The following is a 57671-nucleotide window of genomic DNA, read 5'->3' as shown; positions in this document are numbered from 1 at the left end:
GGACTTCCTGCCCTTCCACCTCAACCTCGGCGCCGCGCCGACGGCGTTCGCGTTCGTCTCGCAGGACGCGCGGCACGGGTGCTTCCTGGTCCAGGACTCCTGAGGGCCGGACGCCCGGTCAGCCGGCCGTCTCCCGGCCGCGGACCCGGGACACCGCGATGCGGCCGCAGGCCCCCAACGGGGCGCTCCGGCCGCATCGCCGTCTCAGCGGGCGGGGCGGTGCGTCACGTCACCGTCTCGCACGCCGCGCCGTTCATGGTGAACGTGGTCGGATTGCCGACCTGGCCGGTCGAGGTGCCGTTGAAGCCGAACATCACCGAGGCGCCGGGTGCCACCGAGGCGTTCCAGGCGGCCGGCTTGGCGCTGACGTTCTGCCCGCTCTGGGTGATCTCGGCCTGCCAGCGGTCGGTGATCTTCTGGTTGTCGGCGAACGACCACGCCAGCTCCCAGGGGGAGACCGCCGCAGTGCCGGTGTTCTTCAGCGTCACCTGGGTGGTGAAGCCGCCGCTCCAGCGGTAGGAGGTGTAGGTGACCTGGCAGGCGCCCTTGCTGCCGCCGTCGTCGCCCCCGTTGCTGCCGAGGTCGTCCACGTAGGAGGCTACCCAGGCCAGCGGCGCGTTCCAGTTGATGGCGCTCTCGTTGGTGGAGTACGACTCGATGTCGTCGATGTAGCACATCGCCGGTGCGCAGCCGGTCAGCTTGCTCTGCGCGGTCGGGTCCTCCAGCTGGTTGTCGGGACCGCCGGCCAGGGTGCCCGCGGGCGGGTTGGGCAGGTCGGCGTTCAGCTGGTGCGCCCAGATGCGGCTGTGCTGGTTGTGCGAGTTCCGCTCGCCGAAGCCGGTGACGTAGGACTGGTTCAGCGGGTTGCGGCCCAGGATGTAGTCCAGGGCGTGCACCACCGCGTCCCGGTACTTCGCCTCGCCGGTCAGGTCGCCGGCCACACCCAGCACCACCGCGTTGTTGAGCACCTGGCTGTTGGAGCCCCAGACGTAGTGGTCGCCTGACGGCGCGTAGGGCAGGCCGTACAGCGTGTCCTGGGACTCCTGGGCGTAGCCGTCGGCGGCGTCGGTCACCATCGCGCGCACGGTGGCCAGCTGGTCGCCGGTCAGCTTGTTGGGCACGGTCGCCAGGTCCAGGGCGCCGAGTGCCGCGGTGGAGCCCCAGGAGAACCCGTCGTGCGGGAAGACGGCGTCGCTGTGCCCGTGCAGCGGGGAGGCGAGCACCGCCTGGCGGTAGGTGTCGTCGCCCGTGGTGATGAACAGCTCGGCCGCCGCCCAGTAGAACTCGTCGGTGACGTTGCTGTCGCTGTACGCGCCGCCGCCCGTGGCGTCGTTGGGGTCGGCGTACACGGCCGGGTGCGCCTCGGCCGCGGTCCACGCCTTCTGGGACGCGGTCAGGCAGCGGTCGGCGAACGCCGTGTCGTAGGGCCTGAACAGCCGGGCGCACTGGGCGCCCGCCGCGGCCAGGTTGAGCGTGGCGGCGGTGGACGGCGGGTGCAGCAGGCGCGGCTGGGAGTCCTTGTCCGGCGCCTGCGGCAGCCCGGTCCAGGCCTCGTCGTGCAGCTTGTGGTGCGCCATGCCGGCCAGCGGCTGGCCGTCGGGAACCTGCATCTCCATCAGGAAGTTCAGTTCCCAGCGGGCCTCGTCGAGGATGTCCGGCACGCCGTTGCCGTGCTCGGGCACCTTCAGCCTGCCGTCACCGAGCGCCGCGCCGCCCGCGCCCTGGGCGGTCAGCGTGCGCTCGTAGGCGTTCATCAGCTCCGCGACCGAGATGCCGCCGTTGACCACGTACTTGCCCTGGTCGCCCGCGTCGTACCAGCCGCCCGCGGCGTCCAGCGTGTAGTCGCACACGCCCGGCTGGCAGGGCACGTCGTTGTCACCGGTGTTGGGGGCGACGTTGAGGTGCCCGGCGGGGCGGGCATAGGCGGCGCCGGCTATCGAGCCGTCGATGGCGATGCCGCTGCGCTGGTCGTAGTAGTAGGCCAGCGAGTCGGTGCGCAACGCCGCGTAGACGTCGGCGGCGATGGTGAAGGGCTCGCTGGTCTGGTCGCCGATGGTGACCGTGTAGCCGTCGCCCGCGGTGGTGTAGCTGCTGAAGTCGAACGTCTGGACGTTCTGGCCGGAGGTCGGGTCGGTGCCGCCCGGCTCGGTGGTGCCGGTGGCGACGGCGGTCCCGGCCGCGTCGTTCAGCGTCCAGGTCTGCGGGTCGGTGGCGTCGGTGACGAACGTGCCGTCCTTCGGCCCCGCGGGCAGGTAGCCGACCTGGTTCACCCGGACCGGGGAGCCCGTGTCGGGGGTGTAGACCGGGGGCTCCGCGCCGCCGCGCAGCGAGATGTCGTCCAGGCACAGGGTGAAGGCGTGGGAGCTGCCGCCGACCTGGAAGGCGAGCTGGGCGGCGTCGTTGTCCGCCTTGGCGGTGAAGGTGTGGGAGATCGGCACCGCGGTGTCGGTGAGCTGGTCGTGCTCCGACAGTTCGGTGGTGTACGGGTCGACCGCCATCTGCACGTTGGTGGTGATGGTGACCGGCACCGACGCGGTGGCGGTGTAGCTGAGCGTGTAGCTCTCGCCCGCGATCAGCGGCAGGTCGCTCTGCCCGATGATGGCGTCCCACGGGTTGGCCGTGCCCTCCGGGATGTCGGCGCAGAGCCGGCCGTCCACCACGGTGGCCGGGTTGTTCTCCGTCCACCACCAGGGCGCGGTGCTTCCGTCGGAGAAGTCGCCGTTGACGATCTGCTCGGGCGGGTCGTCGGCGGCGGCCGCGGCTCCTGCCGGGGCGACCAGCGCGGCGCCGACGAGCCCGGCGACGGCCAGGGTGCCCAGGAGGCGACTGCGGAACCGCCGGACCTGTCCGGGGGATCTCGTGGGGTAGGAGCGGTGTGAGTGGGGGATCACAGATGGTCCTTCCGGTGCCGAAGCGACGTGGGAGCGCTCCCACGAATGGTCGGTGCCCGTCGCGGGCGCCGTCAAGACGGCGGACCGGTTCAGGGCGTCGGCCCCCGCCGCGCAGCTCGCGGGGAGCCCGGCATCCCGGACGTACCCGGACGTCGCGTAACCTGGGGCCGGTCGTGTGGATCTTCGTGGCGCCGCGGCGCCGGCTGGCCCCGCCGGCCGCGAGGACCGACCACACGAGGAGCCGCCCCATGACGTCCGCCCCCGCTCCGCGCTTCCCGCGCGGATTCCGGTTCGGCGCCGCCACCGCCGCCTACCAGATCGAAGGCGCCACCGGCGAGGACGGCCGCGGAACCTCCATCTGGGACACCTACGCACACACCCAGGGCGCCACCGCCGACGGCGCCACCGGGGATGTCGCCTGCGACCACTACCACCGCTACCCCGAGGACGTCGCGCTGCTGCGCGACCTGGGCGCCGACACCTACCGCTTCTCCATCGCCTGGCCGCGGATCCTCCCCGCGGGCACCGGGGCGGTCAACCCCGCGGGCCTGGACTTCTACGACCGCCTCGTGGACGAACTGCTGGCCGCCGGCGTCGAACCCGCCCCCACCCTCTACCACTGGGACCTGCCGCAGCCCCTGGAGGACACCGGCGGCTGGCGGGTCCGCGACACCGCCGAGGCCTTCGCCGAGTACGCGGCCGTCGTCGCCGAGCGCCTCGCCGACCGCGCCGGGCGCTGGATGACCCTCAACGAGCCCTTCTGCACCGCCTTCCTGGGGCACGCCATCGGCCGCCACGCCCCCGGCACCCGCGAGGGCCACGGCGCCCTCGCCGTCGTCCACCACCTGCTGGTCGGCCACGGCCTCGCCGTGGACGCCCTGCGCGCGGCCGGCGCCCGCGAGGTCGGCATCGCACTCAACCCCGACCGGCTGCTGCCCGCCACCGGCTCGCCGGAGGACGCCGCGGCCGTGGCCCGGGCCGACGTCATGCACAACCGCTGCTGGTTCGACCCGGTCTTCCTCGGCCGCTACCCGGAAGGCGAGCAGGAGGTGTGGGCCGGCATCAGCGACTTCTCCTTCCGCCGCGACGGCGACCTCGCCATCGCCTCCCGCCCGCTGGACTTCTGCGGCGTCAACTACTACCGGCCCATCACCGTCGCCGACGCCCCCTGGCGGGAGGCCGACCCGGCGCTGCGCACCGCCGACGACATCCGGGTCCGGGAGACCTGGGGCGACGAGGCCGCCCGCCGCACCACCATGGGCTGGCCCGTGGTGCCCTCCTCCTTCCGCGACCTGCTGGTCGACCTCACCCGCCGCTACCCCGGGCTACCGCCGCTGGTCATCACCGAGAACGGCTCCGCGGAGGCCGACACCGTGTCGGCAGACGGCAGCATCCACGACACCGACCGCGTCGACTACCTCCGCGACCATCTCGACGCCCTCGCCCAGGCCGTCGCGGAAGGCGTCGACGTGCGCGCGTACTACGTGTGGTCCCTGCTGGACAACTTCGAGTGGGCCTTCGGCTACGACCGCCGCTTCGGCATCGTCCGCGTCGACTACGACACGCTCCGGCGCACCCCCAAGGACAGCTACCGCTGGTACCGCGACTTCATCGCCGCCGAGCGCGCCGCCCACGGGAGCTGACCGGGCCGCGGGGCGGCGTCAGGACGCGGCCGCCGCGTCGTGGGCGCGCAGCGCGGGCAGCACGGTCTCGCCGAACAGCAGCATGTCCGCGTCGTATTCGGGGAAGATCAGCATGAGCCCGTCCAGGTCGGCCTCGCGCACGATGTACTCGATGTGCTCGGTGACGGTGGCCGCGGAGCCCGCGACGTACGCGGTCTGGAAGGCCGCCTCGCCGGCCGCGCCCTCCGCCCACGCGCGGGCCTGGTTCTCCGACACGCCCCAGGCCGTGCGCATCCCCGTGAGCGCCTCGCGGTCGACTCCCTTGCCCCACGCCTTGACCTTGGCCGCCGCCAGCGCGTCGGTCTCGTCCTGCACGACGGTGAGCATCGAGTAGGTCCTGCAGACCCTGCCGTGCGCCTTCGCACGGGAGTGGACGTCCGCGGACAGCGCCCGCATCTCCTCCAGGCTCTCCGCCGCGAGGAAGGCCCCGTCGGCGTAGCGGGCCTGGAAGCGGCGCGCGTCCTCGGACTTGCCCGCGCTGATCAGGGTCGGCCGGGGCGCCGGATGCGGGCGGGACTGGCAGTCGACCAGGTCGAAGTAGGGCGTGTGCATCGTGACCGACGGCTCGCTCCACAGCCGGCAGACCGCCTCCGTCCACAGCTCCGTCATCCGGTAGCGGTCCTCGTGGCTCAGGTCGGGGTCCCAGTCGCCGAACTGCTGGAACTCGCCGGGGTAGGAGCCGTTGACGATGTTCAGCCCGGCCCGGCCCGCGGAGACGTCCTGCAAGGTGGTCAGCATCTTCGCGGCGACGGCCGGGTTGTGGACGTTGGCGTGCAGGGTGGCCCAGATCCTGATCCGGCTGGTCGCCTCGGCGAGCGCCGCCATCATCGTGACCGACTCCAGGGAGCGCCCCCAGTGGTCGGTGGTCCCGCCGAAGCCGCGCCACTTCGCCATCGACATGACGAAGTCGAGTCCGATGCCCTCCGCGTGCAGGGCCGCGCGCTTGTTCCACGCGTAGCTCGCCTCGGGGTGCGGGGCGGTCGTGGACAGCATCCAGCCGCCGTTCCCGATGGGCAGGAAGATTCCGTACTCTTTCGCGGACACATGCTCTTTTGCGGACACATGTGGGCCTTTCCGTGAGGTTGCGGAGACCGCTCCTGCGGGGCCGCCCGTCCCGGCGGGGCTACGGGGCGGGCCAGACGAGCTTCCCGGCCGCGTAGACGCTGCCGGCGACCGAGGTGTCGAACCACCCCGCTGCCTGCGCCGCGGTCACGCGGGCCGGCACGATGCCGAACTGGTGCAGCATGTCGACGATCCTGGCGACGTTGCCGGGGTCGATGCCGCCGAGCGGCTGCCCGGGCGTCGGGTTGTCCCGCACGACCTGCGTCTCGGTCTTCCAGATGGTCGCGTTCAGCGCCTTGTCGTACGTCGGCCCCGACAGCTTCGCCGCGTAGCCGACGCACTCGGCGATGTGCGCCTCGCTCGCCGTGCAGTAGGCGTAGGCGTGCAGCGACGCGCGCAGGACGTCCTGGAGCGCGGTCGGGTGCGCGGCAGCGAAAGCCGGGTTCACGGCCATCGCGCCGATCGAGCTGGGGATGCCGTAGTCGACGGGCTGCCACACGGTGACGTCCTTGCCTGCCGCTTTCAGCTGGTTGGGCTCGTTGGACACGAAGCCGGTCAGCGCTGCGAGGCCGCCCTGCCTGCGGGGGAGTACGGAGGGGTCGTAGCCCTCCTTGACCAGGGTGAGCGAGTGCCAGTCGACCCCCGCCTTGACCAGCATCGCCTCGACGGCGGCGGGCACGTAGCCCTTGTGGCCGAGCACCTTGCCGTCGAGCTGGGTGAGCCGGGTGATGTCCTTGTTCGTCATCAGGATGTCCAGGCCGGCGTCGGAGTAGGAGGAGTAGCCCTCGATCACGATGCCGTTGGCCCGGGCCTGGATGAGGTCCTGTTCCGCGACGGCGGAGACCGTCGCCTGCCCGCCGGCCAGCAGCTTGGTGTTCTGCGCGGTGTCGCCGGTGCCCGGCTTGAGCGCGACGTCGAGGCACAGGTCGGTGAAGTAGCCGAGCTTCTCAGCGGCGACGTATTCGAGGATCGACACCGAGGACTGGTACTGGTAGCCCGACAGGTACGTGATCTTGCCCGCGGCCTTGTTCTGGGCGCAGCGCTTGGCGGAGATCGCCGAACCCTGCGTGTCCGCCGCGGACTTGCCGCCCGACCCCGAGCCGCATCCGGCGCCTGCGGCGGCCAGGACGACCGCGGCGAGGCAAGACAGGCCTGCCCTGACGAGGCGGTGCTGCATGGTGACTCCCAACTGGCAGGGCGCCGTGTGCGGCGCGGAAAGGGGACCGCGGGTCAGTCCTTGGCGCTGTCGTGCCAGTGCAGGACCCGGCGCTCGACCAGGGTGACCGCGAGCAGCAGGGCCACGCCCATGAGCGCGAGGACCGCGATCGAGGCGTACACGACGGGCAGTTGGTTCATCGAGGAGGCGACGCTGATCGCCGTGCCCAGGCCCCGGGTCGAGCCCGCGGCCGACATCTCGGCCACCACGGCGCCGATGACCGACAGCGGGAAGACGATGCGCAGCGCGGCGAAGACGTAGGGCAGTGCGTAGGGCACGCGCAGGTGCCACAGCACCTCGATGCGGCCGGCGTCGATCGACCGGTAGACGTGCAGCACCTCCTGCGGCACCGACCGCAGACCCGTCGCGGTGTTGATGAGGATCGGGAAGAAGCAGATCAGACCGGTGATGATCAGCTTGGGCGCGGGGCCGAAGCCGAAGGCCACGACCAGGGCGGGTGCGATCGCCACCACAGGGGTGACGTTGAGGACGACGGCGACGGGCATCACCGCCCGGCGTACGAGGAGCAGTTCGCTGGTCAGCACCGCCAGCACGAAGGCGCCGGCGAAGCCCAGTCCGAGCCCTGCCGCCGCCTCGCCCAGGGTGGCCAGGGCGTTGTGCAGGTAGTAGCCGGGATTCCCGGTGAGCGAACTGCCGACGTCCCGCAGCGGCGGCAGCAGGTACGGCAGCCGCCTGGCGCCCCACGACCACAGGGCCGCCAGCACCGCCAGCATCACCGCCGGCGGCAGCCACACCGCCGGGCGCAGCCACGCCAGCGGGGACCGCGGATGGCCGAAACGCATACGTGACGGCCTGGCCGGCCGCACGTCGGACGCCTCCTCGGTGCGTCCCTCGGCTACGGACATGTCCCCGACCCCCACTCAGGCGGCTTCGCTGTGCCAGGCGCGGCGCAGCCGGTCTCTGACCAGGTCCTCGTACGCGTGGAAGCGGCGCTCGCGCATCAGCCCCTCGTCGCGCGGCCGGGGCAGGTCGATGCCGACGGTCTCCACGATGCGGCCGGGGCCGCGGGCCATCACGACCACGGTGTCGGAGAGCCGGACGGCCTCGGTCACCGAGTGCGTGACGAACAGCACCGTCGTGCGCCACTCCTCCCACAGGGCCAGCAGCTGGTCCTGCAGGCTCTCGCGGGTGAGTTCGTCCAGCGCGGAGAAGGGCTCGTCCATCACGAGCACGTCGGGCCGCAGCGCGAAGGCCCGCACGATCGCGACGCGCTGCCGCATGCCGCCGGACAACTCGGCGGGAAGCTTGTGCAGCGACTCGCCGAGCCCGGCCGCGGCCAGGAGTTCCTGCACGGTCCTGGCGGGCGCCGCCGCCTCGCGCGCGGCCAGGCCCGGGATGCGCTCGCGGCGCCTGGCGGCACCGGAGTTGAGCCGCTGTGGCAGGGTGACATTGCGCAGCACGGAAAGCCACGGCAGCAGGGCCGGGCTCTGCGGCACCAGCCCGACCATCTTGGCCGCGCAGGCCTCGGCCGGTGCGACACCGTGCACCAGGACCTCCCCGCGGTCGGGCTGTTCAAGCCCCGCGACGATCCGCAGCAGCGTCGACTTGCCGCACCCGCTGGGTCCGATGAGGCTCACGAACCGCCCCGGCGGCACGGTCAGTTCCACATCGTCCAGCGCGACCGTCGCCGACCGCCCGGCCCCGTAGGCCCGCCGCACCGACCGCACCTCAAGCGCAGCCGCGCCAAGCCCTCCGCCCGTAGCCACCCTGACCTTCTGCCCACCCCCGCCCGCGATTACCCGCGGTCCCCGCCGGGCACCGCTGGGTTACGGCCACATCGCGCACCGCGAAGGGACAGACCGCCCTTCCCCGTGGCGCGCACCGGCACCCGCCCCGCCGCCCCCGGACCGCGGCAGGCAGGTGGCGGGGGCAGGGGGCAGGACGTCGTCATCGCCGCGGTCGGCCCCGCCAGGTCCACAGCGCGCCGGCGAGCAGCAGGGCGAGGGCCGCTGCCTCGACGAGTACGCTGACCAGCGCGTCGGGGTGCGGCTGGAAGCCGCGCTCGGTGAAGCCCCATACGCCCACGGTCCTGGACAGCACGAAGCCGCCGAGCGCCCCCAGGGCGGTGCCCGCGGCCATGAGCTGCAGGACCGGCTCGTCGGCGACGAGCAGCAGCGCCGCCACGGCGAAGGACACCGCGGCCTGGATGAGGAACATCACGCCGATGTGCGGGATGAAGCGGTAGCCGTTCACGTACAGCTTCGCGTGGAGGTACCCGCTCTCGGTGACCGCCGCGACGACGGCGAGCCGGAGCAGCAGCCGGACCAGCGGTGCACGAGCAGGGCGGGGGACGGCACTGGTCATGTGAGCCGCTCCTCCTTGACCGCCAGGGCGTTGTCGCCCTCGCGGTAGCTGACGCTGCGCAGGCCCAGCGCGTCCTTGAGCCGGCCCGCGGGCAGGACCTGCGGCACCGGCTTGGGTGCCTGGCCCGGCTTGGGCAGCGGGTAGGCGGTGGTGGTCGCGGAGTGGAAGGTGATGTTGCCCTCGGTCTTGGTGAACAGCTGGTGCACATGGCCGTTGAGGCAGGTCACCGAGGAGAACCGGCGGAGCATGCTGATCACCTGGAGCGAGTCGTCGGTGGTCCAGCCCCACGCCGGGTACATCGCGAACAGCGGGATGTGGCTGAAGACCACGACCGGGGTGTCGGAGGAGAGCCCGGCGAGGTCCTTGCGCACGAAGTCGATCTGCTCGGTGCCCAGATGGCCGAACGCCTCCAGGCTGAGGGTGTTGACCAGGGCCAGGAAGTGCACGCCGTGGGTGTCGAAGCTGTACCAGCCGTCCCCCGAGGTGTTGGCGCCGAACGCCCGCCGGTAGGCCTTGCCGTGGTCGCCGACGGAGTCGTGCTCGCCGGGCACCACGAACACCCGCTCGGTGCGCACCGTGGAGAGCATCTGCTTGACCTGGTCGAACTGGGCGGGCGTCGACAGGTGCGTCAGGTCGCCGGTGTGCATCACGAAGTCCGGCCGGAAACCGAGGGAGTTGATCCGCCCGACCGCGTTCTCGAAGGACCCGGTGACGTCGGTGTTGGCCGGTCCCTCGAAGCCGATGTGGCTGTCGGAGACCTGCACGAACCGCAGGGCGTGCGGGTCGTCGGCCGCGGCGGCCGCCTTGTCGTGCTCGTGGGCGACATGGCTGATCACCTCGCCGCCCGCCACGGTGAGCACGACGGCGCCGCCGAACCAGCCCGCGTGCCGCATCAGTTGGCGCCGCGACATGCCCTCGGGGCCGGTCTTCCCGCCGGTGTCCGCGGGATTCTGCTCGTCCATGTCCTCGGTCACTGCGTCACCGTCACGGTCGCCGTCATGAACGGGTGGATCGTGCACAGGTACTTGTAGGTGCCGGGCTTGGTGAAGGTGTAGCTGAAGGTGTCGCCGGTGTTCATGGCCTTGGAGTTCAGCGGGCCGCCGGAACCGTCGCTGGTGACCGTGTGGGCGTCGCTGTCCTCGTTGGTCCAGGTCACCTTCGTGCCGACCTTGACGGTCAGCGACGCGGGCGAGAAGGCGAAGCCCTTGATGGCCACCGCCGTGCCCGACACCGGCGCCTGCGCCTTGCCGGTCGGCGCGGCCGAGGAGGGCGCCGTGGACATGTCCATACCCGGCATCGACGCGGTGGCCGAGCCCGAGGCGCCGGGAAGCCCCGGCAGGCTGCTGCCCGGGGACGCCTTGAGGGCGTCGTCGCCGCCGCCCGAGCCGCCGCAGGCGGAGAGCAGCCCGAGCGCCCCGACCAGCGCGGCGGCGACCGCGCCGACCCGCAGCTTGCGGATCAGCGGATCGGCGGTCCGTGCGGACGCCGAGGGTTGCGGGGGCAGTTGGGCACCGGACCGTCCGGCGCCCGAAAAGCGGGATTGCATGATGGAGGGTTCCCCTCGTCTTCAGCCGCCCCTGGGGGGCGGGTTGTCCACCGCCGGCGAGCACGGTGGCCTACACAGGGGAATAGGGCGGCGTGTTACAGGTTGGGGACGCCTAAGGCCCCGGTTCGTACGGCGGAGGCCCCGGTGCGTACGGCGGACGCCCCGGTTCGTACGCCTCGGTCGGCGCCGGTCAGCGCAGGACGGCCGCCAGCAGGTCGGGGCCGAGCGCCGTCAGCTCCGGCACGTTGACGGTGTAGTGGACGTAGCGCCCGTGCCGCCGGGCGGTGAGCAGGCCGGCACGGCGCAGAACCGCGAGGTGGCGGGAGACCTCGGGGGCCGACAGCTCCCAGGCGTGGGCCAGTTCGCCGGTGGTGTGCGGGCCGCGGGCCAGGGTGCGCAGCAGCCGGAGCCGTACCGGGTGGGCGAGTGCCTCAAGGCGGCGGGTGACCGTCTCCAGCGGCACCGGCTCGGACGGCGCCTGTTCCGCCACCGGGTACTGCACCACGGGATGCCATCCGGGCGCGTGGACCGCCACCAGGTGCGGGCGGCCGAAGTCGCTGGGGACGAAGGTGATCCCGGTGCCCTGCGCGGACGTCGCGTTGTCCTGCAGCTTGTCCACCACGATGCTGCCGCCGTCCGCCGCCAGGGCGACCGCGCCGGAGACCGCGGCGAGTGCCGCCCCGATGCCCTGCCGCCTGAGCAGGTCGTTCTTCACCCGCAGGTCGGCGGCCAGGTGTGCCGTGACACCCGCCCAGGCGGCGTCGAAGAAGGCGCCCGCGCACTGTTCGAGGGTGTCGCGCACCCGTGCCCTGACCGCGGCCGGGTCCGCGAGCAGCCGTTCCGCGAAGGCCTCCTGGAGCGCGCCGCGCGCCTGCGCCCGCTCCAGCGCCCTGTCGCGTGCCGCGGTGTCGGCGAGCGGCGACGGCGTACCGAACAGGACCCGGTTGCTGCCGCACGTGGTGATGAGCGCGGCGGTCACATAGGTCTCGTCGTCGATGCGGTCCACGTCGTCCAGCTCGTCCGCCAGGCTCTGCCGGGGCCGGGCGGGCACCAGGAAGTCGGCCCGCGAGGAGCGCCACAGGAACTCCGCCTCCCGCAGCCGCTCCGCCAGCTCGGGCGGCAGCCCGGACCACACGTCGGCGGCCCAGCCGGCCAGCCGCGGGTGGTGCCCGGGCTCCGCCAGGACGTGCAGCATCGCGGTCAGCTCGGCCAGCGGCGAGGCGGCGAACCGCAGCCGCTCCGCCGGCAGCCCGGTGATGTCGATGCGCAGCACCATTCCCCCATCATGGCTGGTCGGGCGGCCGGCGGCGGCGCGGGTTGACGATGTCCGTCAATCCGCGTGCCGCACCAGGCGGCCGAGCGGAGCGTTGGCGGCATGGCAACCACCACCGCGGTACGCCCCCGCGCCCTCGTCCGTGCCTCGGGCGGCCCCCGCTACGCCGTGGCCGTGGCCGTGGACGCGCTCGGCACCGGCATGCTGCGGCCCTTCCTGCTGCTCTACGGGGTCACGGTGCTGGGGCTGTCCGCGCCGGTCGCCGGCACCGCGATGACGGCAGGGGCGGTCGCGGGCCTGGTGTGCATGCCCGGCGTGGGCCGCCGGCTGGACCGGGGCGAGCGCAGCACGGTCGTGGCCGCGTCGATGCTGGTACGGGTGCTGGGCGTGGCGCTGCTGCTGGCCACCCCGGACGGGGACGTCTGGTCCTTCGCGGCGGCGGCGCTCTTCCTCGGCGTCGGCAACCAGGCGCAGCCCGCCGCCCACGCGGCCCTGGTCGCCACCGTCGCCCACGGCAGGGAACGCGACGCGGCACTCGCGGCGGCCCGCGCCGTACGCAACGCCGGCATGGGCGCCGGTGCGCTGCTGGCCACCGTGTGCCTGGCGGGCGGCACCACCGCGCTGCGGGCGCTGGCGCTCGGCACCGTACTCGCCTACCTCGCCGCTGCGGCCCTGGCGTGGTCGGTCCATGTGCACGCCGGTCCTGCCGCCGCCGCGGCCGAGGACGGGCACGGGGGGAGCGCGCCGGGAATGCGCGCGCTGATCGCGGCCAACGTGGTCTACGTCTTCTGCCTCAACGTCCCCGAGGTCGCGCTGCCCCTGGTCCTGGTGACGCAGATGCACGCCTCCCCGATGTGGCCGGCGGCCGTCCTGGTGGCGAACACGGTGCTGGTGATCACCTTGCAGGTCCCGGTCACCGTCGCGCTGTCCCGCTTCTCCCGCAGGTCGGTCCTTGCCGCCGCCGGCGTGGTGCTCACCGCCTCCTACGCCGGCTTCCTCGCGGCCACCTCGCTCGGACCCGGCTGGGGCGCCCCGGCCGTCGCCGCGGTGGCCGTGGTCTGCACGCTCGGCGAGATCGTCTACGCGGGCAGCGCCACCGCGCTGGTCACCGCCCTCGCCCCGGCGCACCTCCTGGGACGCACCCTCGCCCGCTTCCAGCTCTCCACCGGCCTCGGCCTCGCCGCCTCGCCCGCGGCGATCACCGCCCTCGCGCCCCACGGCCCGACCGCCCTGTGGGGCAGCCTCGCAGCGGCGACGCTGCTGTCCGCCTCTGCCGTCGCCCGCAACCCGGAGCCGGCGAGGCCGTAGCGCCGGGCAGGCATCGCCTACACCCGCCCTAGCACGGCTCCTGCGGCCGGTTGTTGCGGGTGATGCGCGCCAGCAGCGGCGGGGAGAACCAGCCGGGCTGTTCGCCGCTCATCCAGGTGTCGACCGAGGGGGCCGGGGGGCGGCGCACCCCGCCGAGTGCGTAGAGGGCGACGGCGACCACGGCGCCCGCCACCGACAGGCCGAAGCAGACCCACAGGGCCGTCCGCGTCCCCTCGTCGGCGCTGCTGCCGACGTGCGCGGCGACGTACAGCAGGATCGGGGCGATCATGAAGGCCGCCACCGCGCGGACCAGCTCGATGATCGCGAACACCCGCTGCACGTTGTTGGAGCGCAGCGAGAAGCCGGCGATGAAGAGCGCGGGCACGACGGAGGCGCCGACGCCCACGCCGACCAGGCCGGAGCCCACCGCGGTGAGCGGGGCGGTGGTCGGGGCGGCGCCGTTCATGACCAGGATGCCGGCGCACAGGAAGACCAGGCCGGCCAGGACGAAGTAGTGCAGTTTGCGGGTGCGGAAGACCATGCTGAAGACGACCGCGGTGACCACCGCACCGCCGAACTCCGGGAGGTAGAGCAGCCCGAGGTTCATCGGCGCCATCCGGTGCGCGAGCGAGGTCTGGGTCAGCGAGATCGCCGACACCGATGCCGCCGCCGCGCACATCGCGGCGACGATGCCGGCCACAGGGAGCGTGCTGACCAGGCTGCGCACGCACAGCAGCGGGTTCTTGGCGGTGTACTCGTGGACGAACAGCAGGATGATCAGCAGCAGCCCGCCGAACAGCGGCCCGCAGGTGGCGGCGTCCAGGAAGCGGTGGGTGAGCAGCCGCGAGGCGCCGAAGAAGGCGGACACGCAGCCGAGGGTGGCCAGGGCCAGCGCGAGGTAGTCGATGGGGGTGCCCGGGTTGGCGGGCGGGGTGTAGCGGAAGGTCAGCACGGACAGCACGAGCGCCGCCACGGCGATGCCCGCGATGATCCAGAACAGCGGCCGCCAGCCGTGCGACGAGGCCTGGGCGCCGCCCACCACGGGGCCGAGCGCGACCGCGCCGAAGATGCACACGTTGAGGATCACGACGGTCTCGCGCAGCCTGGCCGTCGGGTAGTCGATGATCAGCGGCGGCACCGCCGCGATCAGCAGCAGGCTGGTGCACAGCCCCTGCAAGACGTGCCCGACGATGAACATCGCCGGGTCCACCGCCGACGCGGTCAGCACCGAGCCGATCACCAGCAGGGTGCCGTAGATGATCAGCATCCGCCGCTGCGGCAGGTGCTGCGCGAACTGCACCGCCAGGACCGTGCCCACCGCGTACCCTGCGTTGGCCATGCCGGAGGTGATCTCCATCGCCTGCAGGCTCATGCCCAGCTCGTGGGCGATGATCGGGGTGATGGGCCCCAGCGCGGCGGACAGCGCAAGGTAGGGCACCAGGGCGAAGACGACCATCGCGGCAACCGCCGGATAGCGGCCGGCCAGCGGACCTCGGGGCATTCCTGGACGTCTCCTCTTCCGGCCTTGGACACCGCGGTGCGGCGGTGCACGTGTGGTCACCATCGTGATCCGCCGGCCGCCGCCCCCGTCCGAGCCCAGCCGTACGGGTCACCCGTTCGGCGCGCCCGCCGTCCCGCGCCGCGGGCCCGCGGTCCTGTCCCCGGCGCCGGGGCGGCGGGCAGGACCGCGGGAGGCGGGGCTAGAAGATGCCGGTGATGACGCTGCTCCATCCGCCGGTGCCGACCAGGTGCGGTGTGCGGTGCCAGGTCGGACCGCCCGGGTAGAACAGCAGGCAGCCGGTGGGGCAGGTGGTGCTCTGGCTGGTGCCGGCGTCGTCCACGTAGGAGACGGTGGCTGTCGAGCTGGCCGGTGTGGTGGCCCAGAAGTCGCCGTATTCGCTGCCGGGGGTGGGCTGGAACTGCTTGTAGGTGACGGGGGTGCCGTCCTCGTCGACGGTGCCGCTGGTCACCGTGCCCTGGACGTTGCCGGGCGAGGTGAGCAGCGGGCGGTTGGCCGGGTCCCAGCCGGGGTCGCCGTACAGGACGCGGGTGCCGAGGGCGTAGCTGTGGGTGCCGTCGGCGTTGGCGGTGACCCTGCCGGGGTAGAGGAAGAGCTGGCCGGTCGAGGGGCTGCGGGCGACGAGGTCGTCGGCGCCGTCGCCGTTCTGGTCACCGACGGCGAGGTCGGTGTAGCCCTGCCAGCCGCCGCTGCCGATCTCGGTGGGCGTGGTGTCGAACGGTCGGCCCTGGACGGGGCCGCCGCCGGCGGCCTGGGTGCCGCTGTAGAGGAAGAGCTTCGCCTGGGTGCAGGGCCGGGTGCCGTCGGTGCACTCGATGGTGATGAGGTCGTCGCCCGGGTTCTGGTCGATGTTCCCCGGGGCGATCAGCTGGAGGACATTGGCCCAGCTGCCGCCGATGCGGTCGGGCAGCTGCGTCCGGGTGTAGTACATCGGCTGCCCCAGGCCGTCGCCGGGGTAGAGGTAGAGGTTGCCGTCGCCGAGGCGGACGACGAAGTCCTCGTAGCCGTCGGGTGCCGCGGTGGGGCTGGTGAAACCGGCGAAGTCCCCGCGGTGGGCGACCAGTGCGCCGGTCCAGCCCGACGTGCCGACGGTCTTGGCCGCGGCGACCTTGCCGGTGCCGTCTCCCGCGTAGAGGCGGAGCTTGCCGTCGGTGTCGCTCGCGACGAAGTCGGTGTAGCCGTCGCCGGTGAGGTCGCCGGGCAGGTCGGCCGTGGCCAGTCCGGTGTCCGGGGTCCTGCCTGCGGCGTAGACGTGCTCGGGGGTGAGGGTCGGCAGGCTGACGGTGTCGCCGGGACTTCCTGCGGCGCCGTCGTAGGGCGAGTGGTTGCCGGCCAGGTCGTAGGCGATGACGTGCAGGGTGCTCGCCGGCCAGCCGGTGGGGGTGACGGTGACGGTCGCGGTGTGGTTGCTGTCGGCCGCCGCCCAGATGCCGTTGGAGCAGCGGGTGCCGGACACCGACAGCGGGCGGTCCATGAGGTAGCAGAAGCCGGCGAGGTCGCTTGCGGGGTTGCTCAGCTTGAGCTGCCGGGCGGTGCGTGCCGGGGCCTTGTCGGCGGCCGGGTCGGCGCCGTCGGCGGTGGTGACGGTGACCGTGGCGGTGGGGCCCTGGCGGTCGACGGTGAAGGTGCAGTTGAAGATGAAGGTGGCCGGTGTGCCCTCGTCGTCGGTGATGTTGGGGAACCAGTGGTAGGTGCCGCTGGGCAGGGAGCCGGACGGGACGGTGACCGACGCGGTCTGGCCGCTGGAGACCGTGTCGGAGTGCGGGCTGAAGCTCACCTTCGCGCCGGTGGCGTCGCTGGTGACCTGGAAGTCGGTGGTGACTTTGCCGCCGTCCTTGTCGGTGACCTTGGTGGTCAGGGCTATCCCGCTGTTGCCGATGATCCCGCCGCAGCCGACCTTCTTGTTGCCGTCGCCCGCAGGGTTCCAGCTGCCTTCGTACGCCGCCACCGAGTCCAGGGTGGGCGCGTAGTTGTAGGTGACCTCGAGGGCCGGGTTGTTCTTGAAGCGCTTGAAGCTGTTCTGGTTGTACTCGTAGCCGTCCGCGGCCTTGAGCGCCAGCACCAGGGTGCCCCAGCTGTTGGCCGCGGCCTGCTTGACGTAGTTGGTCAGCGCGGTGCTGCGGAAGTCGTGGCCCTGGTCGCCCGGGCAGTAGGTGGGGTTGCCGTGGGCGAAGGAGTCCGAGTCCAGTTTGGCGGCCAGCAGCGAAGTGCTGGTGTTCCAGGTCGGGGTGGTGGTGATGCCGCCGGAGGACCACAGCTCGGTGGCGCCGGCGACCGCCGGGTCGCATCCCCAGGAGTGGGTCTCGGTGACCGAGAAGGTGGCGTCGGTGACGGTGGCGCCTTCCAGGCCGTTGGTGTTCATGGCGAAGAAGGAGCGGGTGGCTCCGGACCCGTTGTAGCCGACGCGGGGTTCGTCGGCCGGGTTGTCGGAGTGCCAGCCCGAGCCGTTGGGGTAGTCCTCCGTGGGATAGGCCGAGTAGACCACCGCCCACTTCTCGACGTGGCCGCCGGTGAAGGGCGGGTCGATGACCAGCGGGAAGCGGGTGGCCTCGGAGAGGGCGGCCGGGTCGGGGGTGAGCGTGAGGGTGCTGCCGGTGACGTCGGCGGCGACCGCGGCGCTCGCAGTGTTCTGCGGGGCGGCCTGCGGGGCTGCGTCGGCCGGGCCACGGGGGGCGGACGCGCGGGCCGCGGGGTCCGCCGGATCCGCCGGGGTCTGCCACATCCTCGGGTGTGCGGCGCTGAAGACGGTGGTGCCGTCGGAGTCCTTGGCGACGAGGTTGTCGCCGGCGTCGTCGTCCAGGGTGACGCCCCGGGTGGAGACGCCCAGCTTGATGCTCCTGACGGCCGGGTCGGCGGCCGCCGCCGGGGTCTTGACGATGAGCTGCTCGGAGAAGCCGTCGACCTCCGCGACGACCCTCAGGTCCACGTCGGGCAGCACCGCGGGGTAGACGGCGGTGCTGCCGTCCAGCACGGGCGCGGGCAGCGGCGTCGGCCACGCCAGGGAGAGCTGCTTGCCGCCCTTGGTCATGGTGGCCAGCGGGCCGCTTCCGCCGCCGGAGAAGGCGATGCCGAAGACCGGGGAGGCCGGGGCGACGGTTCCGTCGCCGCGGTCGACCAGGGTGGGGTCGGTCCTGCGCCAGGTGCCGTCGAGTTTCGACCAGACCGGCGTCGAATACTGACGGCGGGTCAGGGAGCCGTCCGGGTTGGCGAAGACCTCAGCCGACTCCTCCCTGCGCTCCACGACCTCGACCCGGTGCCCGGTGGAAGCGGCCTCGGCGAATGCCTCGGAGTCGTATTCCGCGCTCTGGGACTGCGAAGGTGCGGCTTCTGAAGCCGCCGCGGTGGTGCCGGCCGACAAGGCGGTCGCTCCGGCCACGGGAAGCGCCAGTGCGAGAAGCAGCGCACCGCAGCGGCGTCTTTTCCGGGACGGATTACCTGAACGTGGCATGGAAAGCCCTTCGTGGTAGTGCACAGGTCCGGGGCAGGCTATTCGACGGGCTGTCTTTTCACCTAGGAGTTCATCGAAGCCGGTCTCGCGGTGCCCGTCGAGGTGTGGCAAGTGGAATGCGCAAGTCCGAATCATGCCTGGTGGAGTGGAACCTATGCGGCCTCTTGCGGGAGGGTGGAAGGCGTAATTACGTCATCTCACGGAAAAGGCTTGTGGGCGGTGCAGGTGTCGGGTTGGATCCGCATGACTTTACTCGCGGCTTAGGTTTTCTTGGGGTGGGGCGTGACTTCGAGTCGGCGTTGGTTGGGCCTGTTCCCCTCTCGGGTAGGGCTTCGTGCGCGGTGGGAAAGCCGCCGCGGGTTCACGGCCGCAGTTCTTTCGTCGGCGTTGGGGATTTCCCTGCTCGCCGCACCGGCATGGGCGGCTGCCGCGCCCGGTTTCTCGGTGCGCGCCGCGCAGAAAGCCACCTCCGTCAGCGGCGGCGATCTGCCGGTCCAGGAGAAGCAGTCGGCGCCCGCCGTGCACAACTGGTCCCCGGGCACGGTGCGCTGGCCGTCCGCCGGCCAGGCGGACGTCGGTCTGCCCGGCGCGCGGGGCGGTACAGCGGCATGGCCGCTGTCCGCGGCCGGCGCCCTCCCGGTCCGGCTCGGACGCAGCGCCGGCGCGTCCGGGGCCGCGCAGGACACGGCCGGTTCGGCAGCCCGTGCCCGCGTGTCGGTGGCCGACCGCGCCACGGCCGAGCGGGCCGGCGTCGACGGGATCGTGGTCTCGATCGCGCGGACCGACGGCGCACCCGCCGCGGTTCCCACCCAGGTCCAGGTCGACTACTCGTCCTTCCGCGACGCCTACGGCGCCGACTGGTCCTCGCGGCTGCACCTGGCGGTCCTGCCGGCCTGCGCCCTGACCACCCCGGGCGCCGCCGAGTGCCGCACCGCCACCGCGCTGCCCACCGCCAACGACACCGCGTCCCACACGCTGACCGCGACAGTGAGCCTGCCCGCCGCGCAACAGGCCGGCGCCACCGTGCTGGCCGCCACCGCGGGCGACAGCGGCTCCGACGGCTCCTTCAAGGCCACCTCGCTCGCCCCGGCGGGCTCCTGGTCGGTGGGCGGCAACTCGGGCGGGTTCGCCTGGAGCGTGCCGCTGACCGCCCCGCCGGTGCCCGGAGGGCTCGCGCCCAAGGTGGAGCTGACGTACAACTCCTCCGGCGTCGACGGCCGTACGGCCTCGACCAACAACCAGTCCTCCTGGATCGGTGAGGGCTGGGACTACTCCCAGGGCTTCATCGAGCGCACCTACGCCTCGTGCGAGAACGACAAGCAGGGCGGCAACAACACCGCGAAGGTCGGCGACCTGTGCTGGAAGTCGCAGAACGCGACGCTGTCGCTCAACGGGTCCGCCAGCGCCCTGGTGTGGGACGCGGGCAAGAAGGTGTGGCGGATCGCCACCGACGACGGCTCACGGGTCGAGCAGATCTTCAGCCCCACCCCCAACGCGGCGGCGGGCGCCGGCGATGACGACGACGAGTACTGGCGGGTGACGACCAAGGACGGCACGCAGTACTGGTTCGGCAAGAACCGGCTGCCGGGCTGGAGCGACGGCGACGCCGAGACGAACTCCGTCTTCACCGTCCCGGTCTTCGGCAACCACACCGGGGAGCCGGGCCACGCCTCCGACTTCGCGTCCTCGGCCGCCAACCAGGCCTGGCGCTGGAACCTCGACTACGTGGTCGACCCGCACGGCAACGCCATGGCGATGTACTACACCAAGGAATCCGGCTACTACGCCGAGAACATGAAGGCCGACAAGCCGGTGAAGTACACCCGGGGCGGCTACCTCAACCACATCGACTACGGGCTGCGCGCCGGTGCCGTCTACAGCACGGCCAACCCTGCGGGCCGCGTCACCTTCGGGGTCGCCGAGCGCTGCCTGACCTCGTGCACCACCTTCGACCACGACCATGCGGCCAACTGGCCCGACGTGCCGGTGGACCTGGACTGCACCGCCACCACGACCAGCTGCCTGCAGAGCAGCCCGACGTTCTGGTCCCGCAAGCGGCTGACCGACATCAACACCTTCGCGCTGTCCGGCAGCACGATGACACCGGTCGACACCTGGACCCTGGGCCAGTCCTTCCCGCCGACCGGCGACACATCGAGCCCCACCCTGTGGCTGGACTCCATCCAGCACACCGCCAAGGCCGGGGCGCTGGCCGACATCACGATGCCCAAGACGACCTTCGGCAACGACGGTGTGCCGATGGCCAACCGGGTCAACGCGGCCGAGGGCCGTCCGCCGCTGTACAAGTACCGGCTGACGAAGATCACCAACGAGACCGGCGGGCAGACCCTGGTCACCTACAGCCCGGCCGACTGCACGCCTGCCTCGCTGCCCACCGCGCAGGACACCAACAACCGGCGCTGCTACCCGGTGTGGTGGACACCCGACGGCGCGGTCGACCCGGTCAAGGACTGGTTCCACAAGTACGTCGTCACGCAGGTCGTCGAGGACGACACCACGGCCGGCAGCGGCTCGGCGTCCAAGACCACCACCTACCAGTACAGCGGCGGGCCGAACTGGCGGCGCGACACCGGCGAGTTCACCGTGGACAAGCAGCGCACCTGGAGCGACTTCCGCGGTTACAGCACGGTGCGCACCCTGGTCGGTGCCACCAACCGCACGCAGAGCGAGACCAGTTACTTCACCGGCATGTACGGCGACACCATGGCCGACGGCAGCCCCCGCCCGCAGATGTTCGTCAACGGCGTGCCCGACCGCGAGGACTTCGCCGGCCGCCCGGCCCAGACCCGCACCTACGACAAGGAGAACGGCAAGGTCGTCGCCAGGACCACGTACGTCCCCTGGCAGTCCGACGCCACCGCCACGCAGTCCGTCACCGGCATCACCGACCCGGACAAGCCCACCGTTCCGGGTCCGGCGCTCCCGGCCAGGACGGCGCACTTCTCCGGGACCGCCACCGAGACCGCCGGCACGCTCATGGACGACGGCAGCTGGCGCGACGATGTCGTCAGCCGCACCTACGACCCGGTCTACGGCCTGCTCACCGCGGAGGCCGACGCCGGCGACCCGGCCGTCCCGAACGACAGCCGCTGCACGCACACCAGTTACGTCACCCCCGACACCGCGAACTGGCTGATCTCCTACGCGGCCGAGTCCACCACGCTCAGCGCCGCCAGCTGCGACCACTTCCTCTACGGCGACGACGTCACCGGCGGCACCCGCACGTACTACGGCGGCAAGGCGTTCGGCGAGGCGCCCGACCCGGGCAAGGCGGACAGCGTCAGGGTCGAGCAGGCGGTGGCCCTGGACGGCGGCGCGCACACCCTCACCTGGGACACCGTCTCGCAGTCGGACTACGACTCCTACGGTCGGGCGGTGTCGGCGAGCGGCCAGGACGGGCAGGCCACCACCACCGCCTACTCACCGTCGACCGGCGCCCAGCCCACGTCCGTCACCGTCACCGACCCGGCGCACCACCAGACCGTCACCACCCAGGACGGGTTGCGCGGGCTGCCGCTGACCACGACCGACGCCAACGGGAACACCACGACGCTGCAGTACGACAGCCTCGGCCGCGTCACCAAGGGCTGGAGTCCGGGACGCGCCGCGAGCGCCGACCCCAACGTCACCTACATCTACGCCCTGTCCAACACGGTGCCCACGGCCGTGACGACCAAGCGGCGCTACGAGAACGGCACCTGGGGCACCTCGACCACGTGGTACGACTCGCTGCTGCGCCCGCGCCAGACGCAGGCGGACGCCATCGGGATCACCGGCAGGACCATCACCGACACCTTCTACGACACCCTCGGCCGCGGTTACCGGACGAACAACGCGTACTACAACAGCAGCGCGGTCAGCAGCGTGATGTTCACCGTCCCCGACAACCAGGTGCCCAGCGCCACCGAGACCGAGTACGACGGCCGCGGCCGTCCCACCGCCGTCGTCACGCTGTCGCTGAACGTCGAGAAGTGGCGCACCACCACCACGTACGGCGACACATGGACGGCGACCCTGCCCCTCGCCGGCGACACCCCGACACTGGCGATCGACGACATCCACGGCCGCACCGTCGAGCGGCGCGAGTACAAGGACCGCAACCCCGTCATCGGCGCCGCCCGCAGCCAGTACGAGAGGACCACCTACGCCTACGACAGCGCCGACCGGCTGACCGAGGTCACCGACAACTCCGGCCGCAACACCTGGACGTACACCTTCGACCTGCGCGGACGCCAGACCGCCGCCGGCGACCCCGACGCGGGCGCCTCCAGCACCACCTACGGCACCGACGGCCGGGTGGCCACCACCACCGACGCCCGCGGTATCACCCTGGCCCGCACCTACGACGTCCTGGGCCGCCAGACCAGCCTGCGCACCGGAAGCGCCACCGGCCCCAAGCTCGCCGAGTGGACCTACGACACGGCGCCTCACGGACTCGGACTGACCGCCACGACCACCCGCTACGACACCGGCGTCACACCGGCCGCGGCCTACACCACCAAGGTCACCGGATACGACGCCGCGGGCCGGCCGACCGGCAGCACGCTGACCGTCCCGTCCGTGGCGGGCGAGGAGAAACTCGCCGGCACCTACACGACGGCCACCACCAGCACCCCCGTCAACGGCCTGCCCCTGACGACCGCGTACAGCACCGGCAACACCAACGCCACCACCGCCCTGCCCGCCGAGACCGTGACCGACCACTACGTCGCACAGGACCAGCTGGCCCTCGTCGACGGGACCCTCAACCAGGCCTACCTGCGCGGCGCCAGCTACACCGAGTTCGGCGAACTCGCCCAGGCCCAGCTGGGCAACCTCGGCACCCTCGTCGTCCAGACCCTCACCTACGAGACGATCACCCGCCGGCTGGCCACCAGCGTCGTCGACCGCGAGACCTCAGGACCGCAGACGCTGTCCAACGTCAAGTACACCTACGACACCGCGGGCAACCTCACCCGCGCCCGCGACGACCAGAACGACGGTACCGTCGTGGACGACCAGTGCTACGCCTACGACTGGGCACGGCGCCTCACCGACGCCTGGACCACCGGCGACGGCTGCGCCACGAAGTCCGCCAACGGCACCGGCGCCCCCAACCTCGGCACCACGGACCCGTACTGGACCAACTGGACCTTCACCGACAGCAACGACCGGGCGGCCGAGACCCGGCACAAGGCAGGCCCGGTCACCGCCGACGCCACCAGCACCTACACCTACCCGACCACCGCCGGCGCCGCCCAGCCGCACGCCGTCCGCACCGTCACCACCACCAGCGCGGGCATCACCACCGCCACCGGCTACCAGTACGACGCCGCAGGCCATCTCACCCAGCAGGCACCCTCGGCAGGCCCGGCGCAGGACCTCACCTGGACCCCCGAGGGCAGTCTCGCCACCTCCACCACCGCCGGAGCCGGCACCACCAGCTTCCTCTACGACACGGCAGGCACCCGCCTGGTCAAACGCGAGCCCGCCGCCACCACGCTCTACCTCCCCGGCGGCCAGGAACTCACCCTGACCAAGGCCACCGGCGCGGTCACCGGCACCCGTTACTACAGCGTCCCCGGCGGCACCGCCGTCCGCACCAGCACCGACGGCAAGGTCCGCCTGCTCGTCGCCGACCCGCACGGCACCAACACCCTGTCCATCAGCGCCGCCAACCTCGCCTTCAACCGCCGCAAGACGCTGCCCTACGGCGCCGCCCGCGGCACCGCCCCCGCCGTCTGGCCCGGCCAGAAGGGCTTCGTAGGCGGCGACACCGACCCCACCACCGGCTTCACCCACATCGGCGCCCGCGACTACGACCCCACCACCGGCCGCTTCATCAGCGTCGACCCGCTCCTGACCCTCGACCAGCCCCAGACCATCGGCGGCTACGCCTACAGCGCCGACAACCCCACCACCTACAACGACCCCACGGGGACGTACACGTGCCGCAACGGCCACGAGGGGTGCGACGAGCACGGCAACACCTGCAGCACCGACTGCAGTGCGGAGGCGACCCAGATGGGCGACTGCGTGCACACCGAGTGCTCGCCGAGCACCGTCAACCAGAACCCGGAAGCGACGATCGAGGAGCAGCGCGACGCACGCGACTGCGGCGGCACGTGCGTACCGACCGGCACGACACCCCTGGACCCGATCCTCGGGATCATCCCCGACACGCGGGCGACCCACCAGTACAACGACGCCTTCGACGCCGGTGTGGCCTGGCTGTGGGGCCTTGAGGGCGACGAGTACTACTACGGCGGTGACCTGCTCACCAAGGTGCTGGCGGAGGACGACCCGATCGTCCGGGCGCGGAACCAGCTGATCAAAATCGCCGCCGATGCGTTCGTCGGCCCGCGGAAGGAACAGGTCACCATCGACTACGCGGACACCGGTCCCGACCCGGGCCACCCCTGGTACACCCCCCGCGGAGCGCTCAACAACATCCGCGGTGCGGCCTCGGACCTGCTGGGTGCGACCACCAGGGGACATCTCGGCCACAAGAACTCGGCGAAGTCCTTCCTCGGCAGCTACAAGGGCTACGCCAACATCGTTCCGGGCGGCGACGCGGCCCCCGGGGTCGTGAAGATCCACTTCCACATCGAGAACCCCGCGGACTGGTACTCCTTCACCCATATCGTCCCCCGAAGTTGGGACTCGTGGCTCCGCGGTCCCGGCCATCTGCAGAACATCACGTTCGACTGGACGGAACAGCTGCCGCTGGCATGCGTCAACATCAAGTAGGCCGAGTGGGAGGAGTGTGATCCGGTGAAGCGTGTCCCCCGTGTGCGGGTCGCCTGTGTGCTGGCCGCGTGCGCCGTCCTCCTCGCGGCCTGCTCCGACTCGGGCTCGTCGGCGAGGATCGACGGGGACGGGCTGGCCGGCACCTGGACGTCGGGGAAGGGGGCCGCGCTGACGATCGAGAGGACCCCCCAGTCCTTCTCGGCCACCGGGCTGAAGGTCGACGCGTCCGCCTATCCCGACTGCACGGGCGAACTGGACGACGGGGGCTGGGAGTTCTACGACGAGCACGGGCTGACGTCCCCGGCCGCGGGATCGGGCACGCAGTTGGTGCTGGCCTTCCCCGCGGGCCGGGGGAGGCAGAGCAGCGCATGCTCGGTCGACGTCGACGTCCGCAAGAAGTCGGGGAGGCTCATGCTGTGCATCAGCGACTACGCGGACTCGACGTGCGACTCGGGCATCTACTTCACCAAGGAGGACGGCGCCCCGGGGCGGTGACGGCGCCCTAGGAGCGGTGGTACTGCTGCGGCACGTACGGCTCGGCGCCCAGCTCCTCCGCCGCGTGCCGGGCGAAGTACGGGTCGCGCAGCAGCTGGCGGGCCAGCAGCACAGCGTCGGCGCGGCCCGAGGCCACGATGTCCTCGGCCTGCGCCGCCCCGGTGATCAGACCGACCGCGGCCACCGGCATGCCGGCCTCCTCGCGCACCCGCTCGGCGAAGGGCACCTGGAAGCCGGGAGCCGCCGGGATGCGGGCGTCGGGGGCGTTGCCGCCGGTCGAGACGTCCATCAGGTCCACCCCGCGGGCGGCCAGCTCCTTGGCGAAGGCCACGGTGTCGTCGCCCGTCCAGCCCTCGCGGTCGTCGTCGGCGTTCTCGCTGAGCCAGTCGGTGGCCGAGATCCGGTAGAGCACCGGCAGGTCCTGCGGCCAGACCGCGCGCACCGCCTCGACCACCTCCAGCGGGAAGCGGGTGCGGTTCGCGAAGGAGCCGCCGTAGGCGTCGGTGCGGCGGTTGGTGTAGGGGGAGAGGAACTGGTGCAGCAGGTAGCCGTGGGCGCCGTGGATCTCCACGACCTGGAAGCCGGCGGCCAGCGCCCTGCGGGCGGCGCCGGCGAACTGCTCGACGATCTCCCGTATGCCGTCCTCGGTCAGCTCCTCGGGCACGGTCGAGGCAGGCGCGAAGGGGACCGGGCTCGGGCCGACCGGTGTCCAGCCGAGCGGCGCGTCGGGCGGGATCGGTGCGCCGCGGTCCACCCAGGTGCGCTCGGTGGACGCCTTGCGGCCGGCGTGGGCGAGCTGGATACCGGTGACGGTGCCCTGCCCCTTGAGGAAGGCGGTCACCCGGCGGAAGGCCGCGACCTGCGTGTCGTTCCAGATGCCGAGGTCGTAGGGGGTGATGCGGCCCTCGGGGCTGACCGCAGTGGCCTCGGTGAGGATCAGCCCGGTGCCGCCGGCCGCCCGCGAGGCGAGGTGCGTGAAGTGCCAGTCGTTCGCGGTGCCGGTGTCCGCCCCGGTGGGCGCGGCGCTGTACTGGCACATCGAGGCCATCCAGACGCGGTTGCGCGTGGTCAGCGACCGAAGGGTGTACGGCTCGAACAGCTTGGACATGGGGGGTCTCCGGGGGAAGGGCTGCTGGTTCCTGCCGTTCATAATACTTGCACGAGCAGGTATATGCTCACGCATCGAATGACGTGACGTCCGTCACCGGAGCCGCCGCCGGGATCTGCCCGCGGTGGGGGTCCGCGGATACCCGCTGGGGTGCCGCCGACTCGCTGTGTCCTGCCCGCCGATCTCTTGTCGAAAGCCCCGGCGATCTCCAAGCTGTGTACATGACACACCCATCCCGCACGGCGGGCTGACGTACCTCCGGAGGATCGGACATATGCGCGTGAATTTTGCAGGGGCACGGCGCGGCGCGTGGAAGAGAGCGCTCTCAGCGCTTCCCGCTCTCGCCCTCACGGTGGCGGTCGCCGCCGCCGTGGCACCGGACGCGGGGGCGGCGGTGCCGCCGGCGCCGTCGGGATTCACCCTCACCTGGAGCGACGACTTCAACGGTGCGTCCGGCACCGGCATCGACCAGGGCCTGTGGAAGTACGACACCGGTCCCGGCAGCACCTTCGGCACCGGTGAGATCGAGACCATGACCAGCAGCACGTCGAACGTGTACTACGACGGCCAGGGCCACCTGGTGCTGCAGGCCCTGCACTCCGGTTCCGACCCGCGCAGCGGGTGGACGTCGGGCCGCGTGGAGACCCAGGCGGCGACCTTCGGCGCCCCGGCCGGCGGTGTCGTACGCATCGAGTCCGTGCTGCAGCAGCCCAACGTCAGCACCGCCAACGGGGCGGGCTACTGGCCGGCCTTCTGGATGCTCGGCGCACCCCTGCGCAGCGGCGTGACCTGGCCGACGTCCGGCGAGATCGACATCATGGAGGACATCAACGGCCGCAGTTCCGACTTCAGCACCATCCACTGCGGGGTGAGCCCGGGCGGGCCGTGCAACGAGTCGACGGGCATCGGCTCCGGCGAGCGCGCGTGTTCCGGCTGCCAGACCGGGTTCCATGACTACGCGGCGGAGATCGACCGCTCGGTCTCGCCGGAGCAGATCCGCTTCTACCTCGACGGGAACAACTTCTTCACCGTCAGCGCCAGCCAGGTGGACGCGACGACCTGGTCCAACGCGATCGACCACCCCTTCTTCATCATCTACGACCTGGCCATCGGCGGCGGCTTCCCCGACGCCTTCGGCGGCGGCCCCAACTCGGCGACGGTCTCCGGCGGCAAGCTCGTCGTCGACTCGGTCGCGGTCTACAACAAGGGACCGGGCTCCGGGGGCGGCGGCGGCTCGGTGAGCGGCCAGACGATCACCGGCCCCGGCGGCAAGTGCGTGGACGTCGCGGGTGACGACACCGGCGGTGACGGCACCGCGGTGCAGTTGTGGGACTGCCAGTCCGGCGCCAAGGACCAGCACTGGACGTGGAACGGCCAGACCCTGCAGACGCTGGGCAAGTGCCTGGACATCGCCGGCGGCAACAGCGCAGCCGGCACGAAGCTCCAACTGGCCACCTGCAACACCGGCGGCTACCAGAACTGGGTGCGGCAGACCGACGGTTCGCTGCGCAACCCGACCAGCGGCCGGTGCATCGACTCGCCGTCGGGCGCCACCGCCAACGGCACCCGGCTGCAGATCTGGGACTGCAACAGCTCAGGCGCGCAGGTCTTCGCCATCGGCACCCCGATCTACGGCCCCGGCGGCAAGTGCGTGGACGTCGCGGGTGACGACACCGGCGGCGACGGCAGCGCGGTGCAGCTGTGGGACTGCCAGCAGGCCACCTCGCTGGACCAGAAGTGGACCTGGAGCGGCCAGACGCTGCGCACGCTGGGCAAGTGCCTGGACATCGCAGGCGGCGTCAACGCTGCGGGAACCAAGCTCCAGTTGGCCACCTGCAACGGCGGCGGCTACCAGAACTGGGTCGCGAACGCCGACGGTTCGATGTCCAACCCGACGACGGGCCGGTGCATCGACTCGCCGTCGGGTGCCACCGCCAACGGCACCCGGCTGCAGATCTGGGACTGCAACAGCTCGGGCGCCCAGAAGTTCGGCCTGGCGTAAGGCCGGCAGGCCCTGCTAGCGGGGCCTGCGCGGGAGCCCGGCGGCTGTCAGGGCGCGGCGTACGAGGCCGGCCTGGCGGCGCGGGCTGATGAGGATCAGGGTGGCGCGGGGCGGCACGACCAGCGTCCCGCCCGCCTTGACCTCGGTCTCGTCGGCGGTCTCGGCACCGGTCGCGGTGTCCACCGCGACCTGCCACGCGTCCGCGTAGGCCCGGCCCGGCAGGGTGAACTCGACCGGCTCGTGGTGGCTGTTGAGCAGGACCATGAAGGAGTCGTCCACGATCCTGCCGCCCCGCGGGCCGGGTTCGGATATGGCGTCGCCGCGCAGGAAGAGCGCGACCGCGTGGGCGTCGGCGCGGTGCCAGTCGGCCTGCTCCATGGTGCGGCCGGCGGGCGTCAGCCACATTGCGTCCCCGAGACCCGGCCCCGCGGTGTCGCCGCGCAGGAAGCGGCGCCGCCTGAAGACCGGGTGGTCGCGCCGCAGGGCGATCAACCGCCGGGTGAAGTCGAGGAGTTCGCGCTGCCCGGCGTCCAGGTCCCAGTGCGTCCAGGACACCTCGCCGTCCTGGCAGTAGGCGTTGTTGTTGCCGTGCTGGGTGCGGCCGAACTCGTCGCCCTGGCTGATCATCGGGACGCCCTGCGAGATCAGCAGGGTGGTGAGCAGGTTGCGCTGCTGGCGGGCGCGCAGGTCCAGCACGTCCGGGTCGTCGGTGTCGCCCTCGGTGCCGCAGTTCCACGACCGGTTGTGGCTCTCGCCGTCCCGGTTGTCCTCGCCGTTGGCCTCGTTGTGCTTGTCGTTGTACGAGACCAGGTCGCGCAGCGTGAAACCGTCGTGGCAGGTCACGAAGTTGACGCCGGCCCGGGGGCGGCGGCTGTCGTCCTGGTAGAGGTCGGAGGAGCCGGTCAGCCGGGAGGCGAGGTCGGGCAGGGTGGAGTTCTCGCCGCGCCAGAAGTCGCGCACGGTGTCGCGGTAGCGGCCGTTCCACTCGCTCCACAGCGGCGGGAAGTTGCCCACCTGGTAGCCGCCCTCGCCGACGTCCCACGGTTCGGCGATCAGCTTGACCCGGCTGACCACCGGGTCCTGCTGGACCAGGTCGAAGAAGGCGGACAGCCGGTCCACCTCGTGGAACTGCCGGGCCAGGGTGGCCGCCAGGTCGAAGCGGAAGCCGTCCACGTGCATCTCGGTGACCCAGTAGCGCAGACTGTCCATGATCAGCTGCAGCACGTGGGGGCTGCGCATCAGCAGCGAGTTGCCGGTGCCGGTGGTGTCGAAGTAGTGCGCCGGGTCGTCGTCCACCAGCCGGTAGTAGGAGGCGTTGTCGATGCCGCGCATCGACAGGGTCGGGCCGAGGTGGTTGCCCTCGGCTGTGTGGTTGTAGACCACGTCGAGGATCACCTCGATGCCGGCCGCGTGCAGGGCCTTGACCATCGACTTGAACTCGGTGACCTGGCTGCCCCTGCCGCGGGAGGAGGCGTAGGCGTTGTGCGGGGCGAAGAAGCCGATGGTGTTGTAGCCCCAGTAGTTGCGCAGCCCGCGGTCCAGCAGGTGGCCGTCCTGCACGAACTGGTGCACCGGCATCAGCTCCAGCGTGGTCACGCCGAGGCCGGTCAGGTGGTCGACGACGGCCGGGTGCGCAAGGCCCGCGTAGCTGCCGCGCAGCTCCGCCGGCAGCTGCGGGTGCAGCATCGTCAGGCCGCGCACATGCGCCTCGTAGATCACCGACTCGTGGTAGGAGTGCCCCGGCGGCCGGTCGTCGCCCCAGTCGAAGGACGGGTCGGTCACCACGGACAGCATCGTGTGCCGCAGGCTGTCCGCGGTGTTCAGGCCCTGCGGGTCGCCGAAGGGGTAGCCGAACAGCGACTCGTGGCCGTCCGCCTGGCCGTCGATGGCCTTGGCGTACGGGTCGAGCAGCAGCTTGGCCGGGTTGCAGCGCTGCCCGCGCCACGGCTCGTACGGCCCGTGCACCCGGTAGCCGTAGCGCTGGCCCGGGCCGACACCGGGCAGGTAGGCGTGCCAGATGAAGCCGTCGACCTCGGTCAGCGCCACCCGCCGCTCGCGCCGGCCCCGGTCGACCAGGCACAGCTCGACCCGGTCGGCGGCCTCGGAGAACAGCGCGAAGTTCGTCCCCGAGCCGTCGTACGTCGCCCCGAGCGGATACGCACGGCCGGTCCACTTCTGCATGTCCCCGCCCCTCAGCCGGGCCGCCCGCTGCGGCCGCACGAGGCGTCTACCCCGCGGCCCGGGAGGTAGCTGGGCGACATCGCGTTGTCCGGCCGCCGATACCAGACCGTGATGGTGGGGGGCGGGGACGGGCAGTCGGCAGGAGCGGGGTCAGGCCGGGATGCGGCCCGCGACGACCGCGGCCGCCTTCTTGGCGATGTCGCAGGTCCTGGCCGGGTCCTCGTCGTGCATGACGGTGACGTCCACCACCTCGTCGCCGGTCACCTCGAGGACGATGACGCAGCTCTTGGTGTCGACGATCTGGTTCTGCGACATGGCGGCCCGGTGCCCGGCCATGTCGGGCAGCGCCTTGACCGTCGAGCCGTTGAACTCCATGTCGTAGACGTCGGCGCTGACGTCCTTGATGGTGACGGCGTAGTCGTAGCCGCTGCAGATGCCCTCGCTCGCCGCGGTCGGCTTGAACAGGCTGTCCTGGTTCAGCTCCGGCACGTCGGCGGGCTGGAGCAGGGAGCAGGGGTCGGTGCCCGCGAGCGGCGATCCGGTCTTGCTGCTGCGCCCGTCCACCGAGCCGCTGCTGCCGCCGCCGTCGGAGCCGCCCGACGCCCCGTCGTCGTCCTTGCCGCCGCTGCTCGCGCCCATGCTGCTGCTCCCGCCGCTGCCGCCCGTGCCGCCGCTTCCGCTTCCGGCGCGCATGTCGCTGCTGCTGCAGGCGGCGAGCCCCAGCACACAGGCCAGGATCGCTGCCGCAGAAACGATGTGTCGCATATGAGGGTCCCCCTTGATTGCGGTCCGGCCCGGATCGTACCGACGCCCGGTCGCAAAGACCGCGGCATCGGGAAAATCCTGCGGCGCGTGCGGCAGCAGGGGCGGGGCGCCGGGAGGCGCGCGCAGGGCCCGGCCCCCGGCCCGCCGACCAGGTCACCCGGGTGGCGGACGCACCGGGCGGCCGGCGGCCCGCGGACGTATCGTCGGCTCAGGCCGGACGTCGCAGGTGCCCGCCGGGCCGGGCGTGTCGTCGCCCGCCCGCCCGGCCGCAGCCGCCGCAGGGGCACGCAGGCAGACCCGCTCGTGGAACGGACCAGTGCGTGATCATCGACCGCGCCATCTATCGCGACGGCCGGCGCATACCGGTGCCCGGCGACCTCGCCGACGCCCTGCGCGGCCTGCGGGCCGCGGACGAGGGCTTCCTGTGGGTGGGCCTGGCCGACCCGACGGAGGACGAGGTCGCGTGGCTGGCCTCCCGGTTCGCGCTGCACCCGCTGGCGGCCGAGGACGCCCAGCAGCCGCACCAGCGGCCGAAGATGGAGGAGTACAGCGACGTCCTGGTCACCGTCGTCCGCCCGCTGTCCTACGACCGCGAGCAGGCGGTCGTGACGTCGAGCGAGGTGGTGGTCTTCGTCGGCGACTCCTTCGTGGTCGCCGTACGGCACGGCGACACCCGCGTGCTGGCCGGGGTGCGCTCCCGGCTCCAGGAGGCGGGGGGCCTGGCCCGGCACGGTCCGGTCACCGTCCTCTACGCCATCTGCGACGCGGTGGTGGACGACTACCTGGACATCGCCGCCAACCTCCAGGTGGACCTGGAGGAGCTGCAGGGCCAGGTGTTCTCCTCGGCCCGCGGCGACGACGCGCGGCTGTCGGAGACCATCTACTCCTTCAAGCGCCAGGTGCTGGAGATCCGCCGGGCCACGGGTCCGCTCACCGGCCCGATGGCCCGGCTCTCGGACAGCGGCGTGCCCTTCGTCCCCGCGGACAGCAGCGCGTACTTCCGCAGTGTCGCGGGGCACCTGGCGCGGGCCGACGGGGTGGCGGAGAACCTCGACGGCCTGCTGTCCGACATCCTGACCGCACATCTGACACAGGTCGGCGTCCAGCAGAACGACGACATGCGGAAGATCTCCGCCTGGGCCGCGATGGCCGCGGTCCCCACCCTGATCGCCGGCGTCTACGGCATGAACTTCGACCACATGCCGGAACTGCACCAGATCTGGGGCTATCCGGCCGCCCTCGGCCTGATGGCGGTGGTCGTCCTCGGCCTGTACGTGCTCTTCAAGCGCCGCCATTGGCTGTGAGCGCCGGCCGCCGGGCCGTGAGCTCCGCCGCAGCCGCGCCATGCCTGCGGCCCTGACCTGGCAGAACAGCGCGGGAGTGGCGCTGTTAGCCTGCATGGCGTGATCCGGACGACGGCCAGGCAGCGCAGGCGCCGCGGGCCGGACGCAGGCCCGGACGCAGGCCCGGACGCAGAGCGGGACGCCGGGTCGGACGCGGGGCCGGACCCCGGGCCGCAGCGGGCGCTGATCGCGGCGAGCTTCGTCAACCGGGTCGGCAACGGGCTGTTCAACACCGCGGCCGTCCTCTACTTCACCCTGGTCGTGCACCTGCCCGCCGCACAGGTGGGCGCCGGCCTGACGATCGCCGGCCTGACCGGCCTGGCGGCCGGCATACCCGCGGGCAACCTGGCCGACCGCTGCGGCCCGCGCACGGTGTGGCTGGTCACGCTTGCGCTGCAGGCCGCCACGATGGCGGCCTTCACCGCCGTCGACGGCTGGCTCGCCTTCACCCTCGTCGCCACCCTGGACCGGCTGGCCGCAACCGCGAGCGGCGCCGCGGCCGGCGCCCTGGTCGCCAGGGTCAGCGGCGAGCGCCCCGCCGCCTTCCGGGCGCGGCTGCGCACCTACGTCAACCTCGGCGTCGTCGTCGGCACGCTGGGCGCGGCCTTCGCCATCCAGGCCGACACCCGCGCCGCCTACACCGCGCTCATCCTCGGCAATGCCGCCAGCTTCGCCGTGGCCGGCCTCGTCGTGCTCGCCGGCGTCCCGCACTGCCCGCCGCTGCCCCGGCCCGCCGGGCACCGCCGGTGGTCGGTCCTGGCCGACCGGCCGTACCTGGCCTTCGTCGGGCTCTACAGCGCCATTGGCCTGCAGTACCAGGTCGTCTCGCTGCTGCTGCCGATCTGGCTCAGCGCCCACACCGACGCACCGCGCTGGACCGTCGCGGCGGTCTACGCGGTCAACAGCGGTGTCTGCGTGCTGCTGCAGAGCCGGATCGGCGCGACGGTGGAGACCACCCGGCAGGGCGGCAGGGCCTTCCGCCTGGCCGGGGGCCTCTTCCTGGTCAGCTGCCCGGTGATGGCGCTGACCGCCGACGTCCCCACCTGGGTCGCGGCACTGCTCGCGGTCCTGGCGGTGTGCGTGCACAGCGTCGGGGAGGTGTGGGAGTCCTCGGCGAGCTACGCGCTCGGCTTCGGCCTGGCACCCGACCACGCCCAGGGGCAGTACCAGGGCCTGCTCGGCATCGGCTTCACCGCGGGCCAGGCCCTCGCGCCGGTGGTCCTGACCGGGGCGGTGCTGGCGCTCGGGCACACCGGGTGGCTGCTGCTCGGCGTGCTCTTCGCCGGCCTCGGCGCGGCGGGACCCCCGGTGGCCGCATGGGCGGCGCGGACCAGGCACGTACCGCAGGACGCGCAGCCTCCGGCGCCCGGCCGCTCCCCGCTGCCGGGGACCGACTGACCGCCTTCTCCGCCGGGTAGCGGGCCGCCCGGTGGCGGCCATGCGGCGTTCACCGGGCGGCCGTTGCGGTCCCGCACCCCGCAAGTCACCGTGGTTGCTCACGCCCCTCGTCAAGTGCGCCCCCCTTCCCTTGAGTTCAGGAGGCAATTCCCCGTGACCGCCATGAACCGCCGCTCGTTCCTGGGTGCGGCAGCCACCGCCGGTACGGGCATCAGGCTCGGCGCCCTGCCCGCTTCCGGCGCCGCTGCCGAGAACGTCAACCGCGGGGTCCCGCGCCCGTACACGCTGCCCGCAGGTGCGACCGCGGCCGACTCCTTCCCCTGCGGTACGGGCTACGGCAACGGCGTCTACGACCTGACGGTGACCGGCCCCAACCGCTTCCTGTGCCGGTTCCGCGGGGACGCCGCCGAGCCGGGCAGGTACCTGGCTGTCTCGACCTCCTACGCGGTCGAGAGCCACACCGGCAAGCTCGCCCTGTGGTTCACCCTGACCAACTCGGGCTCCTCCGCCGTGCAGGTGACGATCACCTCGCACGCCTACCGCAGCGACGGCCCGTGGAACTACACGGTCCCCGCCGGGGGAAGTACCCGCGACTACTTCAACGCCGTGGCCTACACCGACGGCTGGTACGACTTCACCGTCACCACCTCCGCCGACGCGACCTGGTCCCAGCGCTTCACCGGCCACCTGGAGACCGGCGCCCCGAGCGTCACCGGCTGACCGGCGCGACCGCGCAAGGCGGCCCGGGCCGCGGGGAGTTCGCCCCCGTGACCCGGGCCCCTCCGCCTCCGCTGAGGCGGCCGGCGCCGGTCCTGCGGCGCGAATCGGCCAGCGCGCGCGGGGGTCTGCGGGGCGGGGAGGGCCGCGACGTGCCGGGACCCTCCGGCGGCGGCAGGGCGGGCATTCCGGCGACCGGCGACTTGTCGCCAATCACCGGGTTTTTCTGTACATGACATCGACGCACCGTGGGCGCGTGCTTACGATTCGCCGCAGCGCGGGCACCGGCCAGGTGACCCCCGACTTGCGAGAAGGTGAAGCGTGGACAGACCCTTATCCGGTCCCACCCTACGGGCGCCGGGACACCGCAGACGGCTGCTGGGCATCGTCGCGACCGCGTTCGCCACGCTGGTGGCGATCGTGCTGATCCCCACCGGCGCGGCGGCGGGATCGACGGCACCCTCGCCGCTGACGGCGCAGCAGTGGCACAGCTCCATGGCACAGCTCGCCACCCCGGCGAAGGGCTGCTACACCGCGTCCTACCCGGCGCTGGCCTGGCACGCCACCGGCTGCACCACCGCGCCGGCCGCACCCTTCGTGCCCAAGGCCGCCGGCGCCGCCGCAGGCCCGCACCTTCCCGCGGTGGCGCGCGGCACCTCCCCGGCGAGCGGAGCCGCCGCGGGGCACGGGACCCCGGGGGCCACGCCGTACGTGGTCGGCAACGGCATCGACTTCTCCGCCGGGGTCTCCGGCGTCCTGAACGGCGCCACCGGCTCCTTCGCGACCGTCTCCGGTGTGACGAGCGAGACCGGCGGCGGCGTCGCCAACTCGTACTCGCTGCAGCTCAACAGCGCGCCCTTCACCAGCCCGGTGTGCGCGGGGCACCCCGGCTGCCAGGGCTGGGAGCAGTTCATCTTCTCCAATCCCGGCACGGGACCCAGCTCCGCCTTCATCCAGTTCTGGATCCTGAACTACGCCGCCGCCTGCCCCGCCGGCTGGTGGACGTACTCCGTGCACTGCTACCGCAACGGCTCCGCCGTCGCCGTCCCCTCGCAACCCATCGCCAACCTGGCGAGCCTGAGCCTGTCGGGCAACGTGACCAGCGCGCTGGACACCGTGGTGATGTCGACCGGCGGCGGCACCCTGAGCGCGTCGACTGCCGACAGCACCCTGAGCCTGGCCGCGGCATGGAACGCGGTCGAGTTCATGATCGGCGGCAACGGCGGCGGGTCGATGGCGACCTTCAACCCCGGCTCCACGCTGACCGTCCGCACGGTCACCCACAACGGCACGACCGCGGCGCCGACGTGCCTGACCCAGGGCTACACCGGCGAGACCAACAACCTCAACCTCGTCGGCACGCCCGCCTACGGGCCGGGGACGTCGCCGTCCATGCAGAGCGTGCAGAGCAACATCCTGACCAGCCCGCCCTCCTGTGCCGCGGCCCACGGCACCGGTGACACGCACCTGGAGACCTTCGGCGGCACCTACTACGACTTCCAGGCGGAGGGCACCTTCACCCTCGCCCGCTCCTCCGCGATGACCGTGCAGAACAACCAGGTCTCCGGCGCCCCGCTCGGCTGGCCGGGAGCGGCCGTCAACAGCGGGGTGGCCACGCAGATGGGCGCGGACAAGGTGGCGGTGTGCGCCGCCCGCGGCCTGGTGGTCAACGGGACGCCCACCTCGCTCGGCTCCGGCGGCACGATCACCCTGGCCTCCGGCGACCGCATCGTCCGCACCGGCAGCCAGTACGTGGTGACCGACCCGCAGGGCGACAGCATGACGGCCACCGTCAACCCCGGATACGTGGACGTCTTCGTCGGCCTGGGCTCGTACCCGCAGCCGGTGGTCGGGCTGCTGGCCAACGCGCCCGGCACCAACGACAAGCTGCGCACCAGCACCGGTGCGGTGCTGTCCATCCCGGTCGACTTCAAGACGCTCTACAGCGTCTACGGCGACAGCTGGCGGGTGCCGGACAGCGAGTCGCTGGTCGCGGTGTGCGGGGACAAGACGCAGGCCGCCGACCCGGCCGCGCCCTTCTGGGCCGACCAGCTGCCCAAGGACCTGCAGGCCAAGGCGCTGCAGATCTGCCAGCAGGACGGCGTGCGTGACGCCACCCTGCTGGAGGCCTGCACGCTCGACGTCGGTGTGCTCGGCGAGGTCGCGGCGACCGAGTTCGTCGGCGAACCGGCCCCGGTCAACGTCGCCTTCAGCGAGGACACGCAGAACGGCCGTACGACCGCGGGACCGGCGTCCGGCGTGAGCACCCGTTAGCCGCAGGACACGGCAGAACGCGGGCCCGCAGCCTCCCGGTTGCGGGCCCGCCCGTGGCCGCGGGGCGTACGGGACCGACGTTGACTCGGTGTGCACACTGAGTGTATACACGGAGTGTGAACGTACCACTGACACTCCTCGGGCTGCTGGAACGCCAGTCCAGCCACGGCTACGACCTCAAAAGGGACTACGACACCTACTTCAGCCCGGGCAAGCCGCTGCTGCTCGGGCAGGTCTACTCCACGCTCGGCCGCCTCGCCCGCGACGGCAAGGTCGTGGTCGGCCCGACCGAGCCGGGCGCGGGACCCGACCGCAAGCGCTACGTCATCACCGACCGCGGGGCCACCGAGGTCGAGGAGTGGCTGACGGAACCCGTCGAGACCGAACAGCACCTGCAGACCGAGCTGTTCACCAAGGTCGTCCTCGCGCTGATGCTCGGCCGCGACGCGTCGGCCTACCTGGACCTGCAGCGCACCGCGCACGTCGCCCGTATGCGCGAGCTGACCGAGGTCAAGCGCACCGGGATGCTGATCGACAAACTCCTCGCCGACCACAGCATGTTCCGCCTGGAGGCCGACCTGCGGTGGATCGACGTCACCCAGGCCCGGCTGGGCGCGCTCGCCGAGGAGGTGCGCAAATGACCGCCGGGCAGGCGCCCCTGCTGGAGGTGCGGGACGCCGTGCTCTCCTTCGGGCAGACACCCGCGCTGCGCGGCGCCGACCTGTCGGTCGCGGCCGGCGAGATCCTGGCGGTCATGGGCCCCAGCGGCTCGGGCAAGTCGACCCTGCTGCACTGCATGGCCGGCATCCTCGTGCCCGACAGCGGCGAGGTCCGCTTCGACGGCCGCCGGGTGGACCGGATGCGCGAGCCCGAGCGCAGCGAACTGCGCCGCGACCGCTTCGGGTTCGTCTTCCAGTTCGGCCAGCTCGTGCCGGAGCTGACCGCCGAGGAGAACGTCGCGATGCCGCTGCTGCTCGGCGGGACCCGCAGGGGTCCCGCGCTCGCCGAGGCCCGCGGCTGGTTCCCGCGGCTCGGCCTCGACGGCCTCGGGGGCCGCAGGTCAGGCGAGCTGTCCGGCGGCCAGGCCCAGCGGGTCGCGCTGGCCCGCGCCATGGTCGCCAGGCCCGACGTGCTGTTCGCCGACGAGCCGACCGGGTCCCTCGACTCGCTCACCGGCGAGCAGGTGATGGAGCAACTGGTCGACGCGGTGCGGGAGAACGGCACGACCGCCGTCATCGTCACCCACGAGGCGCGCGTCGCCGCCTGCGCCGACCGCGAGGTCATGGTGCGCGACGGCAAGGTGACCTCGCTGCGGCTGGAAAGGACGGGACCGTGATCCGCCTCGGAGTGCGCCTGGCACTCGGCAGCGGCCGCGACGCCCTGGTCCGCCTGCTCATCATCGCCTCGGCCGTCGCGCTGGGCACCGGCCTGCTGCTCGGCACCCTGGCCGCGCTCAACGCCACCGGCACCCAGAACGACCGCAACGCCTGGCTCAACACCGGCCGGGACGGCAGCGGGCAGCAGCGGCCGGCGGGCACCGCCGATCCGTTGTGGTGGCAGATCGGCGCCGACGGCTTCCAGGGCAGGCTGATCGGCCGTATCGACGTCGCCGCCACCGGCCCCACCTCGCCGGTCCCGCCGGGCATGCCCCGGCTGCCGGGACCCGGCGAGTACTACGCCTCCCCGGCGATGAGCGCGCTGCTGCACGACACCCCTGCCGGTGAACTCGCCGACCGCTACCCGGGCCGGCAGGCCGGAACCATCGGCGACGCGGCACTGCCGGGACCCGACTCGCTCGTCATCGTCGTCGGCCACCGCCCGGCCGAACTCGCCGGGCAGCGGCACGCCGTGCAGGTCCGCGCGATCGCCACCCGGTCGCCGAGCAGCTGCAACGGCCCCAGCTGCGACATCGGCACCGACAACAACGGCATGGTCCTGATCCTCTCCGTCGTCGCCGCGGCCATGATCTTCCCCGTGCTGGTCCTCGTCGGCACCGCCACCCGGCTCTCGGCCGCCCGGCGCGAACAGCGCTTCGCCGCGATGCGGCTGATCGGGGCGACACCCCGGCAGATCGCGGTGATATCGGCGGTCGAGTCGACCGTCGCCGCCGCCGCGGGCGTCGCCGCGGGGTTCTGCCTCTACGCGGCCCTGCGCCCGCTGCTGGCGAAGGCCGACTTCACCGCCACGCCCTTCTTCACCTCCGACCTGTCGCTGACCACCGCGGACGTCCTCGCGGTCGCCCTCGGCGTCCCCGTGGCGGCGGCGGTCTCCGCACGGATCGCCCTGCGCCGGGTGCAGATCTCCCCGCTCGGCGTCACCCGGCGGACCACCCCGCGGCCGCCGCGCGCCACCCGGGCGATCCCGCTGGCGGCCGGCCTGCTGGAACTCGGCTTCTTCATCGGCCGCCGCCCCGCCACCAGCGGCGGCCAGGCACTGGCATTCCTGCCCGGCACCCTGCTGGTGCTCGGCGGGATCGTGCTGGCAGGGCCGTGGCTGACCATGGCCGGCGCCCGGCTGATGGCCGCCCGCGCCCGCCGCCCCTCGGGGCTGGTCGCGGGACGCCGGCTCGCCGACGACCCCCGGGCGGGCTTCCGGGCGGTGAGCGGGCTGGTCCTCGCGCTGTGCGTGACGACCGGGGCGGTCGGCGTGATCGACGCCATGGTGCACGAGCGCGGACTGCCCAGCAGCCCGGAGCCGGTGCGCCACACCGTGCTGAGCGACCACACCGACTACCTCCCCGGCCGCACCGTCGGCACCGCCGCAGAGCCGTCCGGCAGCCTGCTCGCCGCACTGCGCGCGGTCCCCGGCGTCGGCGGCGTCACCGTCCTGCACTCCGACCCGGCCGCCGCACCCGGCGCGCAGCAGGAGTACGGCGGCGCCCTCGCCGACTGCACAGAACTGGCCGCGATGCCGGTCTACGGCACCTGCCCGCCCGGCGCCCGTACCGCCCGTGTGCCGACCGGCTTCGGCGGCTACGGCCTCGACCACGACAGGTCCTGGCCTTCCGTCTGGCCGGCTGCCACCAGCAGCCCGGAGCAGGTGCGGGACCTGCCGGTGACGCAGATCGCCGTCACCACCGACGGCTCCCGCAGCGCCGTCGAGACCGCCCGCACCCTGCTGGCCGCCGCCTACCCGGCGGACGACCCGCCCTACACGGTCGCGGAGGAGCGCACCCGGATGTCCGCCGACCTCGACGCCTTCCGGCAGTTGGCAGACGTGGTCATCGCGGTGAGCTTCCCGATCGCCGGCTGCAGCCTGGCGGTCAGTGTGGCCGGCGGGCTCAGCGACCGCAGGCGCCCTTTCAGCCTGCTGCGGCTGACCGGCGTACGGCTGCGCACCCTGCGCAGGGTCGTGCTGCTGGAGAGCGCGGTCCCGCTGCTGGCGGTCGCGGCGGTCGCGATCGCCACCGGGTTCGCGGCGGCCCAGCTCTTCCTGCGGGCGCAGCTGAGCTACTCCCTCCAGCCGCCGGGCGGCGAGTACTACGCGATCGTCGCCGGCGGCATCCTCGCGGCGCTCGCCGTGATCGCCGCGACGCTGCCGCTGCTGTCCCGGCTGACGGGGCCGGAGAACACCCGCAACGAGTAACGCCGTTGCGGGACCGCCCCGGGCAGCGGGTGCGGGGGGCGCTTCCCGGGGGCGCTTCCCGGGGCGGCACCCGCTTCGGGGCCGCCGGGAGGGGGCGGGCGGCGGGCCGGTAGGCCGCACGGATGACGTGGGCGGGTGAAGCGGGCGGGCACGTGCGCGTCGATACGGGCGCACGGGAGGCCGGGTGCTTTCGTCTGACTTCTGAACGCGACTGCTCGTGCGCCGGGTTCACGCTGTCCGCCACCGTCACGACCTCCCGAGTCCCCGCAGGGGTGCGGGGAAGAGCACCGAGGCACCCATGCTCACCTCAGCACTCCAGCTGGCGTCCGGCACCCCGCCGCAACTCCTCCCGTCGCGTGAGCTGATGGCCTTCACCCTGGCCTCGCACATCCTGCTGGTCCCCTTCGGCGTGGCGCTGCCCTTCATCACCCTGGTCATGCACTACCGGGGCCTGCGCCGGGGCGATCCGGTGGCATTGAAGCTCGCCCGGCGCTGGTCGGCGGTGATGGCTGTGCAGTTCGCCATCGGGGTGGTGACCGGCACCGTGCTGTCCTTCGAGTTCGGCCTGCTGTGGCCGGGGATGATGGGGCGCTGGGGCGACGTGTTCGGCCTCGGCTTCGGGGTGGAGGCGTGGGCCTTCTTCCTGGAGGCCGTGATGATCGCGGTCTACCTCTACGGCTGGCGCCGGTTGAAGCCGTGGACGCACTTCTGGCTGGCCGTGCCGCTGCCGCTGGCCGCGCTGATGGGCGCGTTCGGGATCGTCGCGGCCAACTCGTGGATGAACACCCCGCAGGGCTTCCGCCTCGACCAGCAGGGCAGGCCCGTCGACGTCGACGTGCAGAAGGCCGTGTTCACCCCGATGTTCGGACCCGAGTACTGGCACTTCGTGGTCGCGATGTTCCTGACCGCGGGCTACGTCGTCGCCGGCGTCTACGCGGTCGGGTGGCTGCGCGGCCGCCGCGACCGCTACCACAGGCTCGGCTTCACCGTCCCCTTCACCATCGCGGCAGTCCTCAGCCCGGTGCAGTTCTTCCTGGGCGACTCCGCCGCCCGCTCGGTCTTCCACAAGCAGCCGGTGAAGTTCGCGGCCATGGAGATCGTCTGGAAGACCAGCACGCACGTGCCCGAGTACGTCTTCGGCCGGCTGAACTCCGACGGGTCCATCTCCGGCGGGATCAGGATTCCTCAACTGGACTCGATCCTGGCCGGGTTCAGACCCAGCACCAAGGTGACCGGCCTGACCTCGGTGCCCGCGGCCGACCGCCCCACACCCGCTGAGGCGACCATCGTGCACTTCGCCTTCGACATCATGGCCACCATCGGGAGCGTGCTGGTCCTGCTGGCGCTGTGGTACGCGTGGGTGTGGTGGCGGCACCGGGGCCTGCCGCCGGGCCGCTGGTTCTACCGCTGCGCCGCGGTCGCCGGCGCGGCCTGCCTGGTGACCGTCGAATGCGGGTGGATCGCCACGGAGGTCGGCCGGCAGCCCTGGATCGTCTACGGCAACATGCGGGTCTCCGAGGCCGTCACCCACACCCGCGCCGGCGGCATCTGGGCGGTGTTCGGCGTCGTCATCGTCGTCTACGTCGCCGTGTTCTGGTCCTTCCTCGCGGTCGTGCTCAAGATGCGCACCCGCTGGCGGGTCGCCGACGAGACGGCCGCGGGCCTGCGCGCCGCGGTGGCCCCCGAGGTCGACACCCCCTACGGGCCGAGGGGCGAGTCCGACCCCGCGGCCGTCGGCGCCCCCGCCGGCGGTTCCGGAACCGGACCCTCGGACCGGCACCCGGGCGGTGACCGATGATGGCCGACCTCATCGCCTGGGTGCTGGTCGTGGTGATCGCCGCCTACGCCTGCGGCGGCGGCACCGACTACGGGGCCGGGTTCTGGGACCTGGCGGCGGGCGGCGCCGAGCGGGGGCAGCGGCCCCGCTGGCTCATCGACCACGCGATGGCGCCCGTGTGGGAGATCAACAACGTCTGGCTGATCTTCGTCCTGGTCCTGATGTGGACCGGCTTCCCGACGATGTTCCAGGCCGTCTTCACCGCCCTGTGGCTGCCGCTGGTCCTCGCGGCCGTCGGGATGGTGCTGCGCGGCGCCGGCTTCGCCCTGCGCAAGCCGAGCAAGAGACTGGCCAGGCGGCGGGTCTTCGGTGCGGTCTTCGCCGTCGCCTCCCTGGTCACGCCGTTCTTCCTCGGCGCGGTGCTCGGCGCCGTCGCCTCCGGCCGGGTCGCGGTGGGCACCCCCGCGTCCGCCCACGTGTGGACAGGCCCCACGTCGATCCTGGCGGGGCTGCTGGCGGTCGCGGCGACGGCCTTCCTCGGCGCGGTCTTCCTGGGCGCGGACGCCCGGCGGTTCGGCGCGGACGACCTCGTCGGCTACTTCCGGCTGCGCGCGCTGCTCGCCTTCTGCGCGGTGGTCGTCCTCGGCGTGGTCGCCGTACCGGTCACCCACCACGACGCCCGCCACGTCTGGCACGGCCTCACCCACGGCCTGGGCCTGCTGATGATGCTGCTGTCCTGCCTCGCCGGGGTGGTCACGGTGCTGCTGGTGTGGCTGCGCGCGCACCGGTGGCAGCGCCACACCTCCGTCGCCACGCTCGCCCTGGCCGTACTGGCCTGGGGCTTCGCCCAGCGCCCGTATCTGCTGCCGACCTCGATGACGGTGGCGCAGGGGGCCGGCGCCGCGCACACGCTGCGCTGGCTCGGCCTGGTCTCGCTCATCGCGGCCGTGCTGGTGGGTCCCGCGCTCTTCCTCGTCTACCGGCTCGACACCCAGGGCACCCTTGAGCCGCTCACGGACACCGACACCGTTGCCTCGGGGCTGCCGGGGGACGACCTGTGAGCGGGCGGGTCAGCGCAGCCGCTCGGCGATGTGGTCGGCGACCCGCAGGGCGTTGGCGATCGCGGTGAGCGACGGGTTCACCGCGCCGATGCTGGGGAAGAACGACGTGTCCACGACGTAGAGGTTGTCCAGGTCGTGGGCCTTGCAGTCGACGTCGAGGGCCGAGGCCGCCGGGTCGGTGCCGAAGCGCACCGTGCCGGCCTGGTGGGCGGTCGCCCCGATCGGCATGCCCTTGTGCAGGTAGATGCTGTGCGAGAGCAGGTGGTGCTCGTGCATGCCCAGGCGCCCGAGCATCCCCTGCAGCTTGTGCCGGAGCCGCTTGAGCCCTGCCGTGTTGTTCTTCTCGTCGAGCGCCAGGTGGATGCCGCCGTCCCCGTCGAGGGTGACCCGGTTCTCCGGCAGCGGCAGGTCCTCGCCGCACAGCCAGAAGTCCACGGCGTGGTGGGCGATCACCTCGAAGGGCATGTCGGGGGCGACCTTGCCGGCCCACCGGGGCGCCTCGCCGTGGATCTGGTCGGCGTCGGACTTGCCGAGCATCTGGATGCCGCCCAGCGGGTAGTCCCAGTCGTCGGCGCCCAGATACCAGTCGTGCAGGGCCAGCGTCTTCTGGAACCTCGTGGGGTTCGGCTCCTTCGACACGGCCATCAGCGCCAGGTTGTTGTGCCGCATGTAGTGGCGTCCCACCACGCCGGAGCTGTTGGCCAGACCGCCGGGGTGCCGGTCGTTGGCCGAACGCAGCAGCAGAACCGCCGAGTTCACCGCGCCGCAGGCGACGACGACCACGTCGGCGCGGAAGACCTGCGTCGAGCCGTCGGCCAGTTCTGCGACCACGCCGGTGACCGTACGCCCCGACGCGTCGGTGTCCAGGCGGCGGACGTCGGCGTTGGTCACCATCGTCACGTTGGGGTGCTCCAGCGCGGGGTCGACGCAGATCACCTGCGCGTCGGATTTCGCGCCCAGCAGGCACGGGAAGCCGTCTACCCGGTCGCAGCGGATGCAGGCGCTGCCGCGGGCGGCCCCGCCGCTCTCGTCCTGGGTCAGGTCCACCCCGATCGGCAGGTGGAAGGGGTGCAGGCCCTGCCGCTCCAGGTCGTCGCTGAGCTGCTGGATGCGCGGCTCGTGCGCCACCGGCGGGTGCGGGTAGTCGCCGCTCGCCGGGCCTTCCGTGGGGTCCTCGCCGTGCCGCCCGTGCACCTTGTACAGGTGCTCTCCTTGCGTGTAGTACGGCTCCAGGTCCTCGTAGCGGATCGGCCAGGCGGGGGAGATCCCGTCGTGGTGGCGCAGCTCCCCGAAGTCCTCGGGGCGCAGCCGGAAGAGGGCGGCGCCGTAGAACTTCGTGTTGCCGCCGACGTAGTAGTTGACCTCGGGCGGGAAGCTGTTGCCGTGCTTGTCGTACCAGAACTCCTTCGCCCGGTATTTGCCCTGCACGAAGACCGCGGTGGACTCCCAGTTGTCGCGCTCCCTGGGCAGGTAGTCGCCACGCTCCAGGATCAGCACCCGCTTCCCGCTGGGCGCCAGCCGGTGGGCGAGGGTGCCGCCGCCCGCCCCCGTACCGATCACGATGACGTCGTATGACTGGTCGCCGGCCATCCGCGGGTCCCGTTCTGAGCAAAGTGACAGGGGGCAGATCGGGCACGAGTACCCGTTGGGCAGGCTAACCCGGGGCTGCGGCGACCGCGCGGCGGCGACCGACCGGGGGCGGGCTCACCCTGGCGCCGGCCGCAGCGCGGCGGCCGCCTCGTCCGCGAGCGCGTGCGGCTCGGCTGTTGCGTCCAGGGTGCGGCCCGGCTCCCCGGGCTCCAGCGGTTCGAGGGCGCGGTACTGCGAGCCGACCAGGCGCGCGGGCATGAAGTGGCCCTTGCGGCCCGCGACACGGCGGTCGGCGGTCTCCTCGTCCAGCACCAGCGACAGGAACCACACGTCCGGCGCCGCCCGCCGGAAGAGGTCGCGGTAGTGGCGTTTGAGCGCGGAGCACGCCATCACCCCGCCGCCGGAGGCCTCGGCCTGCCGCAGCCAGTCGGCCAGGGCGTGCAGCCACGGCATGCGGTCCCGGTCGTCGAGCGGGCGGCCGGCGGCCATCTTGGCGCGGTTCGCCGCCGGGTGGAGGTCGTCGGCCTCGGCGAAGGGGACGCCGAGCCGGTCCGCGAGCAGCCGCCCCACCGTCGACTTCCCCGAACCGGACACGCCCATGACCACCACCACCGGGACGCGCCCCCGCTGCGTCACAGCACCGCCAGCGGATTGACCGGCGACCCGGTGCCGCCGGGCAGCCGCAGCGGCGCGACCACGCACAGGAAGGACCAGCGCCCCTGCTGCTCGCACAGCGGGACCAGGCCTCGAACTGCAGCCAGTCCAGCAGGTGTACGCCCATCGCGTGGATCGCCAGCACGTGCACGGGGAAGCCGACGCCGTCGGCGGCGCTCGGGGCGGTGTCGCTGTTGCCGTCGCTGCCCAGCACCGCCACCCGCCGCTCCGCGACGAACTCCAGCGCGCTCGGGTGCAGGCCCGCACGCCCCCGGGAGACGTCCCAGGGACCCTGCTCGGTACGGCGTCTGCGGTGCCCCACCCGGACCAGCAGCAGGTCGCCCGCGCCCACCCGCGTCCGCTGGGCGCGCTCGGCAGCCCGCAGGTCGTCCGCGGTGGCGCCGTCGCCCGGGTCGAGCCACGGCACACCGCGCAGCCGCGGGATGTCCAGCAGGACACCGCGGCCCACGATCCCGTCCGCGACGGTCTCGACGGACAGCGCGGTCGCGCCGCCCGCGGTGACCCGGTCCGCGGGCACACCGCCGTGCAGGGTGCCGTCGTAGACGACATGGCACAGCGCGTCGAGGTGGCTGTCCACATCGCCGTGCACGGTCATCGCGAAGCTGTCCCGGGCGAAGTGCAGTCCGGGGCCCGCGCCCGCCATGCCGTCGGCCGCCGGGCCGACCATCGTGTGCCGGGCGGGCTCCGGGTCGTCGGGCGCCGCCTGCGTCTGCACCGGGGCGGCCAGGGTGACGCTGCGGCCCAGCCGCACCTCGCGGGCCGCTGCCGCGGCCCTTTCCGGGGTCAGCGCCGCCAGTGCCCCGCGCGCCCCCGCCGCCCAGCCGTTGCGGGCGGCCAGCTCCCGGTACAGCGCCGCGAAGTCGTCCGCACTCAGCGCGGGCGGTCGGGACGGGGCCATGGTCAGCGGCTCCTGCCCTGCTCGGCGTCGAGGGCCTCGTCCAGGGTCGTGGCGGCCATGATGAGCGCCAGGTGGGTGAAGGCCTGCGGGAAGTTGCCGAGCTGCTCGCCGCTCGGGCCGACATCCTCGGCCAACAGGCCCACGTGGTTGGCGTAGGTGAGCATCTTCTCGAAGGTGTAGCGGGCCTGCGCCACCCGCCCGGCCCGGGCGAGCGCGTCCACGTAGAGGAAGGTGCACAGGCTGAAGGTGCCCTCGGAGCCGCGCAGCCCGTCGGGCGAGGCGGCCGGGTCATAGCGGTAGACCAGGCTGTCGGACACCAGCTTGCGGTCCATCGCGTCCAGCGTGGACAACCACATCGGGTCCTTGGGCGCAAGCATGCCGACCCTCGGCATCAGCAGCAGCGAGGCGTCCAGGACGTCACCGTCGTAGTGCTGGACGAACGCCTGCTCCTTCTCGCTCCACCCGCGGTCCATGACCTGCTCGAAGACCGCGTCCCGTGCGGTGCGCCACTTGGCCATGTTCGCGGGGCGCCGGAAGTCCTCCGCCAGCCGCATGCCGTGGTCGAGGGCCGCCCAGGACATCACCCGGCTGTAGGTGAAGTCCTTGCGGCCCCCGCGGGTCTCCCAGATGCCCTCGCCCGGGCGGTCCCAGTTGTCGGCCAGCCAGTCCAGCACCTCCGCCAGCGCGTGCCGTCCGCCGTACGTGGCCTGCTGCCCGATCTCCCGGCCCTGCGCCACGGCGTAGACGGCCTCGCCGTAGATGTCCAGCTGCAGCTGGTCCCCGGCCCCGTTGCCGAGGCGCACCGGCGCGGAGCCGCGATAGCCCTCCAGGTGGTCCAGGGTCTCCTCCGGCAGGTCGGGGCTGCCGTCCACCCGGTACATGATCTGCAGCGGCTCGCCGCCCGCGCCCTCGCGCTTTCTGACCCGGTCCACCAGCCAGTGGATGAAGGCCGTCGCCTCCTCCACGAAGCCCAGGTCGAGCATCGCCCGCACCGACAGGGAGCCGTCGCGCACCCGGGTGAAGCGGTAGTCCCAGTTCCGCTCGCCGCCCACCTGCTCGGGCAGCCCCATCGTCGCCGCCGCGACCAGCGCGCCGGTCGGGGCGTACGTCAGCAGCTTCAGGGTGATCACCGAGCGGTGCACCAGCTCGGGCCAGCGGCCGCGGTAGCGCGACTGGCGCAGCCACTTCTGCCAGAACTTCGTGACCTTCGCCAGCGCCTCCTCCGCCGACCCGACGGTCGGCGCCGGCGGGGCCTCACCGCCGGGCTCGCACACCGTGAACGCTGCGCAGCCCGTCTCGCCCGCCTTGAGCCGCAGCGTGCCGCGTACGTCGTCGCCGTCGGCCTCCAGCGGGAAGGTGGCCCCCAGGTGCGCGTCCACGCCCGGGGCGTGGAAGGCCGCCCGGCTGCCCTCGGCCTCCACCCGGTGGCCGGCCAGGCCGTAGTCGAAGCGCGGGCGGCACCGCAGGGTGAACCCGACGCTGCCGCGCACCGCCCGCACCACCCGGACGAGCGTGTGCCGGCCGGTCGCGGCACCGCCGCGGTCCGGCGGCATGAAGTCCAGCACCTCGCCGACGCCGTCCGGCGACATGAACCGGGTCACCAGCACCGCGGTGTCCGGCAGGTAGAGCTGCTTGCACACCACGTCGGGGTGCTCGGCCGCCGGCCGGAAGCAGCCGCCGCGGTCGTGGTCCAACAAGGCCGCGAAGATGCTCGGCGAGTCGAAGCGGGGCGCCGCGAACCAGTCCACGACGCCCTGCGACGACACCAGCGCCGCACACTGCAGGTCGCCCACGAGACCGTGCTCGGCGATGGGGGGATAGCGGTCCATGGCTCCTCCGGGCTCGTGCCAGCCCCCCGCACCCCACTATCGGACGGCACCCATCGAGGCCGCCACACGGCAGCCGAGCCCCCGGCGTGTTACCGGAGCGGGCCGTCCGGTCACACATGGAGGGACAGGTTGCGGCGGCGGCGCGGGTCGCGGGCCGACGGCGGAAGGACGCCCATGCGGATGATGCACGTGCGGCTGGTGAGCCCGCCCGACCTCACCGGATGTGTGCTGGAGCTGCTGCACGCCGACCGCTACGTCTTCAACCTGGTCGTCCACCCGGGACGGGCCAGCCACCCGGAAGGCGACGCGGTCGAGTGCGACGTGCTGACCGGCGCCGCCAACGGCCTGCTGCGCGGCCTGCACGACCTGGACCTCGACCGGCGTGGCTCGGTCGCCGTGGAACCGGTCGACATGGCCTTCTCCGGCGCCGCGGCGGAAGCCGAGGTGCGGCAGCTCGGCGCCATGGCCCACGCGCCGGTCTGGGAGGAGGTCGAGTCGCGCATCCGCGCCGAGGGCACCTACCTGCCGCGCTTCTACGTCTACCTGACCGTCGCCAGCCTCATCGGCTCCGTCGGCATCCTCACCAACTCGCAGATCCTGATCGTGGCGGCGATGGTGGTCGGCCCCGAGTACGGCGCGATCACCAGCATCGCGCTCGGCCTGGACCGCGGCCACCCCGCCAGGATCCGGGCCGGCCTGTCGGCGCTGACCGTGGGATTCACCCTGGCCGTCCTGGTCACCTTCCTCTTCTCCCTGGTCATCCGCGGCCTCGACCTGCAGCCCAAGGCCTTCGACCGGGGCCTGAGACCGGTCTCCGACCTGATCAACACCCCCAACGTCTACTCCGTCGTCGTCGCGGTCCTGGCCGGCGTGGTCGGCATCGTGTCGCTGACCGAGTCGCGCACCAGTGCCCTGCTCGGCGTCTTCATCTCGGTCACGACCATCCCGGCCGCCGCCGACATCGGGGTCTCCTGCGCCTTCTTCAGCTGGCGCGAGGCCCGCGGATCCCTCATCCAGCTGCTGGTGAACATCGTCGTGCTCATCGTTGTCGGCGTCTTCACCCTGCGCTTCCAGCGCGCTGTCTGGCAGCGCATCGGCAGCCGCCAGCAGCGCTCCGCCCCGCCCGGCGCCCCCGCCCCCTGACCCCGCGAGCCGGGTCCGCCCCCGCCGCTCAGGCGGCCTGCACCGCGGGGAAGCCGAGGACGTCGACCAGGTCCGCGAACAGCTCCTCCGCGAAGACCTCCGGCTCCGACCGCAGCATCCGTTCGACCGCGGCCACCTCCACGCCCGCGCCGAAACCGGCCTCGGCGGCCCAGGCGAGCACATCCCGCGCCGCCTCGGGCACCTCCGCCTCGAAGGTGGCGAGCCTGCGGGCGACGGCCTCCCTGCCCTGCGGCGAGGCGAACCACCCCAGCGCGTCGGCCGTGCCCGCCGGCGGGTCGACCTGCAGCGCGGCGGCCGCCTTCGGATTGAGCGTCACCGACCACTCCCGTCCGCTCGGGGACAGTCCGACGACGTAGACGACGTCGCTGTCGAAGACGAAGCCGAGGCAGGCCGGCGCCCCCGACCACCGGACCAGGTCGCGCAGCATCGCCTCGTCCCACCAGTCGCCGCCGACCTGCGCCGTCCGCCAGCCGCCGGCCCGCGGCCGCCACTCGCCGTGCCCGGCCGTCTCGTCCCTGACCTCCTGTGGCAGCCCGCCGAAGACCGGCGCCTGCGCCAGTGGCCGCTCGCTGCGGCAGAAGACCAGCGTCCCGGAGAATCCCATGCCCCCACCTCTTTCACCGTGCTTTCCTCCCGACGGTAGGCGCGGGGTCTGACAACGGCTCCGGCGGCGGTCCTGGGGCGGTGCCGGCGGCGCGTCAGGCGCCCGCGTGGTGGCGGTAGACGACGACCTGCGGGCGGCGCAGCCACTGCCCGCCGTCGCGGCCGGCGGCGGTGCTGTGCGAGCTTGCCGAGGGCCACGGGCGCCCCGAGGCCGCGGGCATCAGGGTCGAGGGCCTGGTCACCCAGCCCGAGCCGGCGGCGATCGTCAGCACCACGGTGCCGACCCTGGAGCGCGCGATGAAGCGGCTGCGGGAGCTGGGGCTGATCAGCACCGGTTACCGCAGCCTGATCATCAGGGACCTGCCCGCACTGAGCGCCGTCGCCGAGGACCCGGAAGGCGCACTGGGCCGCTGACGGGCCGCTCTCCGCAGGCCCCGAGAAGCGCCGGGTACTGCGATTCCGGTAGGGGTGACCTGCGGTTCCGGTAGGCCGCAGTGTCCGCAGCCGCATGACGACGGCAGGGGTGCCCCCCGGCGAGCCTTGAGCGGTCATCGCTTGTGGAGAGGGAGACCCTGACGTGGCGACTTTTCTGTATCGGCTCGGCCGCGGCGCTTTCCTGCGCCGCCGCTGGGTGGTGTTGGTGTGGTTGGGGGTGCTGGCCGCGCTCGCCGTGGGCGCCGCGGGGGCGCCCGGGGCATCGGACGAGGAGTTCTCGATGCCGGGGATCGAGTCGCAGAAGGCGTTCGATCTCATGGAGCAGCGCTTCCCCGGCGAGGCCGCGGACGGCGCCACCGCCCGGGTCGTCTTCGTCGCCCCCGGCGGCCAGAAGGTGACCGCGGGCCATCTGCACGCCGCCGTCGAGGACGCGGTGGGCTCGCTCGGCCGCGGCCCGCAGGTGGCGGGCGTGACGGACCCGTTCACGTCGAAGGCCGTCAGCGACGACGGCTCGACGGCGTATGCGACCGTCACCTACAAGGTGGAGTCCTCCGAGGTCGGCGACGCCGGCCGGGCCGCGGTGGACAAGGCGGCGGACCAGGCGCGGGCGGCCGGGCTGACCGTGGAGACCGGCGGCTCCGCGATGGACAGCGACGGCGGACCCGGCGGGGCCGCCGAGATCGTCGGCCTGTCGGCGGCGGCCTTCGTGCTGCTGGTCACCTTCGGTTCGCTGGCCGCGGCCGGCCTGCCGCTGCTGACCGCGGTCGTCGGCGTCGCGGTGAGCCTGAGCGGCATCCTGCTGCTCGCCGGCCCGCTGGGCCTGTCCTCCGACACGCTCACCCTCGGGATGATGCTGGGCCTGGCGGTCGGCATCGACTACGCCCTCTTCGTCGTCTCCCGCTACCGGGAGGAGCGCGGGCGCGGCCGTGCGCCGCAGGACGCGGCAGGGGTGGCGGTCGGCACCGCGGGGTCCGCGGTGGTCTTCGCCGGGGTCACCGTGGTGATCGCCCTCGGCGGACTGTCCGTGGTCGGTATCCCGACGCTGACGAAGATGGGCCTGGCCGCGGCGGGAGCCGTCGCGGTCGCCGTACTCGTCGCCCTCACCGTGGTGCCCGCGCTGCTCGGCTTCTGGCCGGACGCGGTGCTGGCCCGCAAGGCCCGCAAGGCCCGCAAGGCCCGCAAGGCCGCGCGCAGGAGCCGGGGTGCCGCCCCGGTCCTGCTCCCCGTACCTGCCGGGCCGGCCGGGCGCGGCAACCTCGGCGCCCGCTGGGCGCGCTTCGTCCTGCGCCGCCCGGTGGCCGTCCTGGTCGTCGGCGTGCTGGGCCTGGGCGCGCTGGCCCTGCCTGCGGCCTCGCTGCAGCTGGGCATGCCCGGCGACGAGGCCAAGTCCACCGCCACCAGCGAGCGCCGCGCCTACGACGCGCTCGCCGACGGCTTCGGCCCCGGCTTCAACGGCCCGCTGACCATCGTCGTGGACGCCACGGGAGCCGCCGACCCGCACGCGGCGGTGCGTACGGTCAGCGACCGCATCGCGGGCACCGACGGCATCGTGTCCGTCTCGCAGGCCCGCTTCGACAAGGCGGGCGGCACCGCCGTCTTCCGCGCCACCCCCTCGACCAGCCCCACGGACGCCAGGACCAAGGACCTGGTCGAGACGATCCGCCACGACCGCCCCGCGGTGGAGCGGCAGGCGTCCGCGACCTTCGAGGTCACCGGCACGACCGCGCTGAACATCGACGTCGCCGCCAAGGTGCAGTCCGCACTCGTGCCCTACCTGGCGGTCGTCGGCGGCCTCGCGGTGGTGCTGCTGCTGGTGGTCTTCCGGTCCGTGCTGGTACCGGTCAAGGCCGCCCTGGGCTTCGTCCTGTCGGTGCTGGCGGCACTCGGCGTGCTGGTGCTGGTCTTCCAGCAGGGGCACGCGGCGGGCCTGCTCGGGGTGGAGCAGACCGGGCCGATCATGAGCCTGATGCCGATCTTCATGATGGGCATCGTCTTCGGGCTGGCCATGGACTACGAGGTCTTCCTCGTCTCCCGGATGCGCGAGGCCCACACCCACGGGGAGGGCGCCGGACAGGCGGTCGTGTCCGGCTTCCGGCACAGCGCCCGGGTGGTGACGGCCGCCGCGCTCATCATGGTCGCCGTCTTCTCCGGCTTCATCGGTGAGGAGGGTTCGCTGATCAAGATGCTCGGCGTCGGCCTGGCCGCCTCGGTGTTCCTGGACGCCTTCGTGGTGCGCATGGCGATCGTGCCCGCCGTCCTGGCGCTGCTCGGCGAGCGGGCCTGGCGGCTGCCGCGGTGGCTGGACCGCGTCCTGCCGCACGTCGACGTCGAAGGCCGGGCCCTGGGCCAGGCACGGCCCGCGAGCCCGGACCTCGACCCGGACGGGCAGATCGAGGCACGCGTCTGACCCGCGCCGACGACAGGACCGCCCGGGCACGTGCCCGGGCGGTCCTCGCGCCCGCCGGTGACCAACCGCACCTGCCGGCGCCGGTCCGCGCCCGATCGCGCCCGTCCTTCGCCCCCGTCCCCGGCGTCGTCGGCGACCATGGACGTCGGCACGCCCCCTCACGGAGAGCCCCATGACCAGCAACCTCGAACGGTACGCGGAACGCCACACCCGTGCCGCCGGCGTGGCGACGGCGGTGGCGGTGTGCGTCTGCGCGCTCTTCGGGGCGCAGATCAGCACCTCGGAGTCCGCGCCGCCGCGCACCCTGTGGCCCGCCTGGATCATCGTCGTCTCCTGCGCCGCCGTCCCGGCCGCCCGCACCCGCCCGCGGGCCACCCTCGCGGTCACCACCGCGGCGGCGGCCGCGCTGACCGCCATGGGCTACCTGCCCAGCCCCCTGCTGCTGGCCCCCGTCATGGCCGCGCTGTACTGGCTGGCCGCGCTCACCGACTCGCGGACCACCGGCGTCGGGGCCGCGGCCACCGTGGCCGTGCTGGTGGCCACCTCGCTGGCCGGCGCACCGCTCGGCGACGACTTCCTGCTGCGGACCGCCGGTACGGTCCTGTGGCTGCTGCTCCCGGTGTCACTCGGCGGGATGAGCCGCTTCCGGCGGGCTTACATCGAGTCGGTCAAGGCCCGCGCCGCGCACGCGGAACGCACCCGTGAGGAGGAGGCCAGGCTGCGCGTCGCCGAGGAGCGGATGCGGATCGCCCGCGAACTCCACGACGCCGTCGCCCACCACATGGCCGTCGCCCACGCCCAGGCCGGCACCGCCGCCCACCTCGCGGACGCCCACCCGGAGCAGACCCGCAAGATCCTCGCCGACCTGGTCGGCACCACCTCGTCCGCGCTGCTGGAACTGCGCGCCACCGTCGGCGTACTGCGGCACAGCGCGGGCCCCGACGCCGACCCGCTGGAGCCCACCCCGGGCCTCGACCGCCTCCCCACCCTGGTCGCGGCCTGCGAGTCGGCGGGCCTGACCGTCACCGTCAGCACCGAGGGGGAGCCCCAGCCGCTGTCCCCCGGCGTGGACCTGACGGCGTACCGGATCATCCAGGAGGCCCTGACCAACGCCACGAAACACGCGCCCGACCACACGGCCCGCGTACGCCTGCGCTACGACAGCTCGCAGTTGACCGTCACCGTCGCCAACGACGGCACACCATCAGGCGGGACGCCCCCGCCCGTGCCCGGCGGCGGATACGGTCTGATGGGCATGCGCGAACGCGCCCACTCCGTCGGCGGCGACCTGCGGGCCGGCCCCCGGCCCGGCGGCGGCTTCGAAGTCGCCGCCGCCCTCCCCTTCCGGCCCCGCACCCCGGCGGACGCACCGGCCGGACCACGACCCGAGGACACCCCTTGACCATCCGCGTCCTGCTCGCCGACGACCAGGCCCTGCTGCGCGGCACCTTCCGGCTGCTGATCGACTCGTGCGAGGACATGGAGGTCGTCGGCGAGGCCGCGGACGGCCGGCAGGCCGTGGAAGCCGCCCGCGCCCACCGCCCCGACATCGTCCTCATGGACATCCGCATGCCCGGCTCCGACGGCCTCGCCGCCACCGCCGAGATCTGCGCCGACCCCGGACTGGCCGGCACCCGCGTCCTCATCCTGACCATGTTCGAGACCGAGGAGTACGTCGCGCAGGCCCTCCAGGTCGGCGCCAGCGGCTTCCTCGGCAAGTACGTCACCACCGACGCGCTGCTCGACGGCATCCGCACCGTCGCAGCAGGCGAAGCCCTGCTCTCCCCGGGCGCCACCCAGGCCCTGATCACCCGCTTCCTCACCACCCCCGCCTCCGGTACGCCCCTCGCCCCGCCGGAACGCCTCGCCGACCTGACCCCGCGCGAACGGGAGGTCACCGTCCTCGCGGCCCATGGCAAGTCCAACGAGGAGATCGCCGCGGAACTCGTCCTGAGCGTCCTGACCGTCCGCACCCACATCCAGCGCGCCATGACCAAGGTCGGTGCCCGCGACCGCGCCCAACTCGTGGTGATCGCCTACCAGAACGCTCTGGTCCGCCCGGAACCCCCGGCCCAGTGACCGTCGGTGGCCGCCGTCACCCGGCCGCCGGGCGCGACTCCGCCTCGGCCGCGCGGGCGGTGAGACAGCGGCGCTCCGGTGCGCTGGCGGTCAGCAGGGCCGCCCGGCGGTAGTCGGCGGCGGCGCCGGGGTGGTCGCCGGCCAGGTCCTTGAGATGCGCCCGGGTGGCCAGGAGCCGGTGGTTGCGCGTCAGGCGCGGGTTGCGGGCCAGTGCGGCGACCGCTGCCAGGCCCGCCTGCGGGCCGTGGACCATCGCGACGGCGACGGCCCGGTTCAGGTCGGTCACCGGGTTCGGCTCGGCCTGGGCCAACAGGTCGTACAGGCCCAGGATCTGCGGCCAGTCGGTGGCGTCCATCGCCGGTGCCTCGTCGTGCACCGCGGCGATCGCCGCCTTCAACTGGTACGGGCCGACCCGGCCCTTGGACAGCGTCCCGGAGAGCAGCGCCACCCCCTCGGTGACCGAGACGCGGTTCCACAGCGCACGGTCCTGCTCGGCCAGCGGGACCAGGGCGCCGTCCAGCCGGGTACGGGCGGGGCGGCGATCGTGATTCCGACGGTGGCTCGGCGGCTGCGTCGACAGTGACGGCGGCCGGGGCCGTCAGCGGATCGAGGACAGCAGGTGGTCCAGGGTGGGCTCGCCGCGTACGCCGGGGCAGGGCAGGCGCATGGCGGCCGGGAGGAGCGAGGTCCAGAACTCCCAGTGGCGTGCCAGCGTGGGGTCCTCCGCGCCACCGGGGGCCTCGCGCATCTGCTCCAGGAGGGCGGTCTGCCGGGGGGCGATTTCCGTGACGAGGCGTACGAACTCCCAGTCGGGCGGCCGGATCGTCTGGCCGCCCGCCGGTACGGCCGACATCAGCGCTTCCGCGTACGGCTCGGTGAGCTGCGGGTCCTCGGTGATGGCCCACCGCTCGTAGGCGCCCAGCACTCCGGGCCAGGTGGACAGACCGGCCGGGGAGTCGGGGAGGGACAGCGTCAGGGCCGCTCTCGTGTCGGCCCGGCGAACGCCGGCCTCCGACTCGGGGCCGAGGGGGATACGGACCCGCCGCGGGGAGTGGCCGCGGGCGTCCACACCGATGCCGTTCCACAGGCTGACCAGGATCCGGTGCAGGACCCTGCGCCGGTCGTGCTCGGAGCCCAGCAGCCAGCCGTCGCGGTAGCCGAGCCGTTGCCGCCAGGGCAGGACGTCGCTGGGCTGGGGCGAATACTGCGCGCTCGTCCACAGCCGCAGCAGGTCACGGGCCTCGGGCACCTGGGTGATCCCCATCCCGCTGCGGACCATCACGACGCTCAGCGTGTCCTCATGGCCGCTGACGAACTGGACGACGGGCGCGTCGCCGGTGCGCGGGAGCGTTAGTGCTCTGAGCAGATAGTCCTCCGCCGCGCGGCTCATCCTGCCGGGGTAGGTGACGATGATCCGCAGCGGTCCGTTGCCCTCGGCGACGTACCCCGGGGCGAGCAAGCCGGCGACCTGGTGGGTGAAGGCGCCGAGACACTCCTCGCTGACGTCCGCGCGGGCCTCGTTGTCGCCTGCCGCTGCGGCCAGGATGCGGCTCATCGGCGGCAGCACCGGCCCCAGGTCGCTCCGCAGCAGGTGGCTGTCGACCGTGGAGCGCAGCGCCGCTCTGGCTTCCGCAACCGCCGCGTCGGGATGCTGACGGTTGGCGCGAAGTGCTTCCCGCCAGCCGCCGGCGAGCAGGCCACTCAGCACCGGCCGTACCCTCCCGTCCGGCCCCGTCGTCAAGCCCTCATGTTCGGCCAGCGACTCCAGCAGGTCGGCGAAGAAGCTGTCGAGGCGTTCCTGCGGTGGCAGGAGGCGGACATGGGCCGTGGCCTGATCCTGGTACAGCGCCGCAATCCGCCGGTAGACCTCCACGTTCGACGTCTCGGCGCGATCGCGCAGAGGCGCCACGAGCCGGCCGAGGTCGGCCGCTGCGGTCTGCGCCTTCAGCAACCACCGTCGGCCTTGCCCTGCCCACTCCTCCCACCAGATCTCGCGACCGCGCCGGACGTACCACTCGTCCTGCGCCCTGAGCAGCGCCCGCACCTCGGGGTCGGTCCAGCGCACCCGGACGGCACCCGCGAGCCGGCCGCGCATCGCGGGAATCGTCGGAGCCTCGTCGGGGAGGTGCCGGGGTGGGTTGCGTTCGAGCGACGATCGGACCAGCCAGCCCAGGAACGTGCCCTCTGCCAGGGACACCCCGCGCTCGGGAAAGTTGCCGAACGCCGCCAGGGCGGAGAAGGGATCGGTACGCTCCAGCAGCAGGG

Annotated in this window: 41 protein-coding genes and 1 pseudogene (2 of these 42 cut by a window edge); 20 read left to right on the top strand and 22 right to left on the bottom strand. The window is 72.8% G+C overall.

Annotated features, from left to right (window positions below; all coding sequences use genetic code 11):
* Positions 1 to 103, top strand: the 3' portion of a protein-coding gene (locus tag JT723_RS19510) for a DUF1963 domain-containing protein (RefSeq protein WP_205045964.1). The gene continues 575 nt to the left of window position 1, outside the view; the window shows 103 of its 678 coding nt (coding positions 576–678); the start codon falls outside the window, past its left edge; it ends in the stop codon at positions 101 to 103.
* A gap of 121 nt (positions 104 to 224) precedes the next feature.
* Here JT723_RS19510 and JT723_RS19505 read toward each other — a convergent pair whose 3' ends face one another.
* Entirely contained in the window at positions 225 to 2819 is a 2595-nt protein-coding gene (locus tag JT723_RS19505) for a glycoside hydrolase family 9 protein (protein WP_372441340.1), read from the bottom strand.
* Between the two features lie 320 nt (positions 2820 to 3139).
* Between JT723_RS19505 and JT723_RS19500 the strand changes: the two genes are divergently transcribed.
* Positions 3140 to 4534, top strand: a complete 1395-nt coding sequence (locus JT723_RS19500) for a GH1 family beta-glucosidase (RefSeq protein WP_205045963.1) — start codon at positions 3140 to 3142, stop codon at positions 4532 to 4534.
* Between the two features lie 18 nt (positions 4535 to 4552).
* On the opposite strand, the gene JT723_RS19495 is transcribed toward JT723_RS19500, so the two are convergent.
* The 8 genes from JT723_RS19495 to JT723_RS19460 all read right to left on the bottom strand — a co-directional run bounded on the left by JT723_RS19495 (position 4553) and on the right by JT723_RS19460 (position 11998).
* On the bottom strand, positions 4553 to 5617 hold the full coding sequence (locus tag JT723_RS19495) for an LLM class flavin-dependent oxidoreductase (RefSeq protein WP_205045962.1): 1065 nt from the start codon (positions 5615 to 5617) through the stop codon (positions 4553 to 4555).
* Positions 5618 to 5696: 79 nt separating this feature from the next.
* Positions 5697 to 6812, bottom strand: a complete 1116-nt coding sequence (locus JT723_RS19490; protein ID WP_205045961.1) for an ABC transporter substrate-binding protein — start codon at positions 6810 to 6812, stop codon at positions 5697 to 5699.
* A gap of 53 nt (positions 6813 to 6865) precedes the next feature.
* Positions 6866 to 7717: an ABC transporter permease gene (locus JT723_RS19485; protein WP_240165857.1), complete on the bottom strand. Its 852-nt coding sequence runs from the start codon at positions 7715 to 7717 to the stop codon at positions 6866 to 6868.
* Positions 7718 to 7732: 15 nt separating this feature from the next.
* Complete coding sequence (locus tag JT723_RS19480) at positions 7733 to 8530, bottom strand: ABC transporter ATP-binding protein (RefSeq protein ID WP_251512632.1); 798 nt, start codon at positions 8528 to 8530, stop codon at positions 7733 to 7735.
* A 229-nt stretch (positions 8531 to 8759) separates the two neighbouring features.
* Positions 8760 to 9176, bottom strand: a complete 417-nt coding sequence (locus JT723_RS19475; RefSeq protein ID WP_205045959.1) for a hypothetical protein — start codon at positions 9174 to 9176, stop codon at positions 8760 to 8762.
* On the bottom strand, positions 9173 to 10150 hold the full coding sequence (locus JT723_RS19470) for a metallophosphoesterase family protein (RefSeq protein ID WP_251512630.1): 978 nt from the start codon (positions 10148 to 10150) through the stop codon (positions 9173 to 9175). Before JT723_RS19470 ends, JT723_RS19475 begins: the two co-directional genes overlap by 4 nt.
* Positions 10147 to 10722, bottom strand: coding sequence for a cupredoxin domain-containing protein (locus JT723_RS35230; RefSeq protein ID WP_240165856.1), 576 nt, complete (start codon positions 10720 to 10722; stop codon positions 10147 to 10149). Before JT723_RS35230 ends, JT723_RS19470 begins: the two co-directional genes overlap by 4 nt.
* A gap of 190 nt (positions 10723 to 10912) precedes the next feature.
* A complete protein-coding gene (locus JT723_RS19460; RefSeq protein ID WP_205045958.1) occupies positions 10913 to 11998 on the bottom strand; it encodes a helix-turn-helix domain-containing protein in 1086 nt (361 codons plus the stop codon).
* A gap of 99 nt (positions 11999 to 12097) precedes the next feature.
* Here JT723_RS19460 and JT723_RS19455 point away from each other — a divergent pair, with 99 nt between their 5' ends.
* The gene (locus tag JT723_RS19455; protein ID WP_205045957.1) at positions 12098 to 13303 is read left to right on the top strand and encodes an MFS transporter; all 1206 of its coding nucleotides are present in this window, start codon (positions 12098 to 12100) and stop codon (positions 13301 to 13303) included.
* A gap of 28 nt (positions 13304 to 13331) precedes the next feature.
* Here JT723_RS19455 and JT723_RS19450 read toward each other — a convergent pair whose 3' ends face one another.
* Both JT723_RS19450 and JT723_RS19445 read right to left on the bottom strand, forming a co-directional pair.
* Positions 13332 to 14804 carry an MFS transporter gene (locus JT723_RS19450; protein ID WP_205045956.1) on the bottom strand — a complete coding sequence of 491 codons (1473 nt, stop codon included), beginning with the start codon at positions 14802 to 14804 and terminating at the stop codon, positions 13332 to 13334.
* Positions 14805 to 15003: 199 nt separating this feature from the next.
* A complete protein-coding gene (locus JT723_RS19445) occupies positions 15004 to 18198 on the bottom strand; it encodes a VCBS repeat-containing protein (protein WP_205045955.1) in 3195 nt (1064 codons plus the stop codon).
* A 459-nt stretch (positions 18199 to 18657) separates the two neighbouring features.
* Here JT723_RS19445 and JT723_RS19440 point away from each other — a divergent pair, with 459 nt between their 5' ends.
* Complete coding sequence (locus JT723_RS19440; RefSeq protein ID WP_205045954.1) at positions 18658 to 25020, top strand: RHS repeat-associated core domain-containing protein; 6363 nt, start codon at positions 18658 to 18660, stop codon at positions 25018 to 25020.
* 24 nt (positions 25021 to 25044) lie between these two features.
* Positions 25045 to 25515, top strand: coding sequence for a hypothetical protein (locus JT723_RS19435; RefSeq protein WP_205045953.1), 471 nt, complete (start codon positions 25045 to 25047; stop codon positions 25513 to 25515).
* 7 nt (positions 25516 to 25522) lie between these two features.
* On the opposite strand, the gene JT723_RS19430 is transcribed toward JT723_RS19435, so the two are convergent.
* Positions 25523 to 26623: an NADH:flavin oxidoreductase/NADH oxidase gene (locus tag JT723_RS19430; RefSeq protein WP_205045952.1), complete on the bottom strand. Its 1101-nt coding sequence runs from the start codon at positions 26621 to 26623 to the stop codon at positions 25523 to 25525.
* Positions 26624 to 26897: 274 nt separating this feature from the next.
* On the opposite strand from JT723_RS19430, the gene JT723_RS19425 reads away from it, so the two are divergent.
* Positions 26898 to 28625: a ricin-type beta-trefoil lectin domain protein gene (locus tag JT723_RS19425; RefSeq protein WP_205045951.1), complete on the top strand. Its 1728-nt coding sequence runs from the start codon at positions 26898 to 26900 to the stop codon at positions 28623 to 28625.
* Between the two features lie 15 nt (positions 28626 to 28640).
* Here JT723_RS19425 and glgX read toward each other — a convergent pair whose 3' ends face one another.
* Entirely contained in the window at positions 28641 to 30806 is a 2166-nt protein-coding gene (gene glgX, locus JT723_RS19420; RefSeq protein ID WP_205045950.1) for a glycogen debranching protein GlgX, read from the bottom strand.
* Positions 30807 to 30956: 150 nt separating this feature from the next.
* A complete protein-coding gene (locus JT723_RS19415) occupies positions 30957 to 31571 on the bottom strand; it encodes a DUF3558 domain-containing protein (RefSeq protein ID WP_240165855.1) in 615 nt (204 codons plus the stop codon).
* Between the two features lie 320 nt (positions 31572 to 31891).
* On the opposite strand from JT723_RS19415, the gene JT723_RS19410 reads away from it, so the two are divergent.
* The 9 genes from JT723_RS19410 (at position 31892) to JT723_RS19370 (ending at position 43726) form a co-directional block, all read left to right on the top strand.
* Positions 31892 to 32875: a magnesium and cobalt transport protein CorA gene (locus JT723_RS19410; protein ID WP_205045949.1), complete on the top strand. Its 984-nt coding sequence runs from the start codon at positions 31892 to 31894 to the stop codon at positions 32873 to 32875.
* Between the two features lie 99 nt (positions 32876 to 32974).
* Positions 32975 to 34312, top strand: coding sequence for an MFS transporter (locus tag JT723_RS19405; RefSeq protein ID WP_251512626.1), 1338 nt, complete (start codon positions 32975 to 32977; stop codon positions 34310 to 34312).
* Between the two features lie 162 nt (positions 34313 to 34474).
* Positions 34475 to 35032: a phospholipase domain-containing protein gene (locus JT723_RS19400; protein WP_205046014.1), complete on the top strand. Its 558-nt coding sequence runs from the start codon at positions 34475 to 34477 to the stop codon at positions 35030 to 35032.
* 318 nt (positions 35033 to 35350) lie between these two features.
* Positions 35351 to 37303: a hypothetical protein gene (locus JT723_RS19395; protein WP_205045948.1), complete on the top strand. Its 1953-nt coding sequence runs from the start codon at positions 35351 to 35353 to the stop codon at positions 37301 to 37303.
* A gap of 116 nt (positions 37304 to 37419) precedes the next feature.
* Entirely contained in the window at positions 37420 to 37944 is a 525-nt protein-coding gene (locus JT723_RS19390; RefSeq protein ID WP_205045947.1) for a PadR family transcriptional regulator, read from the top strand.
* Positions 37941 to 38639 carry an ABC transporter ATP-binding protein gene (locus JT723_RS19385; RefSeq protein ID WP_205045946.1) on the top strand — a complete coding sequence of 233 codons (699 nt, stop codon included), beginning with the start codon at positions 37941 to 37943 and terminating at the stop codon, positions 38637 to 38639. Before JT723_RS19390 ends, JT723_RS19385 begins: the two co-directional genes overlap by 4 nt.
* Positions 38636 to 40888 (top strand): FtsX-like permease family protein, encoded by a 2253-nt coding sequence (locus JT723_RS19380; RefSeq protein ID WP_205045945.1) that lies wholly within the window; start codon positions 38636 to 38638, stop codon positions 40886 to 40888. Before JT723_RS19385 ends, JT723_RS19380 begins: the two co-directional genes overlap by 4 nt.
* 298 nt (positions 40889 to 41186) lie before the next feature.
* Positions 41187 to 42686 carry a cytochrome ubiquinol oxidase subunit I gene (locus JT723_RS19375; protein WP_205045944.1) on the top strand — a complete coding sequence of 500 codons (1500 nt, stop codon included), beginning with the start codon at positions 41187 to 41189 and terminating at the stop codon, positions 42684 to 42686.
* Entirely contained in the window at positions 42683 to 43726 is a 1044-nt protein-coding gene (locus JT723_RS19370; protein ID WP_205045943.1) for a cytochrome d ubiquinol oxidase subunit II, read from the top strand. The genes JT723_RS19375 and JT723_RS19370 overlap by 4 nt, the downstream gene beginning before the upstream one ends.
* 9 nt (positions 43727 to 43735) lie before the next feature.
* On the opposite strand, the gene JT723_RS19365 is transcribed toward JT723_RS19370, so the two are convergent.
* The 4 genes and pseudogenes from JT723_RS19365 to JT723_RS19350 all read right to left on the bottom strand — a co-directional run bounded on the left by JT723_RS19365 (position 43736) and on the right by JT723_RS19350 (position 48718).
* A complete protein-coding gene (locus tag JT723_RS19365) occupies positions 43736 to 45316 on the bottom strand; it encodes a GMC oxidoreductase (protein WP_205045942.1) in 1581 nt (526 codons plus the stop codon).
* Positions 45317 to 45430: 114 nt separating this feature from the next.
* Positions 45431 to 45916 (bottom strand): gluconokinase, encoded by a 486-nt coding sequence (locus JT723_RS19360; RefSeq protein ID WP_205045941.1) that lies wholly within the window; start codon positions 45914 to 45916, stop codon positions 45431 to 45433.
* A gap of 310 nt (positions 45917 to 46226) precedes the next feature.
* Positions 46227 to 46586: pseudogene (locus tag JT723_RS36185) on the bottom strand (cyclase family protein); the annotation flags it as partial.
* 305 nt (positions 46587 to 46891) lie between these two features.
* On the bottom strand, positions 46892 to 48718 hold the full coding sequence (locus tag JT723_RS19350; RefSeq protein WP_205045940.1) for a glycoside hydrolase family 15 protein: 1827 nt from the start codon (positions 48716 to 48718) through the stop codon (positions 46892 to 46894).
* A gap of 174 nt (positions 48719 to 48892) precedes the next feature.
* On the opposite strand from JT723_RS19350, the gene JT723_RS19345 reads away from it, so the two are divergent.
* Positions 48893 to 49861, top strand: a complete 969-nt coding sequence (locus tag JT723_RS19345; RefSeq protein WP_205045939.1) for a DUF389 domain-containing protein — start codon at positions 48893 to 48895, stop codon at positions 49859 to 49861.
* A gap of 28 nt (positions 49862 to 49889) precedes the next feature.
* Here the strand turns inward: JT723_RS19345 and JT723_RS19340 are convergent, their stop codons facing one another.
* Both JT723_RS19340 and JT723_RS36180 read right to left on the bottom strand, forming a co-directional pair.
* On the bottom strand, positions 49890 to 50486 hold the full coding sequence (locus JT723_RS19340) for a hypothetical protein (protein ID WP_205045938.1): 597 nt from the start codon (positions 50484 to 50486) through the stop codon (positions 49890 to 49892).
* A gap of 94 nt (positions 50487 to 50580) precedes the next feature.
* The gene (locus tag JT723_RS36180; protein WP_251512640.1) at positions 50581 to 50760 is read right to left on the bottom strand and encodes a hypothetical protein; all 180 of its coding nucleotides are present in this window, start codon (positions 50758 to 50760) and stop codon (positions 50581 to 50583) included.
* Between JT723_RS36180 and JT723_RS19335 the strand changes: the two genes are divergently transcribed.
* The 4 genes from JT723_RS19335 (at position 50705) to JT723_RS19320 (ending at position 55406) form a co-directional block, all read left to right on the top strand.
* On the top strand, positions 50705 to 50899 hold the full coding sequence (locus JT723_RS19335) for a helix-turn-helix domain-containing protein (RefSeq protein WP_251512639.1): 195 nt from the start codon (positions 50705 to 50707) through the stop codon (positions 50897 to 50899). The genes JT723_RS36180 and JT723_RS19335 overlap by 56 nt on opposite strands.
* Before the next feature lie 163 nt (positions 50900 to 51062).
* Positions 51063 to 53327 (top strand): MMPL family transporter, encoded by a 2265-nt coding sequence (locus JT723_RS19330; protein WP_205045936.1) that lies wholly within the window; start codon positions 51063 to 51065, stop codon positions 53325 to 53327.
* Positions 53328 to 53499: 172 nt separating this feature from the next.
* Positions 53500 to 54729 carry a sensor histidine kinase gene (locus JT723_RS19325; protein ID WP_205045935.1) on the top strand — a complete coding sequence of 410 codons (1230 nt, stop codon included), beginning with the start codon at positions 53500 to 53502 and terminating at the stop codon, positions 54727 to 54729.
* Positions 54726 to 55406 (top strand): response regulator transcription factor, encoded by a 681-nt coding sequence (locus tag JT723_RS19320; RefSeq protein ID WP_205045934.1) that lies wholly within the window; start codon positions 54726 to 54728, stop codon positions 55404 to 55406. The genes JT723_RS19325 and JT723_RS19320 overlap by 4 nt, the downstream gene beginning before the upstream one ends.
* A gap of 16 nt (positions 55407 to 55422) precedes the next feature.
* Here the strand turns inward: JT723_RS19320 and JT723_RS19315 are convergent, their stop codons facing one another.
* Positions 55423 to 55854: an RNA polymerase sigma factor gene (locus JT723_RS19315; RefSeq protein ID WP_205045933.1), complete on the bottom strand. Its 432-nt coding sequence runs from the start codon at positions 55852 to 55854 to the stop codon at positions 55423 to 55425.
* A 150-nt stretch (positions 55855 to 56004) separates the two neighbouring features.
* Positions 56005 to 57671 carry the 3' end of an SAV_2336 N-terminal domain-related protein gene (locus JT723_RS35830; protein WP_205045932.1) on the bottom strand. 3289 nt of this gene lie beyond the right edge of the window, so only the last 1667 of its 4956 coding nucleotides appear in the window; its start codon lies beyond the right edge, outside the window; the stop codon is at positions 56005 to 56007.

The sequence above is a fragment of the Actinacidiphila bryophytorum genome, from assembly GCF_016916835.1.
GTDB classification, from domain to species: Bacteria; Actinomycetota; Actinomycetes; order Streptomycetales; family Streptomycetaceae; genus Actinacidiphila; species Actinacidiphila bryophytorum.
The sequence above is the reverse complement of the archived record's forward strand: the minus strand, read 5'-3'. Positions and strand labels throughout refer to the sequence as shown.

Bases quoted from the DNA above. Each gene is read 5' to 3' on its own strand.
- glgX (WP_205045950.1), bottom strand. From the start codon at position 30,806: ATGCAGAAGTGGACCGGCCGTGCGTATCCGCTCGGGGCGACGTACGAC.
- JT723_RS19460 (WP_205045958.1), bottom strand. From the start codon at position 11,998: ATGGTGCTGCGCATCGACATCACCGGGCTGCCGGCGGAGCGGCTGCGG.
- JT723_RS19345 (WP_205045939.1), top strand. From the start codon at position 48,893: ATGCGGATGATGCACGTGCGGCTGGTGAGCCCGCCCGACCTCACCGGA.
- JT723_RS19400 (WP_205046014.1), top strand. From the start codon at position 34,475: ATGAACCGCCGCTCGTTCCTGGGTGCGGCAGCCACCGCCGGTACGGGC.
- JT723_RS19370 (WP_205045943.1), top strand. From the start codon at position 42,683: ATGATGGCCGACCTCATCGCCTGGGTGCTGGTCGTGGTGATCGCCGCC.
- JT723_RS19360 (WP_205045941.1), bottom strand. From the start codon at position 45,916: ATGGGCGTGTCCGGTTCGGGGAAGTCGACGGTGGGGCGGCTGCTCGCG.
- JT723_RS19375 (WP_205045944.1), top strand. From the start codon at position 41,187: ATGCTCACCTCAGCACTCCAGCTGGCGTCCGGCACCCCGCCGCAACTC.
- JT723_RS19500 (WP_205045963.1), top strand. From the start codon at position 3,140: ATGACGTCCGCCCCCGCTCCGCGCTTCCCGCGCGGATTCCGGTTCGGC.
- JT723_RS19485 (WP_240165857.1), bottom strand. From the start codon at position 7,717: ATGTCCGTAGCCGAGGGACGCACCGAGGAGGCGTCCGACGTGCGGCCG.
- JT723_RS19430 (WP_205045952.1), bottom strand. From the start codon at position 26,623: ATGTCCAAGCTGTTCGAGCCGTACACCCTTCGGTCGCTGACCACGCGC.
- JT723_RS19340 (WP_205045938.1), bottom strand. From the start codon at position 50,486: ATGGGATTCTCCGGGACGCTGGTCTTCTGCCGCAGCGAGCGGCCACTG.
- JT723_RS35230 (WP_240165856.1), bottom strand. From the start codon at position 10,722: ATGCAATCCCGCTTTTCGGGCGCCGGACGGTCCGGTGCCCAACTGCCC.
- JT723_RS19385 (WP_205045946.1), top strand. From the start codon at position 37,941: ATGACCGCCGGGCAGGCGCCCCTGCTGGAGGTGCGGGACGCCGTGCTC.
- JT723_RS19450 (WP_205045956.1), bottom strand. From the start codon at position 14,804: ATGCCCCGAGGTCCGCTGGCCGGCCGCTATCCGGCGGTTGCCGCGATG.
- JT723_RS19455 (WP_205045957.1), top strand. From the start codon at position 12,098: ATGGCAACCACCACCGCGGTACGCCCCCGCGCCCTCGTCCGTGCCTCG.
- JT723_RS19425 (WP_205045951.1), top strand. From the start codon at position 26,898: ATGCGCGTGAATTTTGCAGGGGCACGGCGCGGCGCGTGGAAGAGAGCG.
- JT723_RS19475 (WP_205045959.1), bottom strand. From the start codon at position 9,176: ATGACCAGTGCCGTCCCCCGCCCTGCTCGTGCACCGCTGGTCCGGCTG.
- JT723_RS19350 (WP_205045940.1), bottom strand. From the start codon at position 48,718: ATGGACCGCTATCCCCCCATCGCCGAGCACGGTCTCGTGGGCGACCTG.
- JT723_RS19365 (WP_205045942.1), bottom strand. From the start codon at position 45,316: ATGGCCGGCGACCAGTCATACGACGTCATCGTGATCGGTACGGGGGCG.
- JT723_RS19415 (WP_240165855.1), bottom strand. From the start codon at position 31,571: ATGCGACACATCGTTTCTGCGGCAGCGATCCTGGCCTGTGTGCTGGGG.
- JT723_RS19490 (WP_205045961.1), bottom strand. From the start codon at position 6,812: ATGCAGCACCGCCTCGTCAGGGCAGGCCTGTCTTGCCTCGCCGCGGTC.
- JT723_RS19325 (WP_205045935.1), top strand. From the start codon at position 53,500: ATGACCAGCAACCTCGAACGGTACGCGGAACGCCACACCCGTGCCGCC.